Source organism: Trujillonella endophytica, assembly GCF_900110555.1.
GTDB lineage: Bacteria > Actinomycetota > Actinomycetes > Mycobacteriales > Geodermatophilaceae > Trujillonella > Trujillonella endophytica.
The window spans coordinates 396,354-446,620 of record NZ_FOEE01000003.1 but is presented as its reverse complement, the minus strand read 5'-3'; the positions used below and the strand labels follow the sequence as shown (position 1 = coordinate 446,620).

The following is a 50,267-nucleotide window of genomic DNA, read 5'->3' as shown; positions in this document are numbered from 1 at the left end:
CCCGGCGTCCACGCTCACCGACAACGGAATGGTCTACACCACCCGCTTCGCCGGCGGCCGCGGCGGACGAACCGGCCTGGAAACCGAACTGGCCCGCCGCGGCATCGTGCAGAAGAACTCCCGCCCCAACCATCCGACCACCTGCGGCAAGGTCGAACGCTTCCAGCAGACGATGAAGAACTGGCTCCGCGCCCAACCGACGCAACCGGCCACCCTCACCGCCCTGCAGGCTCTCCTCGACGCCTTCCTCGACGCCTACAACCACCACCGCCCGCACCGCTCGCTGCCCCACCGCGCCACCCCCGCGACCGCCTACGCCGCCCGCCCCAAAGCCCCCCCCGGTACCGACCTCGACACCCACCACCGAGTCCGCACCGACAAGATCGACACCACTGGCTGCGTCACCCTGCGCCTGGCCGGCCGCCTGCACCACATCGGCATCGGCCGAACCCACGCCGGAACCCACGTCCTGCTCCTCGTCCAGGACCTGGACATCCGCGTCATCGACGCCGCCACCGGCGAACTACTCCGCGAACTCGTTCTCGACCCCAGCCGCGACTACCAGCCAACCGGCCGACCACCCGGCCCCACCCGCAAATGACAAACGCCCGAACCCACGTTCCGTGGGTCCGGGCGTCCGGGATGTCTTGCGACATCACAGTTGTAGCGGGGGCAGGATTCGAACCTGCGACCTCTGGGTTATGAGCCCAGCGAGCTACCGAGCTGCTCCACCCCGCGTCGGTAGACACCACTGTACACCGACCGTGGGGAGCACCGGGCGGGGGGCCGGTCGACCCCCCACCCGGGCAGGCGATCAGCCGCCGGGGCCGGCCGCGGCCTGCGCCGCCTGGTAGGCCTCGACCGCCGCCTGCAGCTCCTCCAGCGCCTGGCCCTGGGCGGCGAAGTCACCGCTGCGCTGCGCCTCCTCCAGGGCCCCGAGCGCCGCGTCGAGCCGCTGCACCGCCTGGTCGAGCTCGGGGGTCGAGCCGGTTCCGCCGCCGCTCGGCGGGGGCGTCGGCTCGGTGGGCGGTTCGGTCGGGTCCGTCGGCGTCGGCTCCGGTTCCGGTTCGGGATCGTCGCCGCTGTCGATCGCGACGTCACCGGCCCCCGTGCCGAACACCTGGTCCAGCGCCTCCGCCAGCGTCTCCGCGTACCCGACCTGGTCCCCGTAAGCGACGAGGACCCGGCGCAGCAGCGGGAAGGCGTTCTGGCTGGTGCCCTCCACGTACAGCGGCTGCACGTACAGCAGACCGTTCTCGCCGATCGGCAGGGTGAGCAGGTTGCCGAACACCGGCTGGGAGTCGGCGCTGCGGAACAGGTTCAGGTCGCGCGCGACGTCGGGATCGGCGTTGAACGTGTCCTGCACCTGCTGCGGCCCGAGGAACGGCGTGTTGCCCGGGAGCTGGAGCACCTGGATCTGCCCGTAGGACTCGGGATCGCTGGACGCCGAGATGAAGGCGGAGAGGTTCGGCCTGCGGAACGCATTCAGTGCGCTCGTGAGCTGGAAGGTCGCCCCGTCGTCACCGGGCCGCTGGGCCAGGATGTAGTACGGCGGCTGCGCCTCGTCGACGCCCTCCTGGGTCGGATCGACCGGCACCTGCCAGCGGTCGTTGTTCTGGTAGAAGTCCTGCGGGTCGGACACGTGGTAGCGGGTGAGGATGTCCCGCTGCAGCTTGAACAGGTCTTCCGGGTACCGGACGTGATCCTCGAGCTCCTGCGGCATGTCCTCCTTGGGCAGGACGACGCCCGGGAAGGCCTCCATGTACGTCTCGAGGACCGGGTCCTCGGTGTCCCACTCGTACAACCGCACGGTGCCGTCGTAGGCGTCGACGGTGGCCTTGACGGAGTTGCGGATGTAGTTGAACTGCTCGTCGGGCAGCGCCGTCGTCCCCTGGTTGGTCTGCGCGTCCGTGGCAGCCTCGCCCAGCTCCAGGAACTCGGCGTAGGGAAAGGAGTCCGACGTCGTGTAGCCGTCGAGGATCCACGTGATTCGCCCGTCGATCACCGCGGGGTACGGGTCGCCGTCCACCTCGAGGAACGGCGCCGCCTTCTCCACCCGGTCCCGCGGGTCGCGCACGTAGAGGACGCGGGAAGCATCGTTGACGGCGCCGGAGAGCAGGAAGTTCCGCTCGCGGTAGTGGATGGCGAACGCCAACTGCCGGAAGAAGCTGCCGATCGCCACCCCGCCCTCGCCGTCGTAGGTGTTGTTGATCTGGCCCTCGTCGTCGGAGTCGTCGTCCTCGGGCCGGTCGAACTCGCGGGGCGCCTGCCCCTCGGGCGCGCCCACCACGGAGTAGACGTCCTCGTCGTTCTCCTGGAGGAGCTCGCCGTAGTAGATGCGCGACTGCTCGACCTCGATGTTGCCGGTGGTCGGCAGGTCGGCGGTGGTGAAGTTCGGCAGACCGCCCTCCTGCCCCTCGACGACGTCGACGACCCGGTTGGCCGGCGCGGCGACGAAGCCGTTGCCGTGGGTGTAGACGGTGTGCCGGTTGATCCAGCTCGACTGGTTCTCCGACAGGCTCGCGGTGTCCAGCTCGCGGACGGCGACGACGTAGTCCTGCGTGACGCCGTCGATGGTGTACCGGTCGATGTCCAGCTTCTCCGGGAAGCCGTACCAGTTGCGGATCTGTTGGCGGGCGGTGAACGTCGCCGACAGCACGTTCGGGTCCAGCAGCCGCGCGTTGGGGATCGTCTCCGTGTCGGCGCGGAGTTCCGCCAGGGCCGCCTCGGTGTCGGCCTCGTCACCGGTCGCGCTCTGCGCGTAGTCGATGAAGGTGACCTTGTCCTCGGTCAGACCGTAGGCGTCGCGGGTGGCCGCGATGGCGCGGGAGATGTACTCGGCCTCGCGCTGGTCGGCGCTGGGCCGGACGACGAACTGCTGGACGATCGCCGGGTAGGCGACGCCGATGACCAGGCTGGACAGCAGCAGCAGCACGAGCGCCGCCGCCGGCAGCCGCAGGTTGCGGACGACGACGTTGGCGAAGAAGGCCAGGGCACAGAAGGCCGCGGCGAACATGAGGATCGTCTTGGCCGGCAGCAACGCATTGACGTCGGTGTAGCTCGCCCCGGTGAAGACCTCGCCGCGGTCGGAGAACACCAGCCCGTAGCGGTCCATCCAGTAGGCGAACGCCTTGAGCAGCACGAACAGGCCCAGCAGCACCGACAGCTGCACCATCGCCGCCTGCGTCAGCTTCTGCCCCGGGGTCTGCAGCCGGAGGCCGCCGAACAGGTAGTGCGTCAGCAGCGACCCCACCAGCGCGAGCAGCACGATGGCGAACCCGAAGCCCAGCAGCAGCCGGTAGAAGGGGTAGTCGAAGACGAAGAAGGACAGGTCGAGCCCGAACTCCGGGTCCGTCCGGCCGAACTCGGTGGAGTTGCGGAACTCCAGCCAGGTCTGCCAGCTGCCCTGCGCGGTGAAGCCGGCGAACAGGCCGACGACGACCGCCACCGCCGACAGCACCAGCGTGCGGCGGGGCTCCAGCGACTGGCGGTAGCGCTCGAGGTTCTGCTGCTCCAGCGACATCGGCCGGAACGTCGGCCGGAAGCGGTAGGCCAGGTAGATCGCCAGCGCGGTGAGCCCGCCCGTGGCCACGCCCGCCACCGCGAACAGCAGCGCGCGGGTCTGGAGCTCGGTCCAGAACACCTCGGTGTAGCCGGTCTCGTCGAACCACAGGTAGTCGACGTAGACGTTCGTCAGCGTCCCGATGGCGGTGAACAGCACCAGCAGGACGGCGATGGCCCCGATGACGATCTTGGCGCGCCGCGACAGCGTCGGCACGGACACGGGGGGCCGCATGGCCACGAGCGGTCTCCTTCAGTTGCGGTGGTGCGGAGGGCCTCCGGCGGCGGGACCGCCGGACGCCCCGTTCCTCAGCGTGTGGACCGCGGGCGGTCGGGTCGGCGTCGGACCCGGTCGACTCCGACGGGCGCCGGCCCGGTCAACCCAGGACAACGCACGGGCCCGCCCCGGGTTCCCCGCCGCGCCCAGCTTCCCCCACGCGGGGCCCGGGCGGGCCGGCGGCTCGGGGGAGCACGGTCAGCACCCCTCCGGGGTGCGGCCGGCCCGGTGGTCGGCCAGCGCGTCCAGGGCGTCGTCGACGTCGGCCACGCGCGCCAGCACCAGCCCGGGCTGCGGGGCGTCGAGCGCCTCGTCGCAGTTGTCCGCGGGCACGAGGAACAGCTCGGCGCCGAGGTCGCGGGCGGCGACCATCTTCAGCTGGATGCCGCCGATCGGACCGACCGAGCCCGCCTCGTCGATGGTCCCCGTTCCGGCGATCACCGCGCCCTCGGTGAGGTCGGTGTCGCCGACCAGGTCGAGGATCCCCAGGGTGAGCATCAGCCCGGCGGACGGGCCGCCGATGTCCTGGACCTGGATGTCGACGTCGAAGGGCGCCGACGGCCGGTCGGTCACCAGGATCCCGAGCAGCGCGCCCTCCCGCTCGGTCGCCCGGCCCGTGGTGATCTCCACGGTCCCGGGCTCGCCCAGCCGGGTGTAGGCCACGGTGACGGTGCTGCCGCCCTCGATGCCGCCCAGGACCTCGTCCAGCGCCGCGGTGTCCGGCGTCGGCCGCCCGTCGATCGACTCGATCGCGTCGTTCTCCTCCAGCCGGCCCGCGGACGGCGAGTCCTCGGCCGGGATGCCGCGGACGACGACCTTCTCCGGGTAGCCCAGCCGCTCCAGCGCCACCGCCTCGGCCCGCTCCTCGGAGCTGAGGAACGCCTCGCGGTTGGCCCGCTGGGTCTCCTCCCGCGAGCGGCCGGAGGGGTAGACCGACTCCTGCGGAACGATGCTGATCTCGTCGTCGAACCAGCCCTGGACCGCCTCGACGAGGCTCAGGCCGGGCCGGCTGACCCCCACGGTCGTCAGGTTGAGGTTGCCGCTGACGTCGTTGCGCTCCCGGCCGGTGACGGCGATGAGCGGCTCGCCGTCCACCTCGCCGATGGTGTTGTAGGTGGGACCCGGCTGCTGCGCGACGTAGGGCACCGGCACCGCCGTGCCGAGCACGCCGAGCACGAGCAGCAGCACCACGCCGGTTCCGAGGACGGCGATCCGACGGGTCACGACGGGCCAGCTTAGGGGAAGGACCTCGGTGCCCCCCGCACCGTGGGCGTCCGCCGACGGCGTAGCGGATGGGCCATCGAGGAAGCTCGCGGCGAGATCACCGCGACTACCGTGGAGCCATGAGTGACGTGCCGTTCGGCTTCGGACCCTCCGACCGCGACCCCGAACGCCGCGACCAGCCCGGACCCGGCGACGACCCCTTCGGCCTGGGGGCACTGTTCGGCGGCGGCGCCGGCGCCGGCACCCCGCAGGAGTTCCTGGCCAAGATGCCGCTGTTCGCGGAGCTCCAGAAGCTCATGAACTGGTCCGGCGGACCGGTGAACTGGGACCTCGCCCGCCAGGGCGCCATCAGCGCGCTGGCCGCCGGCACCCAGCCGGTGTCCGACGGCGAGCGCACCGCGATCGCCGAGTCGCTGCGGCTGGCCGACCTGTGGCTGGACCAGGTGACCGACCTGCCCTCGGGGGTCGAGCGCACGCTGGCGTGGTCGCGCGTCGAGTGGGTGGAGCAGACGCTGCCGCAGTGGACCCGGCTGATCGACCCGCTCGCCGAGCGCGTGGTCGCCGCGATGACCGGCGCCCTCCCCCAGGAGGCGATGGCGATGGCCGGTCCGCTCGCCGGGATGATGGGCCAGGTCGGCGGCCTGATGTTCGGCGCCCAGGTGGGCCAGGCGTTCGGCCGGCTGGCCGGCGAGATCCTCACCGGCACCGAGGTCGGGCTGCCGCTGGCACCCGACGGCGCGGCGGTGCTCGTTCCGCAGAACGTCGCCGACTTCGCCGCCGGCCTGGACCGCCCCGCCGACGAGGTGCGGCTGTTCCTGGCGCTGCGCGAGGCCGCCTCGCTGCGGCTGTTCGCGCACGTGCCGTGGCTGCGCCAGCAGCTGCACGACGCCGTCCACGCCTACGCCCGCGGGATCACGGTCGACCGCGAGGCCATCGAGCGAGGCCTCAGCGAGGCCATGGGCTCCGGCGGCATCGACCCGAACGACCCGGAGAGCCTCCAGCGGCTGCTGCCGATGCTGGAGCCGGAGGAGACCCCGGAGCAGCAGATGGCGCTGCGCCGGCTGGAGACCCTGCTCGCGCTGGTCGAGGGCTGGGTGGACGCCGTCGTGGCGGCCGCGGCCGGGGACCGCCTGCCCGGCCACGGCGCGCTGGCCGAGACGATGCGCCGCCGGCGGGCTTCCGGCGGCCCGGCCGAGCAGACCTTCGCCACGCTCGTCGGGTTGCAGCTTCGTCCCCGCCGGCTGCGCGACGCGGCCACCGTCTGGGGAGCGATGGCCCAGAAGCACGGCACGGCCGAGCGCGACCGGCTGTGGTCGCACCCGGACCTGCTCCCGACGTCGGACGACCTCGACGAGCCGCTGGACTTCGTGGCGCGTCAGGGCATGGACGACGAGCTGCGGGCCCTCACCGACGAGGAGCCGGAGGACGGCCCGAGCTGAGCGGGCCCTCCTCGGGGGCGCTCACTCGACGTCGACGTCGTCCTCCGGGAGGTCGCCGCCGGCGTCGTGCCGGGCCAGCTCGACGCCCTCGAGGAACCCGCGGGCGCGCTCGGCGCGCGGATAGCACGCCACCAGCGCCCAGAACCGCGGGTCGTGGCTCGGTTCGATCAGGTGCGCGAGCTCGTGCACGAGCACGTAGTCGACGACGTACTCGGGCATCCCGCGCAGCCGGCTGGACAGCCGGATGCTGCCGTCGGTCGGCGTGCACGACCCCCAGCGCCGCAGCTGGTTGTCGACCCACCGCACGCTCGTGGGGCTTGGCACGCCGTCCAGGTGCGCCGCCGCGAGCTCGCGGGCGCGGCTCATCAGCTGCTCGTCCCCGCCGAGCGAGCGGCGCCGCCGCTCCTCCCGCGTCTGCAGCTTCGCCACCATCTGCGCCACCCAGCGGCGCTCCTCGGCGGGGGTGAACGCCGCCGGGATCAGCACCACGGTGCGACCGGACTCCCGGTACGCCGTGACCGTGCGCCGGCGTCGCGTGCTGCGGCGCACCTCGACCGGCCCCGCCGCCGCTCCCGCCAGGTCCGACCCGGCCAGGGGCATGGCGGACGCGGCCCGCTCGGCCGGCGTCTGCTTCGCCGTTCCGGGGGTGGTCGGGGTGGGAGGGGTCCGTGCGCGCACGGTTGCACGGTAGCCACGGGAGCCCGCCGTCGCCGCTCCGCGACACCCGCTCGGGTGCAGGAGCGCACGGACGGTGGACAAGGCTGTGCCTCCGTCCCCCGGACGTGCTGAACTGTCCGGCCCTCCGGCCCGCGTCCGGGGCGTTCGCGCAGGTGAGGGCGTGGTTGGAACGAGGCGTGGCGACCTCCGGCCGACCGGTGTCCCCCGGCCGCCCACAGCGACACGCCACGCACTCCCCAGGTGCTCCACAGCGTCGTCCACAGGGTGTGGGGAGCCGGGTGGTGGCCCGGCCCCCCAGGGCCACGCCGCCACCGGGGCCGCCCGCGCACGGCAGGTAGCGTTCGGCCCCAGCGGCGCCCCGCACCGGGCGCCGGACGAGCCAGCAGGAGGAGGAGCACCGTGGCGGAGAGCTACAACGGCTACTGCGTGAAGTGCAAGGAGAAGCGGGACTTCGACGGCGAGGTCAAGGTCAGCGAGTCCGGCCGCCGCATGGCCCAGGGCACCTGCCCGGTGTGCGGCACCAAGATGAACCGGATCCTCGGCAAGGCCTGAGCGACGGACCGGGCTCCCGACGAGGAGCCGGCGACGGCGGCGTTCCCTCTGTGCGGGGACGCCGCCGTCGGCATTTCCGCGGCCCGTCGACGAGGGCGGGTTCCGGGGCCCGGGGACGACGGCAGATTCCCGGGCCTGTGGACGACGGCGGCGCGAGCCGGACGGCGGTGTCAGGCTGCCGCGCGTGTCCGACACCGACCACCCGCTGCTGCCACCGGCCACTCCCCTGCTGCTCCGCGCCGCCGACACCGTCCAGGTGGGCGGGGTCGACAGCGGGGTCGGGCTCGTCGTCCGCCCGGGGGCCGCGGAGCTGACCGCCCTCCTGCGCGGGCTGGACGGCCGGCGTCCGCAGCGGGCGGTCCTCACCGACGCCGCGGAGTCCGGCTTCGACCCGGCGGCGGTGGCCGGGTTGCTCGACGGCCTGCGGACGGCGGGCCTGCTGGTCGACCTCGACGCGGCCGACCTGCTGGCGGCCGACGCCGGCCCGGCCGCGGCGGCCCGCACCACCGCCGAGCTCCCCGCCGTGCGGGGGCATCCCGGAGGGCGGCCCCGGTGGGCGGCGCGGCGCCGGGCGACCGTGCTGGTGGAGGGGGCCACGCGGGTGGGGGTCCCGCTCGCGTCGGTCCTCGCGGCCAGCGGGGTGGGCCGGGTGTGCATCAGCGACCGGGGGCCGGCACTGGCCGCGGACGCCGTGGTCGGCGGGCTCCGCGCCCGGGACGAGGGCCGGCCGCGGGCGCTGGCGGCCGCGGACGCCGTTCGCCGGGCCAGCCCGCTGGCCGACGTGCGGCCGCTGCCCGAGGGCACGACCCCGGACCTCGTGGTGCTCGCCCGCCCGTGGGCGGCGGCCGATCCGCTGGCGACGGGCTGGCAGCGGTCCGGCATCGTGCACGTGGTCGCGACCGTCCGCGGGGAGACCGGGGTCGTCGGCCCGCTCGTCGTGCCCGGGCGGACCAGCTGCCTGCGCTGCGCCGACCTCCGTCGTCGCGACGCCGACCCGTCGTGGCCCGCCCTCGCCGCCCAGCTCACCGCCGGCGAGGTACCGCCGAGCGGCTCCACCATCACCTGCCTGCTGACCGCGGTGACCGCCGCCCAGCAGGTGCTGGCCTACCTCGACGGCAGCGGCGCCCCCGCGGCCCTGGGAGCGACGGTGGAGCTGCGCCCGCCCGACCTGGTGCCCGTGCGCCGGCCGTGGGCCGCCCATCCGGAGTGCGGCTGCCTGGCGGCACCGGGGCGGTCCGCAGCGACCCCATCGGGGGACTCGCGCGGACCCGCACTCGGCGCCCGGGAGACGGTGCGGGGACAATGGGACCAGGAGCGGCCGGACCGTGGCCCCCTCCGGACCGACGACCTGAGACCGCCGTGACCGACGAGCGTCAGCGAGGAGGACACGTGCCCGACAGCGAGCGGTCGATCCCCAAGGGCTCGGTGGCCCGGACCGCCCGGCTGGCCTCCCTCCCACTCGGCGCCGCCGGGCGCGCGACGCTGGGAATCGGCAAGCGGCTGTCGGGGCGACCGGCCGACGCGGTCGCCGCGGAGCTCCAGCAGCGCACGGCCGAGCAGCTGTTCGCGGTGCTGGGCCAGCTCAAGGGCGGTGCCATGAAGCTCGGCCAGACCCTCTCGGTGTTCGAGGCCGCCGTGCCCGAGGAGGTGGCCGCCCCGTACCGCGAGGCGCTGGTCAAGCTCCAGGAGGAGGCGCCGCCGATGCCGGTGCGCACCGTGCACGCGGTGCTCGCCCAGCAGCTCGGTGGCACGTGGCGGGAGCGGTTCCGGCACTTCGACGACGCCCCGGCCGCGGCGGCCAGCATCGGCCAGGTGCACCGGGCGACCTGGCGGGACGGCCGCGACGTGGCGGTCAAGATCCAGTACCCGGGCGCCGCGACCGCCCTCATGGCCGATCTGAACCAGCTGGCCCGGTTCGCCCGCGTGTTCGCCGCGCTGTTCCCCGGCATGGACGTCAAGCCGCTCATCGCCGAGCTCAAGGCGCGCGTGATCGAGGAGCTCGACTACGGGCTGGAGGCCGACTCGCAGCGGCAGTTCGCGGCGGCCTACGCCGGAGACCCGGAGATCGTCGTCCCTCGGGTCGTGGCCAGCGCGCCGAAGGTGATCGTCTCCGAATGGCTCGACGGCATCCCGCTGTCGAAGATCATCGCCGACGGCACTCGGGAGCAGCGCGACCGCGCCGGGCTGCTCATGGCCCAGCTGCACTTCTCCGGGCCCCAGCGGGCGGGGCTGCTGCACGCCGACCCGCACCCCGGCAACTACCGGCTCACCCGCGACGGCCGGCTCGGCGTCATCGACTTCGGGGCCACGGCCCGCCTCCCCGACGGGCACCCCGAGCCCATCGGGCGGCTGCTGCGCTGGGCCCTGGCCGGCCGGGCGGAGGACGTCCTGGTCGACCTGCGCGCCGAGGGGTTCATCCGGGCCGGCATCGAGGTGGACGCCGAGGGGGTGCTCGACTACCTGGGCCCGCTGCTCGCGCCGATCGAGACCGACCGCTTCCACTTCACCCGCGCCTGGATGCAGGAGCAGGCCGCCCGCGTGGCCGATCCGCGCAACGAGGCGAGCCGGCTGGGCCGCCTGCTCAACCTGCCCCCGGCGTACCTGCTGATCCACCGGGTGACGATCGGCTCGATCGGCGTGCTGTGCCAGCTGGACGCCGCGGGGAACTTCCGCGCCGTCCTCGAGGAGTGGCTGCCCGGCTTCACCGAGTGATCCGGTGCCGGCGCGCTCCTAGCCGACCGGGGCGAGCAGCCCGCGGCGTTCGAGCATCGCGCGGATCACGGCGGTCTCGGCGTCGTCGGCCTCCACCAGGGGGAGCCGCAGGCCGGCCGAGCAGTGGCCCAGCAGGGCGAGCGCAGCCTTGACCCCGATCGGGTTCGTGGTCACGCCCAGCGCCGCGTAGACGTCGCGCAGGGAGGCGTCGATCTCCGCCCGCCGCTCCGGCTCGGTGACCATGCGGCGCATCTCGTTCCCCACGACGTGGCTGGCCACGAGGATGCCGCCGACCGCGCCCAGGTCGAGGGCGCGCGCGAAGGTCTCGTCGTTGCCGGCGTAGAGGTCGAGCCCGTCGATCGGCGCGAGGTTCGCGTCGTTGGCCTGCTTGACCCCGACGATGTTCTCGGCGCTCGCGCCGATCTCGGCGAGCAGGTCGTTGGGGACGTCGATGGCCGCCCGCGACGGGATGTTGTAGAGCAGGACCGGCTTGTCGGTGCTGCGCGCCACCTCGGCGTAGTGGGCGAGCAGCCCGCGCCGGTTCGGCTTGTTGTAGTACGGGGTCACCGACAGCACCCCGTCGACGCCCAGTTCGGTGGCCCGCGCGGTCATCTCGCAGGCGTGCCGGGTGTCGTTGGACCCGGTGCCGGCGATGACCTGCGACCCCGCGGGCTTCTCGCTCACCGCGAGCTCGATCACCCGCAGGTGCTCGGCCGCGGTGAGCGTCGCCGCCTCTCCGGTGCTGCCGCAGGCCACGATCCCGTCCGAGCCGTTGGCGACGACATGACGGTGGAGGGCGACGAAGGCCTCCTCGTCGACGCTGCCGTCGTCGTCGAACGGGGTGACGAGGGCCGTGAGGACGGGGCCGAAGGCGGACACGACAGGCAGGTTATCCGGCGCGCGGCGGTCTGTTCCGGACGCACCGGGAGCCGACCGGGGCGGGACGGCGGCCGCGGGTGCCCCCACCGCGGCCGCCGTCCCGCCGGGGGACTGCACCGGTGCCACCGTCAGCGGACGGCCGCGCTGGCCCGCGCGGCCCGCAGCCGCGCGTACTCGGCGCGGCGCGCCCAGCGGCGGGCCGCGCGGAGCCGCCGCATCCGGGTGGCCGTGTCGGCCTCCGTGCGCAGCTCCGCGAGCCGGTCGCAGGCCAGGTCGTACTCGTAGCCGTACATCTGGATCGCCTCGTTCCGGAGAGCGACCGCCCGGGACAGGGTCGGTCGCGGACTGAGTTGCCGGTCGTACCGGGAGCCCCGCTGCGGGGCGGCCGGGTGGTCCGTCGTCATGCCGCCACGACCTTGCGGGGACGCCCCCGCGGCCGCTTGCGGGCGATGACCGTGCCGCGCTCGAAGATCTCGCCACCCCACACGCCCCACGGCTCCGCGCGGGACAGGGCGCCGGCCAGGCACGCGTCGCGCACCGGGCACTCCGCGCACAGCGCCTTGGCGATCTCCAGCTGCTCCGGCCGCTCGGCGAACCACAGGTCACGGTCGTCCTCGCGGCAGGGCAGCGGCCGGCGCACCGGCGCCGGCGCCAGGGGCACCTGGGGCTGGCGCGGGGTGGAGCCGCCGGTCCGGGGGAGCCCGGATCGGCGATGGGTCGTCGGGCGGCTCAGGGTCGACTGCACTGCCGCTCCTCCTCGTACTCGTCGTCTGCAGCCGGCGGGGGACGCCGACCGGTGATCGGGGCCGGGGTGCCGCGAGAAAGACGAAGGCCGCGGATCCCGGGGTTCGGGTTCCGCGGCCTCGAGGAGGTCCGGTGAGCGCTAGCTCAGCGGCCTGCCCGGGGAGTGGATCCCGAGGGTGGACTTGTTCTGGGTGGAGTTGTCATCGATGTGGCGCTCGTCGGCCGCCGTGCCGGCGCCGAACGGCATGGCACCGGTCAGGGCGCGCAGCCGGGCGGCGGGCACGCGGGTGCCGGCCAGCGGGGCGCGGCGGGCAACGGTCGGCGCCGCGACGTGAGCGGCGCAGGCGCCGCCGGCAGCGGCCGGACGCGCGACGAGGACCCCGGCGACGAGGGCGGGGGTGGTCGTCCAGTTCGTGCTGATCATCTGTGCCACCCCTCCTCCCGGGGACGCGGTGCGGCCGTGGTCGACGGCACCGGAGCTGGTGCGGCCCGGGGTCCACCCCGGGCGCGATCAGGACAGTAGGGGCCGCCGCGGAGGGCGGTCAACGCATTTACCGCCGGCGCAGCTGCGTGGCCCCCTCCAGGGCCCGCCCCGAGCTTGCGCGGGGCGGGAAGGAAGGGGGTCCTTCATCAGCTGCCGAGGGTGGCCAGCACGTCCTCGCCGTACAGCTCGAGCTTGCGCGAACCGATCCCCGGCAGCCCGGCCAGCTCGCGCAGGGTCGCCGGGCGGGTCTCGGCGATCGCCTGCAGGGTCGAGTCGGGGAAGACGACGTAGGCGGGCACGGACGCCGCCTGGGCGGCCGTGCTGCGCCAGGCGCGAAGCCGCTCGAACAGCTCGCCCGCCTCGCCGTCCAGCACGACCTTCGCCTTCTTCGGCTTGCGCGCCGGGAGGGCGGCCCCGGCGTCGGGCGCGAGCCCGTCGAGGAACCGGCTCCTCGGCCGGCTGCGCCGCGCGCCCGGATTGCGGGCCAGCGACCAGGAGAGCGTCAGCTGCTCGCGCGCGCGGGTGACCGCGACGTAGAGCAGCCGGCGCTCCTCCTCGACCGCGTCGGGCCGGGCCAGCGACTGGGAGATCGGGACGACACCGTCGACCAGGCCGACGACGAAGACCGCGTCCCACTCCAGCCCCTTGGCGGCGTGCATGGAGGCGAGCGTGACGCCCTGCACGGTCGGCGCGTGCTGGGCGTCGGCGCGCTGGGCCAGGTGCGCGACGAAACCGGGCAGGTCGAGCGCGGGGTTCTCCGCGACCAGGTCGACGGCGAGATCGACCAGCGCCGACAGCGACTGCCAGCGGTCCCGGGCCGCGCCACCGGCCGGCGGCCGGTGCTCGACCCAGCCGGTGGAGGCCAGCACGTCGCGCACCGTGGGCACCAGCGCGCCGGGCTCGCTGCCCCCCGCGGCGGCGCCCCGCAGCAGCAGCACCGCCTCCCGGACCTCGGGCCGCTCGAAGAAGCGCTCGCCGCCCTTGAGCACGTAGGGCACCCCGGCGTCGGTCAGCGCGTTCTCGTACACCTCGGACTGGGCGTTGATCCGGAACAGGATCGCGATCTCGGACGCGGGGGTGCCGGCGTCGACCAGCGCGCGGCACGCAGCGGCCACCGCCTTGGCCTCGGCGGGCTCGTCGGGGTGCTCGGCGAATCGCGGCGCGGGCCCCTCGGCGCGCTGACCGAGCAGCCGCAGCCCGGGGAGCCCCTTGCGCCTGGTCGCCTGCCCGATGAGCTTGTTCGCCAGCCCCACGACCTGCGGGGTGGAGCGGTAGTCCCGCTCCAGCTTGACCACCTCGGCGTCGGCATACCGGTCGGCGAAGCCCAGCAGGTAGTCCGGGTCGGCGCCGGTGAACGAGTAGATGGTCTGGTTCGGATCGCCGACGACGCACACGTCCGCGCGACCGCCCAGCCAGGCGTCGAGCAGCCGCTGCTGCAGCGGGTTGACGTCCTGGTACTCGTCGACGACGAAGTGCCGGTACTGGGCGCGGATCTGGCGGGAGACCTGCTGGTGCTCCTCCAGCGCGTAGGCGGTGACCAGCAGCAGATCCTCGAAGTCCAGCGCCCCGTCGCGGGACTTGGCCGCCTCGTAGGAGGCGTAGACCTGCGCCACCGCGGCGGCCTCGAACGGCGGCTCCCGCCCGGCGGCGGCCGCCCGGGCCGGGTAGTCCTCCGGCGTGGCGAGGGTGGTCTTCGCCCACTCGATCTCGCTGGCGAGGTCACGCAGGCTGGTCCGGTCGGTGGTCAGCCGCGCCCGCGCCGCCGCGTTGCCGACGACCCGCAGCTTGTTCTCGATCAGCGGCGGCATCGGCCCGCCGAGCACCTGCGGGGCGAAGTAGCGCAGCTGGCGCATGGCCGCGGCGTGGAAGGTGCGCGCCTGGACGCCGCCCACGCCCAGGGCGGCCAGCCGGGTGCGCAGCTCGCCGGCGGCACGCGCGGTGAACGTGACGGCCAGCACGGTCTCCGGCGCGAACGCCCCGACGTGCACCCCGTAGGCGATGCGGTGGGTGATCGTGCGGGTCTTGCCCGTGCCGGCACCGGCCAGGATGCAGACCGGCCCGCTCACCGCGGACGCCGCGGTCCGCTGCTCGTCGTCCAGACCGGCGAGGACCGCCTCGCCGCCCCGCTCCCCTGCGCTCACCCCCTGATCCTCCCAGCCGCACCCGACAGACCCGGGAAGCATCCCCAGGCCGGTGGTGTTGCGGGGTCGGGACAGCGGAACCGTCCCGACCCGTTCGACCGCCAGCACCTGGAGGAACCCCTCGATGAGCGCCGCCACCGCCGCCGTGACGATGTACAGCACCACCTGGTGCGGGTACTGCAACCGGCTCAAGAAGATGATGCAGCGCGAGGGCATCGAGTTCGCCGAGGTCGACATCGAGGTCACCGAGGGCGCCGCCGACCTGGTCATGGCCGCCAACGGCGGGAACCGGACCGTCCCCACCCTGGTCTTCGCCGACGGGTCCGCGCTCACCAACCCCTCCCTCGACCAGGTCAAGGCCCAGCTCGCGCAGCTGCCCGGCGCGTAGCCGCCCGCCACCGCGGCGGGCCCGGCCGAGGAGGTGCTACGGCCCCGGGGCGGGGACAGGGCATCATCGCTGTGAACGGGCCGCACCGGGCGACCCGTGCCCGGTCGCGCCCGGGGTGTTCCCCTCGGAGGTCGTCACGTGAGCTCGAGCCCCGAGCACGCCGACCGTGACCCCGGCTGCCCGGACGCGCTGCGCGCCGGGCCGGTTCCGCCGGTGATGGTCGTGCGCTCGGCGCTCGGCTGGTCGGTGGTCGCCCCGGGGACGACGGCGGACGTCGGCGACGTCCTGGAGGGCCTCTCCCTCGCCGACCTCCTGGCCGAGGCCCTCGGCGCGGCGTCCGAGCCCGACCGGACCGCCCGGCGCGCCGCCCGCGGCCCCGTTCCGGCGGAGGCCGACCCCGACGCCGATCCGCGCGACGCCCGGCTGGCCGCCCTGGAGCGCACCGTCGCTCAACTCGAGCACGCGCTCGCCGCCCGCGTCACCACCGAGCGGGCGATCGGGGTGCTCGCCGAGCGCCACCGCACCACTCCCCGCTCGGCGTTCGAACTGCTGCGGGGCGAGGCGCGCAGCACCGGCCGGCCGGTGCACGAGCTCGCCCGCGCCGTGCTCGCCCCGCTCGAGGAGTGCCCGGCGGTCCCGGTGACCACCGCCGCCTGCCCGGCCGGCGGCGCGCCGTCTCCGCCCGGGGCGCCGGCTGCCACGCTGCCGGCCGTCCCGACGGCGGCCGCCCCGCTGCCTCCCGCGCCGCGAGCTCCGGGCGGGCGGCGCACCCGGACCCGCCCGGGCGCCGTCGTCGCGGGGGACGGCCGCTCCTGACCGGGCCCGAACCGCTCACCCCCGCGGGCCTGGCCGACCGGCTGGCCACGCTGCTCGCCGCGCTGCCCCCCGAGCCGGGCGCCACCGCCCTGCGGGTCGCCGTCGACGGTCCGGACGTCGCCGACCCCGCGGCGCTGGCCGGCGCGGTGGCCGACCGGCTGCCCGCGCTGGGCCGGCCCGCCGCCGTCGTCCCGGCGCCGGGGTTCTACCGGCCGGCGTCGCTGCGGCTGGAGCACGGCCGCACCGATCCCGACGCCCGCTACACGGACTGGCTGGACACCGGCGCCCTGGCCCGCGAGGTGCTGGACCCGCTCGGCCCCGGCGGCAGCGGCGAGTACCTGCCGGTGCTCTGGGACCTCGACCGCGACCGGGCCGCACGGCAGCCGCGCCTGCCGATGCCCGCGGGCGGGGTGCTGATCCTGGCCGGCGCGCTGCTGCAGGGGGTGGGCCTGGCGCTCGACGTCGTCGTCCACCTGCGGGTGGCCCCGGCGGCCCGGCGGCGACGGACCCCGGAGCCGGACGCGTGGCAGCTGCCCGCGTTCGACCGCTACGACGACGAGGTCGACCCCGCGGCGCTGGCCGACGCCGTGGTGCTCGCCGACTCCCCCGACCACCCCGCGCTGGTGCTGCAGGGGCGGTTCGCCTAGTCAGAGCTCGCCGGCGAGCCAGCGGTCGATGATGTTCCGCGCGATCGACACCGGCGGCGGCAGCGCCCGCGGGCCCTCGCCCGCGCGCAGCTCGTCGCGGGTGAACCAGCGGGCCTCCTCGATCTCCGTGGGGTCCAGCCGGAGGGTGGGATCGCCGTCCAGGCGGGCGGTGAACCCGAGCATGAGCGACTGCGGGAACGGCCAGGGCTGGCTGGAGACGTAGCGGACGTCAGTGACCTGCACCCCGACCTCCTCGAACACCTCCCGCGCGACGGCGCTCTCGGCGGACTCGCCCGGCTCGACGAACCCGGCGAGGACGGAGAACCGGCCGGCGGGCCACACCGCCTGACGGCCGAGTACGCAGCGGTCCCCGCCGTCGTGCACCAGCATGATCACCGCGGGGTCGGTCCGCGGGAAGAGCTCGGCCCCGGTGACCGGGTCGCGCTGCACCCAGCCGGCCTTCTCGACGACGGTCGGTGCGCCCGACAGCGGGCTGAACCGGGCGCGGGCGTGCCACTCCAGGATGCCGATCGCCTGGGCCAGCAGCCCGGCGTCCAGGTCGGAGAGGTCGGCCCCGAGCTCCCGCAGGTCGTGCCAGCCGTCGGCGTCGGCCGTCGTCCGCTCGCCGCGCAGCGCGGCGTACGGGACGCCGTCGGCCTCACCGAGGTACACCGCGCCGGCCGGCAGGGCCGGGTGCTCCTCCCACACCAGCCGCGGGCCGGCGGGGGTCCGGCGCACCGGGACGCCGCCGCGCGGGTCGACGGTCAGGAGCTGCACGGGGCGGCCGCCGGCGGGGTCGGGCAGGGCTCGGCTCAGGTGCGCCCGGTCGTGCGCGGAGCGGGAGAGCACGGGCACGAATCCGGTGGTCGGCCGGTCGTCGTCGCCCCAGGCGTCGGGAGGTGCGGCGTCGGGGGGCGGGTTGTCCGCGATCGTGCTCCCGCCCTCGGGCACGCTCACGCCCCGGCCTCGTCCGCCGCGGCGACCTCGACCGGCCCGAGGGCACGCAGCGGCTCGGCGATGCGCGCGGCATCACCGACGACGACCGCGGTGAGCGCGTCGGGGGCCAGGTACCGGCGGGCGGCCTCCTGCACCTCGTCGAGGGTGACCGCCGCGAGGGCGCGCTGGTGCTCCGCGAGCCACTCCGGCGCCAGCCCGGCGCCCAGCAGCGCGGAGACGGTGCTGGCCAGGCCGGCGTGCGTGGCCGTGGACAGCGCCATGCTGCCCAGCACGTAGCGGCGGGCGCCGTCGAGCTCGGCGTCGGTCACCGGCAGCAGCGCCATCCGGCCGAGCTCGTAGAGCGTCTCGAGCAGCGCCGGCCCGGTCACCTCGGTGGCGACGTCGGCCTCGACCACGAACGACGACGACGCCGCGAGGTGGTCGACGGAGCTGCGCGGGCTGTAGGTGTACCCGCGCCGCTCGCGGATGTTCTCCACCAGTCGCGAGGAGAAGTAGCCGCCGAAGACCATGTTGGCCAGCCGGACCGCGGGCAGGTCGGGGTCGGTGCGGCGCGGGGCGGGGCCGCCGAGGCGCACGTTGGACTGCACGGCGCCGGGGCGGTCGACGACCTGGAGGACGCCGGGGTGCTGCTCGGTGACCGGCGGGGCGACGACCGCGGCGCCGTCGCCGGTCCAGCCGGCCAGGGCGGTGGCGGCGGCGTCCACGGCCGCGGCGGGATCGAGGTCGCCGACGAGCACGAGCGTGCTGCCGGCCGGGACGACCCGGTCGCGGTGCAGCTTGCGCAGCGCCGCCGCGCGGACCAGCGCCACCTGCTCGGCCGCGGGCAACTGCAGCGCGTACGGATGCGCGCCGTAGCGCCGCTCGGCCAGGGCGATGCGGGCGATGACCCCGGGCTGGGACCGGGCGATGCCGATCCGCTCGGCGACCCGCGCTCCCTCGGCCACGACCTGCGCGTTGGGATAGGTCGCCGAGGTGAGCACCTCGGCGAGGACGCCCAGCACCGGAGCCAGCCCCGCGGTCAGCACGGTGGTGGAGAACAGCACCCGGTCGGGGTCGGTCGACACGGCGAGCTCGCCGCCATGGGCCTGGACCAGCTGGGCGATCCCGCTCTGGTCGTGCCGCTCGGTGCCCAGCAGGACGGCGCCCGAGAGCACCGAGGCGCGGGCGGCGTGCTGGGCGGCGGCGCGCGCGGTGCCGGCGGCGAAGGGCACCCGCAGGCGGAGCTCGACCAGCGGCACACCCGGCCGCGGGACGACGACGACGCGCAGCCCGTTGGGCAGGGTCTGCTCGGTGACCGCCAGCTCCGGCTGCGGCCGGGGCTCCCCCAGCGGCGGGACGAGCCCCATGTCGAGCACCGGCGCGCTCATCGCCGTCCTCCCGTGGCCTGGAGCTCGAGGACCGCGACCGTGCCGGGATCCAGGCCGCGGGCGGCGGCCTGCACCTGATCCGGGGTCACGGTGGCCAGGCGGGCGGCGTGCTCGCCGGCCAGCTCGGCGCGGCCGTGGACCAGCTCGGCGGCGGCGAAGCCGAGGGTGCGGCCGAGCACGCTGTCGGCCTGCTGCAGCAGCTGCGCCTCGGCGCGGGCCTGCACCCGGGCCAGCTCGTCGGCCTCGACGCCCTGCGTGGCGATCCGCGCGATCTCCTCGTGCACCGCGCCGATCACCGCCTCGACGGGCACGGCGGCCGGGTGGTGCACCTGGGTGGTCAGCAGCGTGGCGTCGCGGACGTCGAACGGGTCGCCGAACAGCCCGACGTAGCTGCTCTGCGCGACCGCGAGCTGCTCGTCGTGCACGAGCCGGCGCTCCAGACGGGACGCGTCGCCCTCGCTGAGCAGCTCGGCGAGCAGCACGCTGCCCAGGTAGGTGTCGAGGTCGCCGACCGGGTCGGGCACCCGCCAGCCGAGCGCCACCGCCGGCGCCGGGGCCAGCCGGTCCTCGATGACGGCGGAGCGCACCGTGGTCGGCGAGGGCTCGCCGGTGGCCGGCGTCGGCGGCACGTCGCGGGCCTCGACGGCGCCGAACCAGCGCTGCACCAGCCGCTCGGTCTCGCCGACGTCGAGGTCGCCACCGATGCACAGCACCGCGTTGCCCGGGGCGTAGTAGCGGGAGAAGAAGTCGGCGGCGTCGTCGACCGTCGAGGACTCCAGGTCGACGAACGAGCCGTAGCCGTCGTGGGTGTTGGCGAAGCTCTCGAAGGCCACCGTCGGGAGCTGCAGCCAGGGGAAGGCGCCGTAGGGTCGGTTGAGGACGTTGACCCGGATCTCCTCCTTAACCACGTCGATCTGGTTGCGGAGGTTCTCGGCGGTGATGGCCGGCGCGGCCATCCGGTCGGCCTCGAGGAAGAGCGCCCGCTCGAGCGCCTCCGACGGCAGGGCCTCGTAGTAGTTCGTGTAGTCCTGGTGCGTCGACCCGTTGAAGGTGCCGCCGGCGGCCTGGACCAGCCGGGCGTGCTCCATCTTCGGGACGTGCGCCGAGCCCTGGAACATCAGGTGCTCGAAGAGGTGGGCAAAGCCGGTGCGGCCCTCGGGCTCGTTCCGCATCCCGACGTCGTAGCAGACGGTCACGGCCACGACCGGCACGCTGCGGTCGGGCGCCAGGACCACCCGCAGTCCGTTGTCGAGGCGGAAGCGCTCCACCGGGTGCCGGATGGTCAGGTCGGCCCCAACTGCTGTCACGACCCGAGACTATGCCTCGGCGGTCCTCCGGACCGGAGGACCGCGTTGTCACAGCACGTCGACGGAGGCGATGACCTGGTCGATGACGCCGTACAGCTCGGCGTGGGTGTTCGGGATCGACAGGTACAGCAGGGCCGGCTGGGCCCGGCCGACGTCGATCAGGAGCAGCGCCGCCCGCTCGCCGGTGGCGTCGTAGCCCTCGATGTCCCACCGCAGGTTGAACTCGACGAGGTGGGCGGGCGCGCCGTCGACGGTGAGCTCCTCGTCGCGGAGGACCTCCTGCTCGTTGGGCGCCGGGTAGTAGTTGACCCGCGCGCTGTCGACCACCTGCTCGAGCGTCGCCGCGAGGCTTCCCGGGCCGGCGTACCCGAACTCCGGCGCGAGCGGCCCGGAGGTGCACTGGGCGATGAAGACGCCGACGGGGGTCTGCTCCTGGGTGATGAAGTACTGCCCGGCCGTCTCCGTGGTCTCCGACATGGGACCGAGGTCGAACTCGAACCAGCCGTCCCCGAGGTAGGGATAGGCGATGCCGGCTGCCTGGTCGATGATCCGCACGGTGCCCGGCGGGAACGCGGGGCCGGACGCGATCGGCGGGTCCTCGGTGCGCGCGGGGCCGTCGGAGGAGGCGCCGCCCCCGCCCTTGCCGACGAGCAGCGCGAGGACGACGACGAGCACGAGCCCCAGCACGCCCAGCCCGATGCCCCAGGCCAGCCCGGTGCGCCGCGGCGGCGGGGCGCCGGCGGGCTCGTAGGTCACCGGCCGGGCGGGCGCGAGGGTGGCGGCGGTCCCCGGCGCGGAGTGCACCGCGACCCCCGGGCCGGCCGGCGTGGTCACGTCCGACCAGGTCACCCCGTTCCACCAGCGCACCATGCCCGGCGCGCCGTCGGGGTCGGGGTACCAGCCCGCGGGCGCGGAGTACTCGCCTGGTCCGGTCACGGGCTCACATTAGGGCGTCAGAAGCCGCGGTCGGCGTTGCTGCCCCACCAGCTGCGCAGCGTGCTCAGCCCGGACTCGCCGCCGCCGCGCAGCTCCACGATCCCGGAGCTGCCGAGGTCGTCCCACGTCCAGGTGAGGACCGCGTCGCCCTCCTCGTCGACGTAGCAGGCGAGCGATCCCACCTCGGCGTCCCCGCCGGACTCCGTCAGGCGCAGCCAGCCCTGGGGGGTGTCGCCGGATCCGCAGTCGAAGGTGTCCTCCAGGCGCCGCAGCCCGTTCTCCTCGACCTCGGCCTGCAGCGCCCGCTCGGCGCCGTCGTCCGCGTGGACCCGGTAGGTCCCCTCGGGCACGTCGGAGTCGGCGTCGCCGTCGGGGCACAGCAACCGGCGCAGCTCCCCCTCCCCCGGCTGCTGGACCGTGCAGTCGCCGGCGGTGAGGTCGCCGGGCAGCGCCTGGGTGAGGAGCCGGTCGGCGGTCGCCTCGACGTCGTCCTCGACCGTGTCGGCCCGCCGGTCCAGCACCACCGCGAGGACGGCGAGGGCCAGGGCCGCCGCGGTCAGGAGCGCGACCACGACCCACGGCAGCGGGTTCCGCCGCCGCGGAGCGGGTGCGCCGGGCACGACGGCCCCGACCACGGTGGGCGGGGCACCGGCCACGGGCTGCTGGCGGGTCGCGGGGCGGTCGTCGTCCCCGGGGAGCGGGGTCACGGCGGTGCGGTCGCCGTCCGGCCGCGGCACCGGCACCCCGCTGCCGGCCAGCGCCGCGCGGGCGGCGGCGGCCATCGCCCCGGCGGTGGGCCAGCGCCGCTCCCGGTCCTTGGCCAGGCCGCGCAGCACGACGGCGTCGAGCGCCGCCGGCAGGCCGGGGCGCAGCGACGACGGCGCCGGCGGCTCCTCGTGCAGGTGGGCGTACATGAGACCCATCGGATCGCCCGGGGCGAACGGGCGGCGGCCGGTGAGCAGCTCGAAGAAGACGCAGGCCAGCGAGTAGACGTCGGCGCGGCCGTCCAGCGACTCCCGGCTGAACCGCTCCGGCGCCATGTACTCGGTGCTGCCGATGGCCAGCCCGGTGCCGGTCAGGCCGGGGCCGGTGCCCTCGTCGGCCACCCGCGCGATGCCGAAGTCGGCGAGGTAGGCGAAGTCCTCGCCCGCCGCGGAGCCGGCGAGGTCGGCGCCGTCGGCGCGGCCGACCAGGAGCACGTTCGAGGGCTTCACGTCGCGGTGCACCAGGCCGCCGGCGTGGGCGGCGTCCAGGGCGCGGCCGACCTGGCCGACCAGGTCGGTGGCGCGGGCGGGGTCCAGCGGGCCGGAGCGGGCCAGCAGCGAGCCCAGGTCCTCCCCCTCGACCAGCCGCATGTCCAGGAACAGCTGCCCGTCGATCTCGCCGTAGCGGTGGATGGGCACGACGTGCGGCTCGTTCAGCCGCGCGGCGATCTGCGCCTCGCGGCGGAACCGCTCGCGGTAGTGCTCGTCGGTGGCCCACTGGGCCGGCAGCAGCTTGAGGGCGACGTCGCGCTGGTGCTCGGCGTCGTGCGCGCGCAGCACCTGCCCCATGCCGCCGCGGCCGAGCACGCCCAGCACGCGGTAGGGCCCGAACTGCGTGGCCTCCTGCTCCGGGGTCACGGGTGCGGCACCGCGGCGAGCTCGCGCCACAGGTGGGCCGCGGCCTCGGCGCCGCGGGTGAGCATCGGCAGCAGCACCCGTTCGTTGGGCGAGTGGATGCGGTCGGTGGGCAGGCCGGCGCCGAGGAACAGCAGGGGCGCGCCGAGGACGTCGACCAGGTCGGCCTCGGGGCCGCTGCCGCCCTCGCGGGTGAACAGCACCGCCGCGGGTTCGGTGTCGAAGGCCCGGGCGATGGCGGCCAGCAGCGCGGACATGGCCGGGGAGTCGAGGTCGCTGGCGCACGGCGAGACGCCGCCGGGTGGGGTGTGCACCTCGGCCTCGATACCGGCGGGGAGGTGCTGCTCCACCCAGGCGCGGACCTGCGCGGCGACGTCCTCCGGGCGCTGGTCGGCGACCAGCCGGAAAGTCAGCTTGGCGTGCGCCTGCGCCGGGATGATCGTCTTGTGGCCGGGGCCGGTGTAGCCGCCCCACATCCCGTTGACCTCGGCGGTCGGGCGGGCGCCGACGCGCTCCAGGGTGCTGAACCCGGCCTCGCCGGCGGTCGCCCGGGACGCGGCGGGCCCGGCCAGCCAGGCCTGCTCGTCGAAGGGCACGCGGGCCATGAGCTCGCGCTCCCGCTCGCTCAGCGGGCGGACGGCGTCGTAGAACCCCGGCAGCGTGACCCGCCCCTGCTCGTCGTGCAGCGCGGCGAGCAGCGCGGCCATCGCGTGCAGCGGGTTGGGCACGCCGCCGCCGAAGGAGCCCGAGTGCAGGTCGACCGCGGGGCCGCGCAGGGTGATCTCGGCGTCGGCCAGGCCGCGCATGCCGACGACGGCGCTGGGCACGTCGGGGGCGACCATGCCCGTGTCGCTGACGACGACGACGTCGCAGGCCAGCCGGTCGCGCCGCTCGCGGAGCAGGTCGGCGAAGTGCGGCGAGCCCGACTCCTCCTCCCCCTCGATCAGCAGCTTCACGGTGACCGCGGGGGTGTCGCGGCCGGTGGCGGCCAGGTGCGCGCGCAGGCCGAGCAGGTGGAAGGCCACGTTGCCCTTGTCGTCGATGGCGCCGCGGGCGTGCAGCTCGGGCCCGTGCGGGCCCTCCACCACGGTCGGCTCGAACGGCGGGTGCTGCCACAGCTCGACGGGAACGACCGGCTGGACGTCGTGGTGGCCGTAGACGAGCGCGACCGGGACGCCGTCGTCGGCCGACGGCCACTCGGCGTAGACGGCCGGCGCACCGGCGGTCGGCCAGATCTCCACGGTCGGGAAGCCGGTGCGGCGCAGGGCGTCGGCGAGCCACTCGGCGCTGCGGGCGACGTCGGGCGCGTGCGCCGGGTCGGCCGAGATCGAGGGGATGCGCAGCCACGCGCGGAGGTCGGCGTGCAGCTCGTCGAGGTGGGCGTGCACGAACGCACGTTCGGGGCTCGTCACGCCCCGACGGTAACGGGACGGCCGGGGGCAGGCCGTCCGGCGTCGGAGCAGGAGTCGGGCCGGCCGGGCGGGTCCCCCGTCGAGTGTCGTCCCTCAGCCGGCCACTCCGCCGTCCGGAATGGCCGCTGGGAGGACGACGCTGCCCGGGCCGCGCCCCGGCACTAGCGTGCCGGGCATGACCGCAGGGCTGCAGCGCGTGGACGTCGGCGACCTCACCTTCGACGTCCGGGCCGACGGGCCCGACGACGGCCGGCCGGTGCTGCTGCTGCACGGCTTCCCGGAGACCTCGCTGTCGTGGGCGGCGGTCACCCCGCTGCTGACGCGGGCGGGCCTGCGCACCTACGCGGTCGACCAGCTCGGCTACTCCCCCGGCGCCCGCCCGGCCGAGGTCGGGGCCTACGCCCTGCCCAACCTCGCCCAGGTCACCGCCGACCTGATGACGGCGCTGGACGCACCGGTCGCCGACGTCGTCGGGCACGACTGGGGCGCGAACGCGGCCTGGGCGCTGGCCGCCTGGCACGGCGACCGGGTGCGGTCGCTGACCGCGGTCTCGGTGCCGCACCCGACCGCGTTCACCGCCTCCTTCCGCGCCGATCCGGAGCAGAAGGAGCGGTCGGCCTACATCCGGCTGTTCTGGCAGGAGGGCAAGGCCGAGGAGGTGCTGCTCGCCGACGGCGCCCGCCGGCTGCGGCGGATGTTCGGCGGCGCGGTGCCCGAGGAGGCGATCGACACCTACGTGGCGGTGCTCTCGGCGCCGGGCGCGCTCACGGCGGCGCTCAACTGGTACCGGGCGATGAGCTCGTCGACGCCGGTGGACGACGTCGCGGTGCCGACGACGTACGTGTGGAGCGACGGCGACGTGGCGATCGGCCGGACGGCGGCGGAGGCGTGCGCGCGGCACGTGACCGCCGACTACCGGTTCGTGGAGCTGCCCGGCGTCAGCCACTGGATCCCGGAGCAGGCGCCCGAGGAGCTGGCCCGCGCGATCCTGGACCGCATCGCCTCGACGTGAGGCGACCACGGCGGTCGGCGGTCGGGACGCCGGAACCGTCGGTGGGTGGGTGGACGATGGAGCGCACGATCCCCGGACACCAGGTGGAGTCATGACGATCCTCGAGAACCGGCCGCACACCGCCCTCCTCGTGATCGACGCCCAGCGGGACGTCGTCGGGGAAGCGCACGATCGGGAAGCCGTGGTCACCCGGATCGGCCGGCTGGTCGAGCGGGCCCGGGCGCAGCGCGTGCCCGTCGTCTGGGTGCAGCACTCCGACGAGCAGCTGCCGCGGGGTAGCGACGGCTGGGCGCTCGTCCCGGAACTGGGCCGCGACGAGGCCGAGCCGCTCGTGGAGAAGAACTACGGCGACGCCTTCGAGGCCACCTCGCTGGAGACGGTGCTGGCCGGCCTCGGCGTCGGCAGGCTGGTGGTCGCGGGCGCGCAGACCGACGCGTGCGTCCGGTCGACGCTGCACGGCGCGCTGGTCCGGGGCTACGACACGACGCTCGTCCGGGACGCCCACACCACGGAGGACCGGACCGCGTACGGCGCGCCGACGCCGGAGCAGGTCATCGCCCACACCAACCTCTACTGGAGCTACCAGTCGGCCCCCGGGCGCACCGCCGGGACCGTCGCGACCGCGGACGTCGACTTCACCGCCTGACCCCGGCGGCCCCGCGGCAAGTGGTCAGCCGGCCGTGCCGCTCACCACCGCCAGGAGCCCGGCCTCGTCGAGCAGGTCGACCGGGCGGACGGTCAGGTTGGCGGCGACGTGGTGGAAGCCGGCGCTGACCCGCTCCACGGGCACGCCGGTCAGCCGCGCCCAGCCCAGCCGGTAGGCGGCCAGCTGCACGCCGGCGGCGGCGAGCTCGGCACCCGCCGGCGGCGGACCGGTCTTCCAGTCGATGACCTCGAAGCGCCCGTCGTCGTCGGCGAAGACGGCGTCGATCCGGCCGCGCAGCGTCAGCGGCCCGAGCGGCGTCTCGAAGGGCACCTCGACCTCCACGGGCTGCCGGTCGGCCCACTCGCCGGCCATGAAGGCCTCCTGCAGGTCGGCGAGCGAGCTGTCGGGCACCGCCAGCTCGTCGCCCGAGCCCGGCAGCTCGTCGAGGTCGAGCAGGCGGGAGGCGCCGAACCGCTCCTCCAGCCAGGCGTGGAACGCGGTGCCGCGGCGGGCCTGGGGGGCCGGCGCGGCGGGCATGGGACGGCGCAGGCGGCGGGCCAGCTCGGCCGGATCGCGGCGCAGCGTGACCAGCGCCGAGACCGACAGGTGCGAGGGCAGCGGCACCTCGACCTGGGGGCGGTCGGTGCGGGCGCGCTCGCGCAGGAGCAGGTCGGCGTCCCGGATCCAGGAGTCGACGACGTCGTCGTCCGCGCCGAGCCGCGCCGCGCCCGACTCCCCCGTGTCCAGCGGGTGCGCCGCCGACCCCGTGACCAGCTCGGCGGCCGCGGTGAGCGCGCGCCGGCGGGGCTCCGAGAGCGGATCTGCCGGCCAGACGCCGACCGGCCACTCCTCCAGCGCGGGGTTGGTCGCCCCCTCGGCCGGCGGCTCCGCCCAGTGCACGACGACGCCGGCCCCGGCGGCGCAGGCCCGGCGGGCGGTGTCCAGGAGGACCGAGGGCCCGCACGGCTTCACGCCGTCGCGCCACCAGCTGCCCGAGCACAGCAGCAGGTGCCGGGCGCGGGTGACCGCGACGTAGCCGATGCGGATCTCCTCGGCGAGCCCGAACTCCTTCCACTCCGCCACGTAGTCCTCGAGGGCGGCCCGCACCACCGCCTGGTCCCCCGAGCCCGGCACGGGCAGCCGCAGCTGTGGCAGCTCCTCGCGGTCGGTGAGGCGGAGCTCCGCGGGCATGGCGCCCGGGTCCTTGATCCAGGAGTCGCTGCTGTCGGTCTTCGCGGGGAACTGGCCGTCGGTCATCCCGGGGACGGCGACGACGTCCCACTCCAGCCCCTTCGCCGAGTGCCCGGTGAGCAGCTGGACCGCCTCCGGGTTGACCGCGACCTCCCCCGGCTCCAGGCCCCGCTCCCGCTCCTCGGCGTCGCGCAGGTAGCCCAGGAACGCCGGCAGCGAGGGCAGCTCGGCGAGCTCGGTGAACTCCGCGGCGACGGAGTGCAGCGCGTCCAGGTGCGCCCGCGCCCCGGCCGGGCTCACCCCCGGCGCGGACGCCAGTTCGGTCTCCAGGCCGAGGGTGCGGGCGACCTCGTCGACGAGGTCGGGCAGGGCGTCGCCCAGCCGGCCACGGAGCCGGTCGAGCTCGGCGCCGAGCCGGCGCAGCCGCCGCCAGGCCGCGGCGGAGTAGCTCGACGCGTCGCCGAGGTCGTCGAGGGCCTCCACGATGCTGCCGCGCTCGGTGGACGGTTCGGGCCGGGCGCCGTCGGCCGCGCCGTCGCCGTCGGGAGCTGCGGGGCGGCGGGCGTGCACCAGCGCCCGGGCGCGGGCCTCGAGCGCGGCGAGGTCGCGGGGCCCGATCCGCCAGCGGGCGCCGGTCAGCAGCCGGCCCAGGGCGTCGCCGGCGGTCGGGTCGACGAGCACGGTGAGCGTGGCGACGACGTCGGACACCTCGGGCACCTCGAGCAGCCCGCCCAGCCCGACCACCTCGACGGGCAGGTCGCGCTCGCGCAGCGCGGCGGCGATCGCGGCCAGCTGCTTGCGGGTCCGCACGAGGACGGCGACGGTCGGCCGGCGACGCACCTCGTCGTCCTCCGGACGAGCCCGCGGCCCGGTGCCGTCCCCCGGTTGCGCGGAGCCGCTGCGTCGTTCCTGCGCGGAGCCCTCCGGGCCCCACTCGGAACGACCTGCCTGCCAGTCCCTGCTGTGCCAGCAGGCGGCCAGCCGCTCGGCCAGGGCCGCGTTCTCGTCGGCGACGGTCTCGTACAGCCCGACGGTGACCGCGCCCCGGCCGGCCGTGGGCGCCGGCGCGAGATCCGGCAGCTCCTGGGGCGGGGGCGGCAGCAGCGCGGAGACGGCGTTGGCGATGGCCAGCACCGACTCGTCGTTGCGCCAGCTGGTGGCCAGGGTGAGCCGCTGGGCGGGCCTGCCGCGGGCGCCGGGGAACGTGCGGTCGAAGCGCTCGATGGTGCCGGCCGAGGCGCCGCGCCAGCCGTAGATCGACTGCCGCGGGTCGCCCACCGCGAGCACCGGGTGCCCGGTGGTGCGGCCGAACAGCGCCTCGAGCATCCGCAGCTGGCCGACGCTGGTGTCCTGGTACTCGTCGAGCAGCACCACCTGCCAGCGGGCGCGCTCCCGGCGGCCGACCTCGGGCGCGGAGACGGCGATGCGGGCGGCGTGGCTGACCTGGTCGGCGTAGTCGATGGCTCCGGCCGCGCGCTTGCGGGCCTCGAACGCCTCGACCAGCGGCAGCAGCGCGACCCGCGCCCGCTGCCGGGTGAGCATCTCCAGCACCGGCGCGTAGGGCCCCTTCTTCCGCGGGGCGTCGGGGTAGCCGGCGACCTGGTGCTCGAGCTTCGCCGTCCACGCGCGCAGCGCCGCCGGGGAGACGTCGTGCTCGCCGAGCTCACCGGCCAGGGCCAGCACGTCCTCGACGGTGGAGACCAGGCCGAGCGGGACGTCGTCCATGTCGCCGGTGTAGCCGGTCACTACGGTGGCGGCCTGGCCCCAGCACATCGCGGGCCCGAGCACGCCGGCGCCGGGCTCGACCCCGATCCGCAGGCCGTGCTCGGCGACCAGCGCGGCCGCGTAGCCGTGGTAGGTGGAGACGGTCGGCATGGCGATCGCCAGCCGCTCGCGCAGCTCCGGCTCGGTCTCGGGGTGCCGGGCCAGCGCGCCCAGCCGCAGCCGGATCCGCTCGTTGAGCTCGCTGGCGGCCTTGCGGGTGAAGGTCAGGCCGAGGATCGCCTCGGGCTCCACCACCCGGTTGGCGATCAGCCACGCCACCCGAGCGGCCATCGTCTCGGTCTTGCCCGAGCCGGCGCCGGCGACGACGACCAGCGGCCGGTCGGCGGGGGCGGCGACCACCCGGGCCTGCTCCTCCGACGGCGCGTAGGACAGCCCGCAGCGGGCGGCGACCTCGGCCGGGGTGAGCACCCGCCGCGGGGCCGGCGCGGGCTCGGGCGCGACGCCGAACAGGTCGTCGAAGGAGAGCTGTTCCTCGGCGGCCGGCCGGCGGGGGCTCATGCCGTCACCTGCCGGCCGCGCTCCTGCAGCGGGCAGGTGCGCCGGGCCGGGCACCGCGAGCAGTGGCTGCCGGTGCGCACCTCGAAGGTCGCCGCCCCCATGCCCTCGCCCACCTGCGCGAGCAGCTCACCCGCCCAGGTCTGCTCCACCGGGACGTCGGCCGGCAGCGGCTGCTGGTGCTGCTCCTTGGCCTTGGCACCGGTGCCGACCTGCAGCAGGGCGGCTCCCCCGGGCTCCGTGCCGTGCTCGCCGAAGGCCCCGGCGGCGATCGCCACCTGGTAGGCGGCCAGCTGGCCGTGGGTGTCGATCTCCCGGGGCGCGCTCTTGCCGGTCTTGAGGTCGACGACGACCAGCCGCCCCTGCGCGTCGCGCTCGAGGCGGTCGACCTGCCCGCGGATGCGGGCCCGGCCCAGCACCACGTCGAAGTCGGCCTCGGCGGCGACGAGCTCGCGGCCGTTGGCGGCGTGCCAGCGGAGGAACCGGTCCAGCATCTCGTGGGCGGCCACCCGCTGCCGCTGGTCCGACCACCCCGGGCCGAGGTCGAGCAGGTCGAGCTCGGCGGCCAGCACCGGCTTCGCCTCCGCCGGCGGCAGCCCGTCGGCCACCCGCTGGGCCACGGCGTGCACCGCCGAGCCGACCGTGCGGGTGGCGTCCGGCGAGGCCTCGGCGCCGACCGCGCCGAGCACCCAGCGCAGCGGGCACCGCTGGTAGGTCTCGATGGCCGAGGGGCGGACCCGCACCGTCAGCTCCTCGGGAACCAGCGGGGCGTCGTCCGACAGGGGGGCCAGGCCCCACCAGTCGTGCGGGGAGGCGCCGGCGACGCCCTCGTCGGCGAGCCGGCGCAGCACGGCCGCGGCGGTCGACCGGCGGGCCGGCAGGGTCTGCGGATCGGTGACCGCCCGGCGCAGCTCGGCGACCAGCGCGGGGAGGGTGAGCGAGCGCGGCAGGGCGGTGAGCGGCCGGCCGTCCTCGGGCGGCGGCGCGACGAGGTCGAGGAAGCGGGAGGCGGTCGCGCCCGCGTCGGCGCCGTCGAGGGCGCCCTCGACCGCGGTGACGAGCAGCCGGCGCCGCGCGCGGGTGCAGGCGACGTAGAACAGCCGCCGCTCCTCGGCGAGGGCGAGGGTCCGCCGGTCGACCGAGGCGCCGTCGATGCCCGCGGCGCGCTCCACCAGGACCTCGGTGCCCAGCAGCGAGCCGCGGTCGGCCAGGTTCGGCCAGAGGCCCTCCTGGACGCCGGCCACGCAGACGACCTCCCACTCCAGCCCCTTGCTGGCGTGCGCGGTGAGCACCCGCACCGCGTCGGGTGTCGACGCCCGCGCGGCGCCGGTGTCGCCGGGCAGCTCCTGGGCGGCGAGGTGCTCCAGGAAGGCCCGCACGTCGGCCGAGGGCAGCCGGTCGACGAACCCCGCGGCGGCGTCGAACAGCGCGACGACGGCGTCCAGGTCACGGTCGGCCCCCGCACCCGCGGCCCCGCCGGCGGCGCTGGCCCGGGCCCACTTGCCGGCCAGACCGCTGCGCTGCCACATCGCCCACAGCACGTCCTCGGCGGTGCCGCCGATGGCCAGCGCCGCCCGGCCCGCGGCCAGCACCCCGGCCACCCGGGCGGCGGGGCGGGCTATGTGCTCGGGCAGCTCGGCCAGGAGGAACTCGTCGGTGAGGGCGGTGGCCAGGGGGGCGCCCCGCTCGGCGGCGTCGATGCCGCGCCGGGCCAGCGCGATGCGCACCCCGCGCCGCAGCCGGCGCAGGTCCAGCACGGTGGCGCCACCCAGGGGCGAGGCGAGCAGGGCCTCGGCGGCGGGCTCGTCGAGGGGCAGCTCGCCCGCGGGGACCCCGGGGCGCGGCAGCAGCACCGTCAAAGCCCCGAGGAACGGGGCCACCGCCGGCTGGGCGTGCAGGGGCAGGTCGTCGGCGGAGACCGCGACGGGCACGCCGGCCGAGCTCAGCGCGCGGCGCAGCGGGCCCAGGGCGAGCGCCGTCCGCACCACGACCGCCATCTCCGACCACGGGACGCCGTCGAGCAGGTGCGCGCGGCGCAGCGCGTCGGCCACGTACGCGGCCTCGACCGCCGTGGAGCCGAAGACGTGCACCTCCGCCGCCCCCGGCGCGGTCCCCTCCCCCGCCTGCAGGCGACGGTGCTCCCACGGCCCCGGCAGCCCCTCGGCGACCCGCCGGCTGACGGCCAGCAGCTCCGCGCCCGAGCGCCGGCAGATGCCCAGCGAGAGGCGGGCGGCGGGACGGCCGTCGGCGTGCCGGAACCGCTCGGGGAACTCCACGATCCCCCGGGGCTCGGCGCCGCGGAACGCGTAGATGGCCTGGTCGGGGTCGCCGACGGCGACCAGGTCGCTCCCGCCGCCGGCCAGCAGCTCGAGCAGCTCGACCTGGGCCGGGTCGGTGTCCTGGTACTCGTCGACGAACAGCCAGCGGGCGCGCTCGCGCTCCTGGCGCAGCAGCTCCGGATCGGTCGCGAGCTCGGCGATCGCGGCCCGGACCAGCTCGGCCGGGTCGTAGCCGGAGGCGTCGCCGCGGCCGGCCGTGGAGAACGCGGTGACCGCCTCGTACTGCTCCTGGAAGGCCGCGGCGTGCACCCACGCGTCGTTGCCCACCTCGCGGCCCCAGGCGGCCAGCACGTCCGCGCCGATGCCGCGCTCGGTGGCCCGCAGCAGCAGCTCCCGCAGCTCGGTGCGGAACCCGGCCGTGGCCAGCGCCGGGGTCAGCGACTCGGGCCAGCGGACGGCGCCCTCCTCGGCCAGGTCGCCCCGCAGCAGCTCGGCCACGACCGCGTCCTGCTCGGCCGCGGTGAGCAGCCGTGGCGGGGCCTCCCCGCGCAGCAGCGCCGCCCGGCGCAGCACGCCGTAGGCGTAGGAGTGGAAGGTGCGGGCCAGCGGCTCACGGATGGTGCGGCCCACCCGCGCGGTGATCCGGGTGCGGAGCTCGGCGGCCGCCTTGCGGCTGAACGTGAGGACGAGGATCTGCTCGGGGTCGACGCCGCGGTCGATCCGGGCGGCCACGGCCTCCACGATCGTCGTCGTCTTCCCGGTGCCGGGGCCGGCCAGCACCAGCAGCGGCCCGCCCGGGTGGTCGACGACCGCCTGCTGCGTCGGGTCCAGCTGCGGCCGGACCGCGGGCGCCGGCTCCTGCTGCACGAGCCGGTAGACCGGCTCGACGTCCCCGCGTGCTGCCACGACCCGATGGAAGCACGCCCCACCGACACATCCGGGACGCGAGCGACGGGCGGGTCAGACGGCCAGCGACGCCGCGAGCGCCGCCGCCGCGACCGCCCCGGCGCCGGCGCGCACGGTGTTCCACCGCGTCCACCGCCGGAGGTAGTCGGCCCACACCGCGCCCTCCGCCGCGCCGCCCGGCTCGGTCCCCGCCAGCCGGTCGTTGAGCGGCACGTTGGCGGCGACGGTCACCCCGACGACGCCGACGAGGTACGCCGCGGCCCCGGCCAGCACCAGCGCCGACGCCCGGTCGACCGGCCCGTCCGCGAGCTCTCCGACCGCGGCCGCGACGACCAGCAGCGCCGTCCCGAACAGCGCGGTCATGAGCGGTGGCCGCACCGCGGTGACGTTCACCGCCCGCATCGCCGCCGCGCCGTCCGCGGGCGGCAGCCCGCCCAGCGCGCGCATGACGAAGCCCGAGAAGCCGAAGAAGACCCCGGCCACCAGGCCGCTGCCCACGGCGGCCGCGACGACCAGACCGGCGCTCATGGGGCCAGCCAAGCGGCCGGCACCGGAACGGTCCAGTGCAGGCGGCGCCTCAGCCCGTGACCAGCCCCCACGGTGCAGCGCCCACCTCGTCGGCCTCCGCACGGGTCAGCTCCCCGACGTGGACCAGCCGGTCGAGCACGTGGGCCTGCCGCGCGGCCGCCCGATCGGGGTGCACCAGCGGGTCGTAGGCGCTGGGGGCCTGGAGCAGCCCGGCCAGCAGGCTCGCCTGCGGCCACGACAGCTCGTCGGGCGGCACCCCGAAGTAGCCCTCGCTCGCGGCAGTGACGCCCCAGAACCCGTGCCCGAAGTAGGCCGTGTCCAGATACATCCGCAGCAGCTCCTCCTTGCTCCAGTGCGCGTCGAGCTTCACGGCGAGGACGACGGACCTCAGCCGGGCCGGCGCGTCGTCGGCGCCGTCCTCGTACAGGTTCTTGGCCAGCTGCTGGTCCAGGGTCGAGCCGCCGAGGTCCTCGCCGGTCAGCACGCCCCACGGGGCGCGCAGCGCGCCCCGCCAGTCGACGCCGGGGTGGTCGGCGAACCGGCTGTCCTCGGTGGCGAGGACCGCCCGGGCGATCCGCTCGGGGAGCTCGCCCTCCAGGGCCGGAGCGCCGTGCGCGGCCAGCAGCGCGTCCACCCGCTCGCGGGCGTCGCCGACGCCGGGGGTCGCCAGCCACGCCGCGGCCGCGCAGACCAGCGCGAGGAGCGCGGCGGCCACCCCCGCGGCGGCGGTCCGGCGGAGCAGGCGGGCGCCCCGGGAGCGGGAGGTGGCGGGCGGCCGGACGAGCGTCGGATCCATGCCCGCAGTCCATCGCCGTCGGCCGCCTCGGCGCGTCGGCCTGCGGGCCGATCATGGCCGGGTGCGGATCAGACCCGGGGACGACGGCGCGTCAGTCCGGCCAGCCGACCGCGCGCAGGTCGACCCGGCCGTTGCGCACCGGCACGCCCTCGCCGGCCAGCAGCTCGAGCTGCCGGGCGCGCACGGGCTCGGCCGCCGTCCCGTCGGCCCGGACCACCCGGTACCAGGGCACCGCGCCCCCGCCCCGGGACAGGGCCCGGGCGACCCGGCGCGGCCCGACGCCCACCAGCCGCCCGATCGCGCCGTAGGTGCTCACCCGGCCGGGCGGGACGGCGTCCACCGCGTCGTAGACCGCCTCGTCGACGTCGCCCGGGTCGGTGCGGCCTGCAGAGGGGTCGCTCACCAGGCCCGGCGGCCGTAGCGGGCCAGCACCCGCACCTGCTCGGACGCTCCCGCCGGCACCTCCAGCGGCGGGTCGAAGAAGCCGGGCAGGCCGCCGTCGGGCAGCCGGTCGGCCAGCGCCTCCGCGGCCGGCAGCAGCGCGGGGTCGATCCGCTCGTCGCCGCCCGTGGCGCGGGCCAGGTCCCAGCCGTGCACGACGAGGTCCGCGGTCAGCTCCTGGAGGTAGTCGCGGACCGGCGTCGGCCCACGGGACAGGTGCACCGTGCCGGCCAGGTCGCCGGTTGCCAGCGCCGCGAGGGCCGCATCGGCGGCGGCCTCCCAGGCCGTCAGCGGGTCGTCACCGAGCAAGGCCCCGGTCTCGTGCGAGAAGCGCGGCTCGACCTGGTCGGCGGGGTCCCCGGCGAGCAGGTCCGGGATCCAGCGGGCCTCGTCCACGAGGTGGGCGACCAGGTCCGCGACCGTCCAGCCGGGCAGGGACTCGTCGCCCCACCGCCCGGCCTCGACGGCGTCGACCCGGTCGGTGAAGGCGTTCTGCGCGCGCTGGAACAGCTCGAGGAGGGCGGCGTCGTCGGAGGGCACGCCCCCAGTGAACCGCGCGGCCGGGACGCCGTCATGCGCATGGTGGCGGCCATCCGCCAGGGATGACCGCCACCGTGCGTATCGGGACGGGACTCGCCGCGGTCAGTAGGTGGGCAGCGCCTTGTCGATGCGCGTGGCCCACGCCGTCACGCCGCCCTGGACGTGGACGGCGTCCTTGAAGCCGGCGTTCTTGATCGCGGCCAGCACCTCGGCCGAGCGGACGCCGGTCTTGCAGTGCAGGACGATCGGCCTGTCCTGCGGCAGCTGCGACAGCGCCCGGCCCGACAGCAGCTCGTCCTTGGGGATGAGCGTGGCGCCGGGGATCGACACGATCTCGTACTCGTTGGGCTCCCGGACGTCGATCAGCTCGAAGTCCTTGCCGGCGTCCATCATGTCCTTGAGCTCGTCGACGGTGATCGTCGCGCCCGCCGCGGCCTCCTGGGCCTCGGTGGAGACGACGCCGCAGAAGGTCTCGTAGTCGATGAGGCCGGTGATCGGCTCACCCTCGGGGTCCTTGCGCACCTTGATCGTGCGGAAGGTCATCTCCAGGGCGTCGTAGACCATCAGCCGGCCGAGCAGCGTCTCGCCGATGCCGGTGATCAGCTTGACCGCCTCGGTGGCCTGGATCGCGCCGACGGTCGCGCAGAGGACGCCGAGCACGCCGCCCTCGGCGCAGCTGGGGACCATGCCGGGCGGCGGGGGCACCGGGTACAGGTCGCGGTAGTTGGGCCCGTGGTCGTTCCAGAAGACCGAGACCTGGCCGTCGAACCGGTAGATCGAGCCCCACACGTAGGGCTTGCCGAGCAGCACGCACGCGTCGTTGACCAGGTAGCGCGTGGCGAAGTTGTCGGTGCCGTCCACGATCAGGTCGTAGTCGGCGAAGATGTCGAGGACGTTCTCGCTGTCCAGCCGCGTCTCGTGCAGCCGGACGTCGACGAACGGGTTGATCTCCTTGATGGAGTCCCGCGCGCTCTGGGCCTTGGACCGGCCGACGTCGGACGCGCCGTGGATGATCTGCCGCTGCAGGTTGGACTCGTCGACGGTGTCGAACTCGACGATGCCGAGCGTGCCGACGCCCGCTGCGGCCAGGTACATGAGCACCGGCGACCCCAGCCCGCCGGCGCCCACGGCGAGCACCTTGGCGTTCTTGAGTCGCTTCTGCCCGTCCATCCCGACGTCGGGGATGATCAGGTGGCGGCTGTAGCGGCGGACCTCGTCGATCGACAGGTCCGCGGCCGGCTCCACCAGCGGTGGCAGGGACACGCTTTGCTCCTCGGGTCGCGGTCAGCGGCCCCACCCGGGACCGGCGAACGTTGGCACAACAGCGTGGCAGGCGCCCTTCTTCCCGCTCCCCGCAGCCCGTCCGCCGGCGGTCAGGGGAACGGCCAGGGGTTGCGGGCGCACCCCTCCAGGCCGAGCGTCTGCTGCTGCATCACCGGGGCGAGCCGGCCGGGCCCGGGGCACTCCTGGTGTCCGTTGCCCAGGGCGTGGCCGACCTCGTGGTTGACGACGTAGAGGCGGTACGTGGCCACGTCGCCCTCGTAGTCCGGGACGGCGGTCTCCCAGCGGGCCAGGTTGATCACCGCCCGCTCGCCGTACCGGCAGGAGGTGTACCCGCCCGTGCCGACCCCGGGGCAGTACGTCTCCATGCTGCCCGGGCTGATCAGGGAGACCTTGAAGTCGAACTCCCCCGCGGCGGCCTCCTCGACGCCGACGCGCTGGAACGACATCCGCCCGCCGGCGCCCCACCCGCGCGGATCGGCGAGGGTGGCCTCGACGGCTGCCGCGAACGCCGCGCCGTCGACGCCGATGCCGTCCTCGATCTCGACCGCGAACCGGTGCAGCGGGCCGGAGCCGTACACCGCGGAGGAGCCGGGGACGACCGTGACGGTGCCCGCGCCCTGCTCGACGTAGCCGGGGCCGGGTGCCGGCGGCGACTCCGCCGGGGCCTCGGCGGGCGGCGCCTCGCCCTCGGCCGGGTCCGCGTCGGCGGGGACGCCCTCGCCGACGGCGGCCTCGCCGGCCGAGACCGGCGCCGTGACCGCGGGTCCGGAGGTGGCCGCCTCGGACGGGGTGTCCTGGCGGGCGAGGTCGACGAGGGTCAGCAGCGTGGCGATGGTCAGCAGCGGGATGGCGTAGGCCCGCCAGCCGTGGCGGAGGACGAAGCGGCGCAGCCGCCCCGGCGGCGGGCTGCTGCGGCGGCGCGGTTCGAACGGCGAGGGCCGCGACGGCCCCGCGGCGACCGGGCGCGCCGCGGTGCCGGCGGGGCGGTCGACGAGCAGCCGGCCGTCGGCCGGCGGCCGGGAGCGGGCGGCGACGGGCCGGGCCGGCGAGGAGACGCGGGACGGCGGGGGGCGTCGCACGGCCGGCGGCGTCCGCGGCACCCGGAGGCCGGCGCCGTCGGTACCGACCCTCCGGCTCGCGGGCCGTCCGCCGGTCGGCGGTGCTACCACGGCACGCCCTCCCGCGGGTCGTCGGTCTGCGGGCCGGTCACGCGGCCACTCACCACACTCTCACGGTCACCGCGCGTGAGGGGAGACCGCGCGGCGCCCCGGGGCGTGTCGGCGGGTGTCATCCCGCGGCGGCGTCCTCGATCAGCCCCAGGACGGCGCGGGCGGTCTCCTCCGGGGCCTCCAGCATCGCCACGTGTCCCACCCCCGGCAGCACGAGCAACCGGGCCCCGGGTACCGCGCCGGCCAGCCGCGGGGCGAGCGCCGGGTCGACGAGGCGGTCGCGATCGCCCCAGACGATGAGCGTCGGCACCCGCAGCGCGCGCGCCATGCGCCACGCGTTGGCCGCACCCACTCGCAGGTAGGAGGTCATGAGCCCGCGCATGCTGCGGGCCAGCGCGCGGTGCGCCCACGCCTGCTCGGCGCGCTCCCGCATCTCCGTCAGTGCCTGGTCCAGGCGCTGACGCGGGATCCGCGACGGGTCGCCGAAGACCATCGACACCATGCCGCGCACCTGCTGCTCGGGGGTCACGCCCGCCAGTCGCCGCTCGGCCACCGCCGGCATCCCGGGCAGCAGGAGCAGCAGGAGTGCGGGGCTGAACGCGCGGGGCACGCGGTAGACCGGCATCGCCGGGGAGACGAGCGTGAGGGTGGCCACCAGGTCGGGACGGCGGGCGGCGACGATCAGGCTCACCAGGCCGCCGAGGGAGTTGCCGAGCAGGTGCACGGGCCGGCCGGCGGCCTCTCCCGGTTCGGCGGACACCCGCTCCAGGACGTCGACGACCACCTGCACGTGCGCCCGGATGGAGTACGAGCCGCGCGGCGGGGAGCTCCGCCCGAAGCCGGGGAGGTCGACCGCCCACCCCTCGAGGCGGACGGCGAGCAGGCCGGCGAGGTCGGTCCAGTTGGTCGAGGCGCCGCCGAGGCCGTGCACGTAGACGGCCCGCTCCCGCGGCGCGCCGTCGTCCGGCCCGTCGACGGGGCCCCGCCAGGGGGTGTACCGGACGAAGACCTCGCCGCCCCGGGCCGGGACGGCCTCGCCCGGCCACGGCGGCGAGGTGGTGTCGAGCGGGGGAAGGGCGGTGTCCGACAGCCGGGCGGTCGGCGTCGCGGGGCCGGCGGAACGGGGCACCGGGAAACGGTAGAACGCCCGGTGCCGCTCCGCGCGTCCTGGTGACCCGCCGGTAACATGCCCTCGCCATGTCACTGTCGCGCCCGTCACCCGCCCCGACCCGCCGCACCGCACGCCTCCCGCGCGGCGCCCGGCGGCTGCAGCTGCTGCAGGCGGCGCAGGAGGTCTTCGTGGCCCAGGGCTTCCACGCCGCGGCCATGGACGAGATCGCCGACCGGGCCGGCGTCAGCAAGCCGGTGCTGTACCAGCACTTCCCCGGGAAGCGGGAGCTGTACCTGGCCCTGCTGGAGCTCCAGGTGACCGAGCTCACCGACCGGGTGCGCCAGGCGATGTCGGGCACCGCGGACAACCGCGAGCGCGTCGACGGCGCGGTGGGCGCCTACTTCGACTTCATCGACGCCGAGGGCGAGGCGTTCCGGCTGGTCTTCGAGTCCGACCTGCGCAACGACGAGGACGTCCGCACGCTGGTCGACCGCGGCACCCGCGCCTGCGTCGAGGCGATCGCCGACGTGATCGGCGCCGAGACCGGGGCCGACCACGAGCGGGCGCTGCTGCTGGCGTCGGGCCTCACCGGGCTGGCGGAGACCAGCGCCCGCTGGTGGCTGGCGAGCAAAGGTTCGGTCAGCCGCGACGAGGCGGTCGCCTTCATGTCCGCGCTGGCCTGGCGCGGCATGTCCGGCTTCCCGCGCGTGGAGACCGCCGAACCGTCCTCCAGCTGAGGAGCGGCCCACCCCGTTCGCTGTCGGCGCAGCCGCGCGACCGGTCGTCCGGCGCCGCGCTGGACTAGCGTGGTCGGCAGCAGTGCAACTCGAGGAGGCATCCGCGTGGAAGTCAAGATCGGTGTCCAACACTCCCCCCGGGAGCTGGTCATCGACAGCCCCAAGACCCCCGACGAGATCGCTGCCGACGTGGCCGCGGCCATGAGCGGCGCCACCAAGGACGGCCTGCTCTCCCTGGTCGACGAGCGCGGTCGCCGCGTCGTCGTCCCGGTCGACCGGATCGCCTACGTGGAGATCGCCCCGGCCGACAAGCCGCGGGTCGGCTTCATCTCCGGCAGCGCCGGCTGACCCACGCCGTCCTCACCGGGGCGTCTCCTCACTCGAGGGGGCGCCCCGGTGGCGTTCCGCGGCCAGGTCGACGACGCGTCGCACGAGCCGCGCGAACTCCGCCGGGTGGGTGCGGTGGCCCCAGTGCGTGGCTCCCTCCACCACGAACAGCCGCGCGTCGGGGAGCTGCTCGCGCAGCCAGGGGCCGCCGATGCGGCGGTCCTCGGAGCTCGCCGTGCCGTAGCCGACCACCGTCGGGACGGTCACGTCGGTGAACCGGTACGGCGCGCTCAGCTGGGACGCCAGGTCGACCTGATAGGCCCGCCCCTCCGCCCGCCGGGCGGCACGGACGTCCTCGTCCAGGCGCGCCCAGCCCTCCTCGCCGAGGATGCCGCGGGCCATCGACTCGGCCTCCGCGGCCGGGTCCGGCGCCGCCGCCGCGGCAGCGCAGTAGTCCCTCGTCGCCTGCGGCCACCAGTCGACCCACGGCAGGGCCGGCTCCCAGACGCCCAGCGCCGGGAACGCCAGGGGGTCCAGGGTGGCCGCGAGCAGCGCCACGTTCCCGCCGAGGCTGTGGGCGACGACGGCGCAGGGGGCGGGCTGCGCGGCGACGACCCCGAGCAGGTCACGGGCGTGGTCGACCAGCGAGACGGGGGGCGCCGCCGCGAGCGACCGGCCGTAGCCCCGGCGGTCGTAGGTGACCACCCGCAGGCCGCCCAGGTGCGGGAGCAGGGGCCGGAACGTGCCGGCCCGGTCCGCTCCGCCGTGCACGAGCACGACGGTCGCGCCGCCGGGGTCCCCCTCGATCCGGACGGCGAGCCCCTCGGGCGGCGCCCCGGCTCCCCGGCCGGTCACGCCCCGGTCGCCGCCAGCTCGCGGCGCAGCTCCACCGCCCGCAGCGGGAAGTTCGTCGTCACCATCCAGGCGCGCTCGTCGCGCAGCCACGCCCGCAGCTGGTCGGGGTCGTCCACGGTCCACACCAGCAGCGGCAGGCCGTAACGCCGGGCCCAGCGGGCGCCCCAGAGCCGGGCCTGGGTCCGCTTGCAGACGGCGAGGTTGGCATCGGAGGCCCGCAGCCGCCGGCCCGGCAGCACCTCGTCCAGGCGCCCGGTGACGAGCTTGACCAGCCCGCGCACGCCGACGTCCCGGCTCAGCGAGAGGCCCACCCGGAGCTCGGGGCAGTGCTCGCGGGACCAGGCCCGCACCGCTCGCACGGCGGCGTCGGACAGCCCCGTGACGACGACGTTCTCCGCGCCCATCCGGTGGACCACGTGCCGGACCAGAAGGACGTCGGAACCGGCGGGCAGCGCGCCGCCGTGGCCGGTGTCGTAGACGAGCTTGCAGTCCAGGTGGGCCTTCTTGCGCCCCCGGAGCTCGTTCAGCGCGTCGTCGAGCAGGAGGTAGCTGCCCGCGTGCCGCGTGAACTCGCCGAACGTCAGCGAGGAGATCGGAACCCGCCGGTCCCCGGAGCGGACGTGGCGGTCGTGGTGGACGACGTACACCCCGTCCGCGCACCGCTGGACGTCGAACTCCACGTACTCGCAGGGGAACCGGGCGGCGTCGCGGAGCGCCTCGAGGGTGTTCTCGCGGGCCACGTCGCGGCCCGCGCCGCCGCGGTGCGCCGACACCAGCGACAGGTCCGCGGGCGTCGCCGGGCCGGCGGGCCCGGTGCGCCCCCGGCTCACGGGTTGAGACCCAGGGCCTTCATCCGCTCGGTGTGCGCGCTGGTGATCCGCTCGACGAGCCGGCCCAGCCCGGAGAGGTCCCCGGTGCCCTCGACGATCAGCTGGGCGAGCTCGTCGCGCTCGGCGATGACGGCCTGCGACTGGCTGATCGCCTCCCCCACGAGGCGGCGTCCCCACAGCGCGAGCCGCCCGGCGACCGTCCGGTTGGTCGCGATGGCCGCGCGCACCTCGCGCACGGCGAAGTCCGCGTGCCCGGTGTCGGCCATGACGTCGAGGATCAGGCCCCGGTCCGGCTCGGGCAGGAAGGTCGCGATCTCCCGGTAGAGGTCCGCGGCCAGGCCGTCGCCGACGTAGGCCTTGACCAGCCCCTCCAGCCACGTGCGCGGCCGGGTGCTGGTGTGGAACGCGTCCAGCGCGACGACGAACGGGGCCATCGCCTGCACCGGGTCGGCCCCCAGCTCGACCAGCCGCTCGGTGAGCTGCCCGTGGTGGGCCAGTTCCGCGGCGGCCATGCGGGCCAGAGCGGCGTGGCCGGTGAGCGTCGGGGCCAGCCGGGCGTCCTCGGCCAGGCGGTCGAACGCGGTCAGCTCGGCGTAGGCGAGCGCGCCGAGCAGGTCGACGACGGCGCGGGTCTCGACCGTGGTCACGGAGGGGCTCCTCGGGTTGGGGCAGCATCGGAGATGCCCCCGGAGGGGGTGCTCCACACGCGGCGCAGGCGAGGCTAATCGCCTCGCGCGCTAGCATGGGGGTCGGTGGGCCCTACGGTCCGCCAGATCCACGTGCGCTGACACGTCTGGACGACGCCCCGCCGAACCCGCCACGCTCCGGGTACCGGGGAGGTCTCCCGGGCAGGAGCCCCGCTCCCCGCCCGGTCCACTCGATCGCGTCGGCGCTGGAACGAGATCCGCGACCCCCGACCGCGGAGCGGACCGCAACGACGACGCCGTCGTCACCGGTGCCCGCTCCCCCAGCAGACCGAGGCGAGACCACTGACGTCCATCGAGAGCACCCCCACCACGCCCGAGACCGACCACGCCGAGACCGGCGCACCGGCCCCGGAGCAGATCGAGCAGTCCGTCGAGGAACTCGGCGGCGCGCCCGTCGCCCCCGACAGCCCGCTGTTCAGCGACTTCGACGTCCACCCCGACATCGTCGCGGCGCTGGCCGAGGTGGGCATCCACCGCACCTTCGCCATCCAGGAGCTCACCCTCCCGCTGGCGCTCGCCGGCAACGACCTGATCGGTCAGGCGCGCACCGGCACCGGCAAGACCCTCGGCTTCGGCGTGCCGATGCTGCAGCAGGTCGTCCCGCCGGCCGAGGGCGGGGACGGCGTGCCGCAGGCGCTCGTCGTCGTCCCGACCCGCGAGCTCTGCGTGCAGGTGGCCCGCGACCTGGGCGCCGCCGGCACCCGCCGGGGCATCCGCGTGCAGGCCATCTACGGCGGCCGGGCGTTCGAGCCGCAGATCGAGTCGCTGCAGAAGGGCGTCGAGATCGTCGTCGGCACCCCCGGCCGGCTGCTGGACCTGGCCCAGCGGGGCGACCTGATCCTGGGCAAGGTCAAGGTGCTCGTCCTGGACGAGGCCGACGAGATGCTGGACCTGGGCTTCCTGCCCGACATCGAGCGGATCCTCGCGATGGTCCCCGAGAAGCGGCAGACCATGCTGTTCTCGGCCACCATGCCCGGGCCGATCGTCACCCTCTCCCGGTCGTTCATGACCCAGCCGACGCACATCCGGGCGCACGGCAACGACGAGGGCAGCACGGTCCCGCAGACCACCCAGTTCATCTACCGGGCGCACAACCTCGACAAGCCCGAGCTGCTCTCCCGCGTCCTCCAGGCCCGCGACCGCGGCCTGGTGATGGTCTTCTGCCGCACCAAGCGCACCGCGCAGAAGGTCGCCGACGAGCTCGTCGACCGCGGCTTCGCCGCCGCGGCCGTGCACGGCGACCTCGGGCAGGGCGCCCGCGAGCAGGCGCTGCGCGCCTTCCGCAGCGGAAAGGTCGACGTCCTGGTCGCCACCGACGTCGCCGCCCGCGGCATCGACGTCACCGGCGTCAGCCACGTCGTGAACTACCAGTGCCCCGAGGACGAGAAGACCTACGTGCACCGGATCGGCCGCACCGGCCGGGCCGGCAGCACGGGCATCGCCGTCACCCTGGTCGACTGGGACGACATCCCGCGCTGGCAGCTGATCAACAAGGCGCTGGACCTCGGCTTCGACGACCCGCCCGAGACGTACTCCACCTCGCCGTGGGTCTACACCGACCTGGACGTGCCCGAGAACGCGAAGGGCCGGCTGCCCCGCTCCCAGCGCACCCGCGAGGGTCTCGAGGGCGAGACCCTCGAGGACCTCGGCGAGACCGGCAAGCGCAACCGGCCCACCACCGGCCGGGACGCGGGCCGGGACGCGGGCCGGGACGGCAGCCGCGGCCCGGCGCGCTCCGGCGCGCCGGCCGACGAGGCCGAGCGCCCCGCCGGCCCGCGCACGAGCCGGCCGCGCCGCCGCACCCGCGGCGCCGGCCCGGCCGCCGAGGGCGCCGCGGCGGCCACCGACGGTGCCGCCCCGTCGGGCCCGGAGGCGGCCGCGGGTGAGCCCGGCGAGGGCCCGTCCCGGCCGCGCCGTCGCCGCCGCCGTGGTGGCGCCGGCCGCAGCGGCTCGGGCGGCTCGTCCGACGGGGGTTCGGGCGACGGGGGCTCGGGCGGCGGCGGTTCCGAGTCCGCCGCCTAGTCCTCCGTCCGGTTCCGGACATGGGCCCGGCCTTCCCCGCACGACTGCGCCGCCCGCCCCTGAGGGTGTGGGTGTGGCTCGCGGCCGCCCTCGCGCTGGTGGTCACGGCCGCGCTGCTGTGGCGCGGCTCGGACGCCGCCGCGACGGAGAGCACCACCGCGCCCGCGGCCGACGTCCCCGAGGGGGCGCCGGCCGCGGCCGTCTCGCGGATCTGGACCGCCGACGGCGGACCGGTCCCGGCGCTGCCGGTGCAGGACGGGCGGGTCCTCGTCGGTGAGGAGCACGGCGTCCGCGCGTTCGACGCCGTCACCGGCGAGGAGGCCTGGCACTACACGCGGTCCAACGCCCGCCTGTGCGACCTCACCGCCGTGGACGGGCGGGCGGTCGCGGTCTTCGCCACCGCCGACCGCTGCGACGAGGCCGTGGCGCTCGACGCCGGCACCGGCGTCCGGCAGTGGACGCGCAACCTCAGCCTGCGCCCCGACGTCACGCTGACCAGCTCCCCGGGCATGGTCCTGGCCACGGCCCCGACCGGCGTCGTCGTCGTGGACCCCGGCAGCGACACCCTGCGCTGGCGGGCCGACGCGTCCGACGGCTGCCGGATCGACGACGGCGACGTCGGCGGCACCGCCGTCGTCCTCCTCGAGTCCTGCGACGGGACCCTGCGGCTGCGCGGGCTCGGGCGCGGTGACGGCGAGGACTCCTGGAGCCAGGACCTGGTGCTGCCCGACCCCGCCGTCCCCGTGGCGCTGGCCGGGAGCGACCGGCTGGTCGCCGTCGTGGCCGGCGACGCCCTCCAGCTGTTCCGGGCGACCGACGGTTCCCCGCTGCCCGCCGTCGGCCTGCCCCCCGCGGGTCCCGATGACCCGCCCCCCGCCGTGGTGGAGAGCGCCGGCGCCCTGTTCGTCTGGACGCGCGGCACCACCTACGCGCTCGACCAGGCCGCGGGCCGGCTGCTGTGGTCGGTGCCGTCGGCCGGGCTGCCCGCCGCCGGGAACGAGAAGGCGCTGGAGGTCCTCGGCCCGCCGGTGCTCGTGCCCGAGGACGGCGCGTTCGTCTCCCGGGACGCCCGCACCGGCGCCGAGATCGGCCGCAGCACGGTGGACGACGAGCTGCCGGCCGGCGGCAGCACCGCCACCGTCGGCCCGGTGGTCGTCTACCGGCTGGCCGACCGGGTGCTCGCTCACCGCTAGAGGGCCGGAGCGGCATCCCGGGCGGCCGCGCGGTTCACTGGGGGCATGGTCCTGCCCGGCGGCTCCGACGACCGCATCGCCCTCTCCATCGCCCCCGACGACCTGCGCCAGCTCGCCGACCACGACGCGGCGGCCCGCACCTTCGCCGGGCGCGCGGGGCCGCTGGCCGCGCTGGACACCGGGGGCGACGGCGCGCGCGGCACCGTGCTGATGGTGGCGGGCTTCACCGGCAGCAAGGAGGACTTCGCCCCGCTGCTGGCCCCGCTGAGCGCCGCCGGTCACCGCGTGGTCGCGATGGACCAGCGCGGGCAGTTCGAGTCGCCCGGCCCGGACGACCCCGCGCGGTACACGGTGGCCGAGCTCGCCGAGGACCTCCTCGCGGTGGCTCGCGTGCTCGCCGGCGAGACCGGCGTCCCGCACCTGCTGGGCCACAGCTTCGGCGGGCTGGTGGCGCGGGCCGCGGTCCTCTCCCGGCCCGCGGCGTTCCGCTCCCTCACCCTGCTCGGGTCCGGGCCGTCGGAGCTGGTGGGCCCGCGGGTGGCGCTGCTGGACCACCTCGGCCCCCTGCTCGACCGCGGCGGCGTGCCGCTGGTGCACGAGACGCTCGAGCAGCTGTCGATGACCGACCCCAAGGCGCAGGCCGTGCCCGAGCCGACCCGCGCCTTCTACGCCCGCCGGTTCCTGGCCAACTCCGCGGCGGGGCTGCGGGGCATGGCCGACGCCATGACCTCCGAGCCCGACCGCGTCGCCGAGCTGGCCGCCACCGGCATCCCGGTCCTGGTGGCGCACGGGATGGCCGACGACGCCTGGACGCCGGCCGCGCAGGCCGACATGGCCCGCCGGCTGGGCGCCCGGCACGCGGTGATCCCGGGCTCGATCCACTCCCCGGCGATCGAGAACCCGCCGGAGACCCTCGCGCTGCTGCAGGACTTCTGGACGTCGGTGTCGGTCTCGCCCGCCGACGAGGACTCCGACGCCGCCTCGGCGGGACGCCCGTGACCGGCTCGGGAACCGCCCTGCCCGGCCCCGGCGACTGGACCCCCGAGGAGGACCACGAGGGGTTCTTCGGGCCCGACAGCGTGACCTGGCGGATCCACGCCGACCCCAGCTACTCGGTCGGGGGTCTGCGCGCGCTGATGCTGCAGGCGCTGCACCCGGTCGCGATGGACGGCGTCGCCCGCAACTCGGCGGCCTTCCGCGACCAGCCGTGGCAGCGGCTGATCCGCACGGGCCAGTACGTGGAGACGCTGACGTTCGGCACCCGCACCGAGGCGCGCCGGGCCGTCGCCCGGGTGCGCGGGCTGCACTCCCGCTTCGGCGGCGTCGAGTCCGACAGCGGCCGGGCCTACCGGGTCGACGACCCCGACCTGCTGCTGTGGGTGCACAACTGCGAGGTGGAGTCGCTGCTGTCGACCGCCCGCCGCGGCGGCCTCGGCCTGACCGATGCCGACGCCGACCGCTACGTGACCGAGCAGGTCGCCGCCGCCGTGCTCGTGGGGGTACCGGAGGACGCCGTGCCGCGCACCGTCGCCGGCCTCGACGCCTGGTTCGCCGACGTGCGGCCGTCGCTGGCCGCGACCGCCGCCGCTCGCGACGCCGTGCGGCGGTTGCTGCTCCCCCCGATGCCGGCCTGGGTGCAGCTGCTCACCCCGGCCCGCCCGGCGTGGGGCGGGCTGGCCGGGCTCGGCTTCGCGCTGCTGCCACCGTGGGCGAGGCAGCTGTTCTCCATGCCGGGTCTGGGCCTCACCGACGCGGCGGCGACCGGCGCGCTGCGGGCGTTCCGGCAGGGGCTGCTCGCGCTGCCGACGCGGCTCCGGCACTCGCCGATCGTGCGGACCGGCATCGAGCGGACGGCGTCGGCGGTGCCGGTCAGCGCCTAGCGCGGAACGGGCGCCGCGACCTCGTCGTCGGCCGGTTCGGGCGCCAGGAAGATCCAGGTCTCGGGCTGCGGCCCGGCCGCCCGGCCCGGTGCGCAGCTCGCCCGGAAGTCGCACCAGCCGCACTGGCGGCCCGGCACGGCGGGGAACGCCGCGTCGGCGTCCTCCCCGGCACGCAGCGCCTCGGTGGCCCGCTCGATGTCCTCGGCGGTGTCCTCTGCCCGGCGGACGTGATTGGCCAGCGACCGGTCGGTGTGGTCGAACGCCGCGACGGTGCCCGAGGGCAGGTGGTGCAGCTCCACGCGGCTGCACGGGCGGCGCAGGGTCCGCCGGACGCCGAGCACGTAGGCGGCGAGCGCGGCCGAGCCGCGGGCCTCGTCGTCGGTGCTGGGTCGGCGGCCGGTCTTGTAGTCGACGACCACGAGCTCGTCGCCGCGCTGGTCGATCCGGTCGATCCGGCCCGACAGCGCGAGCCGCTCGGTGGTGGCGGCGACCTGGCGCTCGGTACCGACCGGCTCCTCCGCCGGGTCCAGGCCCCCCACGTAGTCGGTCAGCCAGCCGGCGGCCCGGGACCGCCACCGCTGCGCCTGGTCGGCGTCGCGGAACCCGGCGGTCGACCAGACGCCGTACAGCAGCTGCCGCGCCGCTCCCGCCGTCCGCTCCCGCAGCGGCAGCTCCCACCACGACCGCAGAGCCGCGTGCACCGCCGAGCCGACGGAGTTGTGCGCCCACGCCGGCCCCTTGGGCGGGGTCGGCCGGTCCAGGTAGGCGTGCCGGTAGCGACGCGGGCAGTCGGAGAAGGTGGCGAGCTTGCTGGGCGTGGCCGGGAAGAGCCGGCGCGGCATGCCCGGCATCTCCAGCTGGTCGCTCCCCATGCCGCCCACGCTAACCGGCGGTACCGACACGTCCGGAGCTCAGTCGGTGAGCGGCGCGCTGCCGGTGCCGGCGGCCAGCAGGGCCTCCAGCTGGTCGGGCGCGGTGGTGCAGGCGGCGATCGGCGTCGCCTTGTTGCTCCCGTGGTAGTCGCTGGAGCCGGTCACCAGCAGGCCGAGGTCGGCGGCCAGGCCGCGCAGGTGCGCGCGCTCGGCGTCGCTGTGGTCGGGGTGGTCGACCTCCAGCCCGAGCAGGCCCGCGTCGGCCATCTCGGCGATCGCGGCGTCGTCGACGACGCGGCCGCGCTTGGTGGCCAGGCCGTGGGCGAAGACCGGCACCCCGCCGGCCGCCCGGACCAACCGGATGCCGGCGAGCACGTCGGTGTCGGCCTTGGCGACGTAGTGCGGGCTGCCGTGGTGCAGCAGGTCGGCGAAGGCCTCGTCGACCGAGCCGACCACGCCGGCGTCGACCAGCGCCCGGGCCACGTGCGGCCGGCCGACCACCCCGCCCTGCGAGGCCGCGACGATGTGCGTCCACTCGACCGGATGGCCCGCCGCCGCCAAGGACGTGACGATCCGCTCCCCGCGGCTGAGCCGCTCCTCGCGCAGCCGGGTGCGCTCGGCGGCCAGAGCGGGGTGCTCGGGATCGAACAGGTAGGCCAACAGGTGGAGGCTGATCGGGTTGCCCTCGGCCCGCAGCCAGCGGCAGGACAGCTCCATCCCCGGGACGACGGTCAGCCCGCGGGGCCGGGCGGCGGCCGCGGCGGCCCACCCGTCGGTGGTGTCGTGGTCGGTGAGGGCGACGACGTCGAGGCCGGCGTCGCTGGCCGTGGCCAGGAGCTGCGCCGGCGTCTGGGTGCCGTCGGAGACCGACGAGTGGGTGTGGAGGTCGATCCGCATCACCGGTCAGCCTGCCGTACGGCCGGCGGGACCGGTCAGGAGGGCTGAGGAGGACGCGGGATGGGCTGGGTGTCCTGCCGTGCGCCCGGGGCGACGGCCCGCGGCGCGACCGGACCCGCGCCGCCGTCCTCGTCGTCCCCGGTGCCGTCGGCGCCGTCGGTGCCGAACAGCAGCTGGCTGACCCGGCGGTACAGCACGTCGGCCTGCGGCAGGAAGGTGATCTCCGACAGCGCCTGCTGCTGGCCGGCGGACTCGAAGCGGAACGTCCCGTAGCCCAGCACCTGGCCGAACAGGGTCTCCTTCCAGGTGAGGTCGGTGATCCGGCGCAGCGGCAGCAGAGCGACCGTGCGGACGACGATGCCGCTGGTCAGCAGGACCCGGCGGTTGGTGACGATGAAGTGGCGCATCCACCACTCGCCGGCGCGCAGAGCGAGGAAGACCAGCGCGGCCGCGACGACCAGCAGGCCGGCCGTGCTGGTCGCCCGGTTGTCCGGGTCGAGCACGAGCAGCCAGCCGCCGAGGACCAGGACCGGCAGCGCCTTGAGCGCCGGCACGATCAGCACGGCCCAGTGCCGCCGGGTGGCGACGACGGGCGGGAGCTCCCCGGGCAGCAGGTACTTGTCCGCGTCCTTGCGCCACCGCTCGGGGCGGAGGTCGGGCGCCGGGTCGCTCATGCCGGCCTAGATCAGCGACTCGAAGAAGTCGGCGATCGACGCGGCGGCGTCACCGAGGGTCTCCCCCGCGCTCTTGACGATCTCCGCCGACCGCTCCGGAGCCTGGATCACGTAGAAGACGAGGAAGGCGACGATCACCCACGTGAGGATCTTCTTGAGGTTCACGGTCACCTCCGCGGGCGCTCAGGGCACCGGCGGTCAGGCGCCGCCGGGGTGGCCCGGGCGGGCCGGTCACATGGGTAACACGGGCCGCACCGGCCTCGGCCGGGGACACGCCGACCTGGATCCGAGGCGCTGCGGTCCGCTCGGGCTAGCGGCCGGGCAGCAGGTGCTCGCTGGGCGGCCCGAGCGGCAGGTCCGGATAGACGCGCTCGCGGAGGTCGATGAGCTCCAACTCCTCGGCGAGCAGCCACGCCGCCGACATCGGCCACATGACCAGCCAGAGCCAGACGCCGTAGGCCTCGCCGACGAAGGCCGCCCGGTCGTCGGTGGTCGGTACCGCCCACAGCGGCGCGCGCTGGCCGGCGGCGTCCACCGCCGCCGACGACGGCCCGGTGATCACGTCGCCCGGGTCCAGGCCCGGCAGCCCGGCATAGCCGCAGCCGACCCCCGTGCCCGGCTCCTCGGCGACGAGCACGAGCTCCGCCGAGCCGCCCAGGGGCGCCGGGCCGGCGCAGTCGACGACGATCGCGCGCGCCCCCGGCTCACCGCCCCACGCCATGCCGGTGACCGACCAGCCAGCGGGAACCGGGTCCGGGACCCAGGCCGGCACGCGCGCGTCGGCGGTGACCGCGGCGATGGCGTCGTGCGCGATGAGCGCCGTGTGGTGCAGCGGGGTCACCGCCCCGTGCAGGTGGCACCAGGCCTGCGCCGTGTCCCCGGGGCGGACGGCGAGGCGCTCGCCGCAGCGGGGGCAGACCGGTGAAGCGCTCATCGTCGTTACCGTCCTG

Annotated in this window: 47 protein-coding genes and 1 tRNA gene; 15 read left to right on the top strand and 33 right to left on the bottom strand. The window is 76.0% G+C overall.

Annotation, left to right across the window (positions count from 1 at the left end; translation table 11 throughout):
• On the top strand, positions 1-601 hold a 601-nt coding region (locus BMY88_RS07365), incomplete at its 5' end, for an integrase core domain-containing protein (RefSeq protein ID WP_139220420.1).
• A 63-nt stretch (positions 602-664) separates the two neighbouring features.
• Here the strand turns inward: BMY88_RS07365 and BMY88_RS07360 are convergent.
• The 3 genes from BMY88_RS07360 to BMY88_RS07350 all read right to left on the bottom strand — a co-directional run bounded on the left by BMY88_RS07360 (position 665) and on the right by BMY88_RS07350 (position 5,062).
• Positions 665-738 (bottom strand) — tRNA-Met (locus BMY88_RS07360).
• Between the two features lie 76 nt (positions 739-814).
• Entirely contained in the window at positions 815-3,796 is a 2,982-nt protein-coding gene (locus BMY88_RS07355) for a UPF0182 family membrane protein (RefSeq protein ID WP_244524520.1), read from the bottom strand.
• 240 nt (positions 3,797-4,036) lie between these two features.
• Positions 4,037-5,062 (bottom strand): YlbL family protein, encoded by a 1,026-nt coding sequence (locus BMY88_RS07350; RefSeq protein ID WP_091941620.1) that lies wholly within the window; start codon positions 5,060-5,062, stop codon positions 4,037-4,039.
• Positions 5,063-5,181: 119 nt separating this feature from the next.
• On the opposite strand from BMY88_RS07350, the gene BMY88_RS07345 reads away from it, so the two are divergent.
• Entirely contained in the window at positions 5,182-6,501 is a 1,320-nt protein-coding gene (locus BMY88_RS07345; protein ID WP_091941618.1) for a zinc-dependent metalloprotease, read from the top strand.
• Positions 6,502-6,522: 21 nt separating this feature from the next.
• Here BMY88_RS07345 and BMY88_RS07340 read toward each other — a convergent pair whose 3' ends face one another.
• The gene (locus BMY88_RS07340) at positions 6,523-7,179 is read right to left on the bottom strand and encodes a M48 metallopeptidase family protein (protein ID WP_244524511.1); all 657 of its coding nucleotides are present in this window, start codon (positions 7,177-7,179) and stop codon (positions 6,523-6,525) included.
• A gap of 399 nt (positions 7,180-7,578) precedes the next feature.
• Between BMY88_RS07340 and BMY88_RS23760 the strand changes: the two genes are divergently transcribed.
• From BMY88_RS23760 to BMY88_RS07330, 3 genes are all read left to right on the top strand, one after another.
• Positions 7,579-7,731 (top strand): DUF5679 domain-containing protein, encoded by a 153-nt coding sequence (locus BMY88_RS23760; RefSeq protein ID WP_012950213.1) that lies wholly within the window; start codon positions 7,579-7,581, stop codon positions 7,729-7,731.
• A 184-nt stretch (positions 7,732-7,915) separates the two neighbouring features.
• On the top strand, positions 7,916-9,094 hold the full coding sequence (locus tag BMY88_RS07335) for a ThiF family adenylyltransferase (RefSeq protein ID WP_091941614.1): 1,179 nt from the start codon (positions 7,916-7,918) through the stop codon (positions 9,092-9,094).
• A gap of 26 nt (positions 9,095-9,120) precedes the next feature.
• Entirely contained in the window at positions 9,121-10,443 is a 1,323-nt protein-coding gene (locus BMY88_RS07330) for an ABC1 kinase family protein (RefSeq protein WP_211435530.1), read from the top strand.
• An 18-nt stretch (positions 10,444-10,461) separates the two neighbouring features.
• Here BMY88_RS07330 and dapA read toward each other — a convergent pair whose 3' ends face one another.
• The 5 genes from dapA to BMY88_RS07305 form a co-directional block, all read right to left on the bottom strand.
• Complete coding sequence (gene dapA / locus BMY88_RS07325) at positions 10,462-11,322, bottom strand: 4-hydroxy-tetrahydrodipicolinate synthase (protein WP_091941610.1); 861 nt, start codon at positions 11,320-11,322, stop codon at positions 10,462-10,464.
• A gap of 128 nt (positions 11,323-11,450) precedes the next feature.
• On the bottom strand, positions 11,451-11,726 hold the full coding sequence (locus tag BMY88_RS07320) for a hypothetical protein (protein WP_091941608.1): 276 nt from the start codon (positions 11,724-11,726) through the stop codon (positions 11,451-11,453).
• Positions 11,723-12,067: a WhiB family transcriptional regulator gene (locus BMY88_RS07315; RefSeq protein ID WP_170860990.1), complete on the bottom strand. Its 345-nt coding sequence runs from the start codon at positions 12,065-12,067 to the stop codon at positions 11,723-11,725. Before BMY88_RS07315 ends, BMY88_RS07320 begins: the two co-directional genes overlap by 4 nt.
• A 138-nt stretch (positions 12,068-12,205) precedes the next feature.
• A complete protein-coding gene (locus BMY88_RS07310; RefSeq protein ID WP_091941606.1) occupies positions 12,206-12,490 on the bottom strand; it encodes a hypothetical protein in 285 nt (94 codons plus the stop codon).
• A gap of 206 nt (positions 12,491-12,696) precedes the next feature.
• On the bottom strand, positions 12,697-14,691 hold the full coding sequence (locus BMY88_RS07305; protein WP_244524510.1) for an ATP-dependent helicase: 1,995 nt from the start codon (positions 14,689-14,691) through the stop codon (positions 12,697-12,699).
• Positions 14,692-14,815: 124 nt separating this feature from the next.
• Between BMY88_RS07305 and BMY88_RS07300 the strand changes: the two genes are divergently transcribed.
• Positions 14,816-15,079, top strand: coding sequence for a mycoredoxin (locus BMY88_RS07300; protein WP_091941604.1), 264 nt, complete (start codon positions 14,816-14,818; stop codon positions 15,077-15,079).
• A gap of 138 nt (positions 15,080-15,217) precedes the next feature.
• Entirely contained in the window at positions 15,218-15,895 is a 678-nt protein-coding gene (locus BMY88_RS07295) for an ANTAR domain-containing protein (RefSeq protein ID WP_244524509.1), read from the top strand.
• Positions 15,896-16,542: 647 nt separating this feature from the next.
• On the opposite strand, the gene nudC is transcribed toward BMY88_RS07295, so the two are convergent.
• Genes nudC through BMY88_RS07260 form a run of 6 tightly spaced genes read right to left on the bottom strand, consistent with a single transcriptional unit; the run spans position 16,543 to position 24,140 of the window.
• The gene (gene nudC / locus BMY88_RS07285) at positions 16,543-17,499 is read right to left on the bottom strand and encodes an NAD(+) diphosphatase (RefSeq protein WP_091941602.1); all 957 of its coding nucleotides are present in this window, start codon (positions 17,497-17,499) and stop codon (positions 16,543-16,545) included.
• Positions 17,496-18,866, bottom strand: a complete 1,371-nt coding sequence (locus BMY88_RS07280; protein WP_091941600.1) for a M16 family metallopeptidase — start codon at positions 18,864-18,866, stop codon at positions 17,496-17,498. Before BMY88_RS07280 ends, nudC begins: the two co-directional genes overlap by 4 nt.
• Positions 18,863-20,173 (bottom strand): M16 family metallopeptidase, encoded by a 1,311-nt coding sequence (locus tag BMY88_RS07275; RefSeq protein ID WP_091941598.1) that lies wholly within the window; start codon positions 20,171-20,173, stop codon positions 18,863-18,865. The genes BMY88_RS07280 and BMY88_RS07275 overlap by 4 nt, the downstream gene beginning before the upstream one ends.
• A 48-nt stretch (positions 20,174-20,221) precedes the next feature.
• On the bottom strand, positions 20,222-21,109 hold the full coding sequence (locus BMY88_RS07270) for a DUF2510 domain-containing protein (protein WP_091941596.1): 888 nt from the start codon (positions 21,107-21,109) through the stop codon (positions 20,222-20,224).
• 17 nt (positions 21,110-21,126) lie between these two features.
• Positions 21,127-22,731 carry a serine/threonine-protein kinase gene (locus tag BMY88_RS24120; RefSeq protein ID WP_211435529.1) on the bottom strand — a complete coding sequence of 535 codons (1,605 nt, stop codon included), beginning with the start codon at positions 22,729-22,731 and terminating at the stop codon, positions 21,127-21,129.
• On the bottom strand, positions 22,728-24,140 hold the full coding sequence (locus tag BMY88_RS07260; protein WP_091941593.1) for a dipeptidase: 1,413 nt from the start codon (positions 24,138-24,140) through the stop codon (positions 22,728-22,730). The genes BMY88_RS24120 and BMY88_RS07260 overlap by 4 nt, the downstream gene beginning before the upstream one ends.
• Positions 24,141-24,315: 175 nt before the next feature.
• Here BMY88_RS07260 and BMY88_RS07255 point away from each other — a divergent pair, with 175 nt between their 5' ends.
• Together BMY88_RS07255 and BMY88_RS07250 are read left to right on the top strand one after the other, a co-directional pair.
• Complete coding sequence (locus BMY88_RS07255) at positions 24,316-25,152, top strand: alpha/beta fold hydrolase (RefSeq protein ID WP_091941744.1); 837 nt, start codon at positions 24,316-24,318, stop codon at positions 25,150-25,152.
• A gap of 91 nt (positions 25,153-25,243) precedes the next feature.
• Positions 25,244-25,798 carry an isochorismatase family protein gene (locus BMY88_RS07250; protein ID WP_091941591.1) on the top strand — a complete coding sequence of 185 codons (555 nt, stop codon included), beginning with the start codon at positions 25,244-25,246 and terminating at the stop codon, positions 25,796-25,798.
• Between the two features lie 24 nt (positions 25,799-25,822).
• On the opposite strand, the gene BMY88_RS07245 is transcribed toward BMY88_RS07250, so the two are convergent.
• From BMY88_RS07245 to BMY88_RS07205, 9 genes are all read right to left on the bottom strand, one after another.
• Entirely contained in the window at positions 25,823-29,272 is a 3,450-nt protein-coding gene (locus tag BMY88_RS07245) for an ATP-dependent helicase (protein WP_091941589.1), read from the bottom strand.
• The gene (locus BMY88_RS07240) at positions 29,269-32,454 is read right to left on the bottom strand and encodes an ATP-dependent helicase (RefSeq protein ID WP_091941587.1); all 3,186 of its coding nucleotides are present in this window, start codon (positions 32,452-32,454) and stop codon (positions 29,269-29,271) included. The genes BMY88_RS07245 and BMY88_RS07240 overlap by 4 nt, the downstream gene beginning before the upstream one ends.
• Before the next feature lie 54 nt (positions 32,455-32,508).
• Positions 32,509-32,982 carry an anthrone oxygenase family protein gene (locus BMY88_RS07235; RefSeq protein WP_091941585.1) on the bottom strand — a complete coding sequence of 158 codons (474 nt, stop codon included), beginning with the start codon at positions 32,980-32,982 and terminating at the stop codon, positions 32,509-32,511.
• A gap of 49 nt (positions 32,983-33,031) precedes the next feature.
• Entirely contained in the window at positions 33,032-33,778 is a 747-nt protein-coding gene (locus tag BMY88_RS07230; protein WP_091941583.1) for a biosynthetic peptidoglycan transglycosylase, read from the bottom strand.
• 91 nt (positions 33,779-33,869) lie between these two features.
• Positions 33,870-34,181 carry an MGMT family protein gene (locus BMY88_RS07225; protein ID WP_091941581.1) on the bottom strand — a complete coding sequence of 104 codons (312 nt, stop codon included), beginning with the start codon at positions 34,179-34,181 and terminating at the stop codon, positions 33,870-33,872.
• Entirely contained in the window at positions 34,178-34,759 is a 582-nt protein-coding gene (locus BMY88_RS07220; protein ID WP_091941579.1) for a TIGR03086 family metal-binding protein, read from the bottom strand. The genes BMY88_RS07225 and BMY88_RS07220 overlap by 4 nt, the downstream gene beginning before the upstream one ends.
• A gap of 102 nt (positions 34,760-34,861) precedes the next feature.
• Positions 34,862-36,022: an adenylyltransferase/sulfurtransferase MoeZ gene (moeZ, locus tag BMY88_RS07215; RefSeq protein WP_091941577.1), complete on the bottom strand. Its 1,161-nt coding sequence runs from the start codon at positions 36,020-36,022 to the stop codon at positions 34,862-34,864.
• A gap of 110 nt (positions 36,023-36,132) precedes the next feature.
• Positions 36,133-37,122: a DUF3152 domain-containing protein gene (locus BMY88_RS07210; RefSeq protein ID WP_091941742.1), complete on the bottom strand. Its 990-nt coding sequence runs from the start codon at positions 37,120-37,122 to the stop codon at positions 36,133-36,135.
• 208 nt (positions 37,123-37,330) lie between these two features.
• Positions 37,331-38,341 (bottom strand): alpha/beta fold hydrolase, encoded by a 1,011-nt coding sequence (locus BMY88_RS07205; RefSeq protein WP_091941575.1) that lies wholly within the window; start codon positions 38,339-38,341, stop codon positions 37,331-37,333.
• Positions 38,342-38,409: 68 nt separating this feature from the next.
• On the opposite strand from BMY88_RS07205, the gene BMY88_RS07200 reads away from it, so the two are divergent.
• Together BMY88_RS07200 and BMY88_RS07195 are read left to right on the top strand one after the other, a co-directional pair.
• On the top strand, positions 38,410-39,060 hold the full coding sequence (locus tag BMY88_RS07200; RefSeq protein WP_091941573.1) for a TetR/AcrR family transcriptional regulator: 651 nt from the start codon (positions 38,410-38,412) through the stop codon (positions 39,058-39,060).
• Between the two features lie 105 nt (positions 39,061-39,165).
• Positions 39,166-39,408 (top strand): DUF3107 domain-containing protein, encoded by a 243-nt coding sequence (locus tag BMY88_RS07195; RefSeq protein WP_091941571.1) that lies wholly within the window; start codon positions 39,166-39,168, stop codon positions 39,406-39,408.
• A 12-nt stretch (positions 39,409-39,420) separates the two neighbouring features.
• On the opposite strand, the gene BMY88_RS23755 is transcribed toward BMY88_RS07195, so the two are convergent.
• The 4 genes from BMY88_RS23755 to BMY88_RS07180 form a co-directional block, all read right to left on the bottom strand.
• Complete coding sequence (locus BMY88_RS23755; RefSeq protein WP_170860989.1) at positions 39,421-40,242, bottom strand: alpha/beta fold hydrolase; 822 nt, start codon at positions 40,240-40,242, stop codon at positions 39,421-39,423.
• Positions 40,239-41,072, bottom strand: a complete 834-nt coding sequence (locus tag BMY88_RS23305) for a glycerophosphodiester phosphodiesterase (RefSeq protein WP_139220419.1) — start codon at positions 41,070-41,072, stop codon at positions 40,239-40,241. Before BMY88_RS23305 ends, BMY88_RS23755 begins: the two co-directional genes overlap by 4 nt.
• Positions 41,069-41,719 (bottom strand): ferritin-like fold-containing protein, encoded by a 651-nt coding sequence (locus BMY88_RS07185; RefSeq protein ID WP_170860988.1) that lies wholly within the window; start codon positions 41,717-41,719, stop codon positions 41,069-41,071. The genes BMY88_RS23305 and BMY88_RS07185 overlap by 4 nt, the downstream gene beginning before the upstream one ends.
• A gap of 302 nt (positions 41,720-42,021) precedes the next feature.
• On the bottom strand, positions 42,022-42,249 hold the full coding sequence (locus tag BMY88_RS07180) for a hypothetical protein (protein WP_091941567.1): 228 nt from the start codon (positions 42,247-42,249) through the stop codon (positions 42,022-42,024).
• Here BMY88_RS07180 and BMY88_RS07175 point away from each other — a divergent pair.
• Genes BMY88_RS07175 through BMY88_RS07160 form a run of 4 tightly spaced genes read left to right on the top strand, consistent with a single transcriptional unit; the run spans position 42,242 to position 46,874 of the window.
• The gene (locus tag BMY88_RS07175) at positions 42,242-43,801 is read left to right on the top strand and encodes a DEAD/DEAH box helicase (protein WP_244524508.1); all 1,560 of its coding nucleotides are present in this window, start codon (positions 42,242-42,244) and stop codon (positions 43,799-43,801) included. The two genes, BMY88_RS07180 and BMY88_RS07175, sit on opposite strands and share 8 nt — an antisense overlap.
• A gap of 20 nt (positions 43,802-43,821) precedes the next feature.
• Entirely contained in the window at positions 43,822-44,994 is a 1,173-nt protein-coding gene (locus BMY88_RS07170) for an outer membrane protein assembly factor BamB family protein (RefSeq protein WP_091941563.1), read from the top strand.
• Positions 44,995-45,039: 45 nt separating this feature from the next.
• Positions 45,040-45,993 (top strand): alpha/beta fold hydrolase, encoded by a 954-nt coding sequence (locus BMY88_RS07165; RefSeq protein ID WP_091941561.1) that lies wholly within the window; start codon positions 45,040-45,042, stop codon positions 45,991-45,993.
• Positions 45,990-46,874, top strand: coding sequence for an oxygenase MpaB family protein (locus tag BMY88_RS07160; RefSeq protein WP_244524507.1), 885 nt, complete (start codon positions 45,990-45,992; stop codon positions 46,872-46,874). The genes BMY88_RS07165 and BMY88_RS07160 overlap by 4 nt, the downstream gene beginning before the upstream one ends.
• Here the strand turns inward: BMY88_RS07160 and BMY88_RS07155 are convergent.
• The 5 genes from BMY88_RS07155 to BMY88_RS07140 form a co-directional block, all read right to left on the bottom strand.
• Entirely contained in the window at positions 46,871-47,746 is an 876-nt protein-coding gene (locus BMY88_RS07155) for a RecB family exonuclease (protein WP_091941559.1), read from the bottom strand. The genes BMY88_RS07160 and BMY88_RS07155 overlap by 4 nt on opposite strands.
• Positions 47,747-47,785: 39 nt before the next feature.
• Positions 47,786-48,643, bottom strand: coding sequence for a PHP domain-containing protein (locus BMY88_RS07150; protein WP_091941557.1), 858 nt, complete (start codon positions 48,641-48,643; stop codon positions 47,786-47,788).
• 35 nt (positions 48,644-48,678) lie between these two features.
• Positions 48,679-49,317 carry a PH domain-containing protein gene (locus BMY88_RS07145; protein WP_091941555.1) on the bottom strand — a complete coding sequence of 213 codons (639 nt, stop codon included), beginning with the start codon at positions 49,315-49,317 and terminating at the stop codon, positions 48,679-48,681.
• 6 nt (positions 49,318-49,323) lie between these two features.
• The gene (locus tag BMY88_RS23750; protein WP_170860987.1) at positions 49,324-49,482 is read right to left on the bottom strand and encodes a hypothetical protein; all 159 of its coding nucleotides are present in this window, start codon (positions 49,480-49,482) and stop codon (positions 49,324-49,326) included.
• A gap of 145 nt (positions 49,483-49,627) precedes the next feature.
• Positions 49,628-50,251 carry a DUF6758 family protein gene (locus tag BMY88_RS07140; RefSeq protein WP_091941553.1) on the bottom strand — a complete coding sequence of 208 codons (624 nt, stop codon included), beginning with the start codon at positions 50,249-50,251 and terminating at the stop codon, positions 49,628-49,630.
• Positions 50,252-50,267: the final 16 nt, after the last annotated feature.

What these genes read in the sequence shown, in the direction of transcription:
- BMY88_RS07180 (WP_091941567.1), bottom strand. Translation starts at nt 42,249, where the DNA reads ATGCCCACCTCGGCCAGCGCCGCGACGATGTCGGGGTGGACGTCGAAG.
- BMY88_RS07280 (WP_091941600.1), bottom strand. Translation starts at nt 18,866, where the DNA reads ATGAGCGCGCCGGTGCTCGACATGGGGCTCGTCCCGCCGCTGGGGGAG.
- BMY88_RS07235 (WP_091941585.1), bottom strand. Translation starts at nt 32,982, where the DNA reads ATGAGCGCCGGTCTGGTCGTCGCGGCCGCCGTGGGCAGCGGCCTGGTG.
- BMY88_RS07140 (WP_091941553.1), bottom strand. Translation starts at nt 50,251, where the DNA reads ATGAGCGCTTCACCGGTCTGCCCCCGCTGCGGCGAGCGCCTCGCCGTC.
- BMY88_RS07200 (WP_091941573.1), top strand. Translation starts at nt 38,410, where the DNA reads ATGTCACTGTCGCGCCCGTCACCCGCCCCGACCCGCCGCACCGCACGC.
- BMY88_RS07150 (WP_091941557.1), bottom strand. Translation starts at nt 48,643, where the DNA reads ATGCGGATCGACCTCCACACCCACTCGTCGGTCTCCGACGGCACCCAG.
- BMY88_RS07320 (WP_091941608.1), bottom strand. Translation starts at nt 11,726, where the DNA reads ATGACGACGGACCACCCGGCCGCCCCGCAGCGGGGCTCCCGGTACGAC.
- BMY88_RS07250 (WP_091941591.1), top strand. Translation starts at nt 25,244, where the DNA reads ATGACGATCCTCGAGAACCGGCCGCACACCGCCCTCCTCGTGATCGAC.
- BMY88_RS07255 (WP_091941744.1), top strand. Translation starts at nt 24,316, where the DNA reads ATGACCGCAGGGCTGCAGCGCGTGGACGTCGGCGACCTCACCTTCGAC.
- BMY88_RS07245 (WP_091941589.1), bottom strand. Translation starts at nt 29,272, where the DNA reads ATGAGCCCCCGCCGGCCGGCCGCCGAGGAACAGCTCTCCTTCGACGAC.
- BMY88_RS07310 (WP_091941606.1), bottom strand. Translation starts at nt 12,490, where the DNA reads ATGATCAGCACGAACTGGACGACCACCCCCGCCCTCGTCGCCGGGGTC.
- BMY88_RS07355 (WP_244524520.1), bottom strand. Translation starts at nt 3,796, where the DNA reads ATGCGGCCCCCCGTGTCCGTGCCGACGCTGTCGCGGCGCGCCAAGATC.
- BMY88_RS07345 (WP_091941618.1), top strand. Translation starts at nt 5,182, where the DNA reads ATGAGTGACGTGCCGTTCGGCTTCGGACCCTCCGACCGCGACCCCGAA.
- BMY88_RS07300 (WP_091941604.1), top strand. Translation starts at nt 14,816, where the DNA reads ATGAGCGCCGCCACCGCCGCCGTGACGATGTACAGCACCACCTGGTGC.
- BMY88_RS07165 (WP_091941561.1), top strand. Translation starts at nt 45,040, where the DNA reads ATGGTCCTGCCCGGCGGCTCCGACGACCGCATCGCCCTCTCCATCGCC.
- BMY88_RS07230 (WP_091941583.1), bottom strand. Translation starts at nt 33,778, where the DNA reads ATGGATCCGACGCTCGTCCGGCCGCCCGCCACCTCCCGCTCCCGGGGC.
- BMY88_RS07155 (WP_091941559.1), bottom strand. Translation starts at nt 47,746, where the DNA reads ATGGGGAGCGACCAGCTGGAGATGCCGGGCATGCCGCGCCGGCTCTTC.
- BMY88_RS07170 (WP_091941563.1), top strand. Translation starts at nt 43,822, where the DNA reads ATGGGCCCGGCCTTCCCCGCACGACTGCGCCGCCCGCCCCTGAGGGTG.
- BMY88_RS07145 (WP_091941555.1), bottom strand. Translation starts at nt 49,317, where the DNA reads ATGAGCGACCCGGCGCCCGACCTCCGCCCCGAGCGGTGGCGCAAGGAC.